A 57,671-nucleotide genomic window follows, 5' to 3' on the forward strand; every position below is an offset into this window, starting at 1 on the left:
ATATTGAGTTTGATGGGACAATAAATACGCAAGATAACGTCTTGTCACTGACCATGCGTATTACAGATTCTGGTATTGGCATGAGCAAATCTCAACTTGCTCGCATATTTAACCCATTCACTCAAGCAGACGGGTCGACAAACAGAAAGTATGGGGGCACAGGTTTAGGACTTGCTATTGTGAGTCAGTTAACTGAATTGATGAACGGTCATTTACACGCAACATCAGCCTTAGGCAAAGGCAGTATGTTTGAAGTAACCCTTCCATTAAGAGCCTTTAAAAATCAAAGCGGCGTGCTAGAACAAACGCCTATTCTGCCTGTGGGTAGTATTTACATAACAGAAAGCAAATTACTGCCGAAAAGCTACTGTGAACAAATAAATTTGCCAGAAAGCGCTATTCTAACAATAGCACAAGCGAAGAAAGCATTAGACTTGCCTGACCACATTATCGTAGATGTGCCGGAGTTCAGTGTTTTTAGAAAAAATATTGCATGGCTCAACTCCCTCTTGGAAGAGGGTAAATCAGTGGGCCTAGTGATAGAAAGTGCAGGCAGTGCAATGCAGGCAAAATACGCCACATTATGGAAGGGGGCACTTGTTATGCACCCATTTACGCCTGCCCAGTTCGAGCGCTTTGTAAACCAGGTTATGTCTATTGACAACCCAAGTTCTGATTTCGAAGATGAAGATACAAGCGAATCTTCAACGCTCGAAGGCCACGTACTGTTAGTTGAAGATAACAACATAAACCAATTAGTTACTGGGGAAATGCTCACTAATTTAGGGCTTACGTTTGATATTGCCGAAGATGGCAAACAAGCGGTGCAAAAAGTTGAAAACTCTCCGCAATACGATCTTATTTTGATGGATGTTCAAATGCCGGTCATGGACGGTTACGAGGCGACATCTGCACTAAGAGAAAAAGGGTTTAAGCATATTCCAATCATCGGACTCTCTGCTAACGCAATGAAAGAAGATAAGCAAAATGCCATTGAAGCAGGCATGGACGACTACCTTACCAAGCCTATCAAACAAAAATCATTAGTTGCGCTTTTAAAGCAATATTTAAAGTCTCCAGGCTTTGACAAACGCTCAGGCACACAATAGGAATTGCGTATGCCTAATTTTGCACATTACAAGTTTCTACTGCTAATTTCTCTGTTGTGTTGTTTGTTGCCAGCAGAAGCAAAAAGAATATCTTAAAGGTTTCTAGAGAAGACAAAGCCTCATTGTCAACCTTACTTAGACTGCTTCAAGTAAACCGAATAGATGCTTTTATAGAGACTAGTCGAGTAGTAGAACATGCTATAAAGACCCAAAATATAAAAGAGATTAAGAAAGCAGGCTGCACAGCGCCCATGTATGCTTATGTTGCCTTTACCCCTGATTTAGACGTGTCTGTGTCGCTTGCAAACGACATCGACGCCACAGTCACACGCTTAAGAGCCAATGGTGAATTAGATGCTATTTTGAAGAAGTACGGTGTTGATGACTGGAAATAAAAAAAGGGCTGTCTATTAGACAGCCCTTTTTGCAAGAAACATTGTGCTACTTAAATCAAGTAAATAGCACAGTTGCCAAACGTTACAGCGCCTGAATAGTCTCGAACTGCTCCTTAAGTTTAGCTAGGGCTTTTTCGCCTTCTTCTAACTTAGCGCGTTCTTTTTCGATAACTGCTTCTGGTGCGTTGCTAACGAACTTTTCGTTACCTAATTTACCACGAGTACGAGATACGTCTTTCTCGATTTTCTCCATGGCTTTGGTAATACGAGCAAGCTCTGCGTCTTTGTCGATAAGCCCAGCCATTGGGATAAGAATTTCCATTTCACCCACAAGCGCGGTTGCACTGGCTGGCGCTTCTTCACCGTCTTTCAATACCGTTACGGTTTCAAGTTTAGATAGCTTATCCAGGAACGCTTTAGCGGCATCAAGGCGGCGAGCATCCTCGTCGCTCACGTTCTTAAGTAACGCATTAAGTGGTTTGTTTGGAGAGATATCCATTTCACCACGGATATTACGAATACCCACGATAAACTTCTTCACCCACTCTATGTCGGCAAGCACTTTATCGTCTTGCTTCGCAGCATCAACTTCAGGGAATGCCTGAACCATAATGCTAGCGCCCTCTTCTACTTCAAGCGCACTTAACGGCACAACACGCTGCCAAATAGTGTCGGTGATAAATGGCATAAGCGGGTGCAATAAGCGAAGCAGGCTTTCAAGCACGTTGATTAACGTATGACGCGTACCGCGCTTTTCAGCTTCAGTACTAGCGTCATTGTTAAGCACTGGTTTAGTAAGCTCTAAATACCAGTCACAGAACTGGTTCCACGTAAATTCATAAACCGTTTGCGCTGCAATATCAAAACGGTAATCTTCAAGAGCCTTTTCAAACTCCACCAGCGTTTGTTGGAACTTCGCCCAAATCCAGCGATCGGCCAAACTAAGTACCATCTCGCCGCCGTCACGACCTGTATCGTGCTCTTCTGTGTTCATTAATACGAAACGCGATGCATTCCAAATTTTGTTACAGAAGTTACGGTAGCCTTCAACACGGGCCATATCAAAGTTGATATCACGACTGGTTGACGCCATCGCGGCAAAGGTAAAGCGTAATGCGTCGGTACCGTAGGCTTGAATACCATCAGGAAATTGCTTGCGAGTACGCTTAGCAATTTTTTCAGCAAGCTGCGGCTGCATCATACCCGCGGTGCGCTTAGTCACGAGCGACTCAATATCGATACCGTCGATCAAATCAATTGGGTCAAGCACGTTGCCCTTCGATTTTGACATTTTGTCGCCGTTCTCATCGCGGATAAGGTCGGTAATATAAATATCTTTAAACGGGATCTTGCCAGTAAATTTCTTGGTCATCATGATCATTCTGGCAACCCAGAAGAAGATGATGTCAAAACCAGTTACCAGTACTGAAGACGGAACAAACGTTTCAAGATCTGGCGTTTCTTCTGGCCAGCCCATGGTTGCGAATGGCCAAAGTGCACTTGAGAACCATGTATCAAGAACGTCGTCATCTTGTGAAAGAGAAACGTTACTACCAAGGCCATGCTTTTCACGTACTTCTTCTTCGGTTCGGCCAACAAAAACGTTACCGTTTTCGTCGTACCACGCAGGAATACGGTGTCCCCACCACAGCTGACGCGAAATACACCAATCTTGAATGTTGTGCATCCACTGATAGTACGTTTTGTTCCAATTCTCTGGCACAAAGCGAATTTCGCCACTTTCCACCGCTTCAATAGCAGGCTTTGCAAGAGACTCAACGGCAACATACCATTGATCAGTTAGGTATGGCTCGATGACTGCACCGGTTCTGTCGCCGCGCGGCACTTTTAGCTTATGTGGTTCAATCTTAACCAACGAGCCTTGCGCTTCTAGGTCTGCAACAATTTGCTTACGTGCGTCGAAGCGATCTAAACCTCGGTATGCTTCTGGCGCATCATCGTTAATTTTCGCATCGTCGGTAAGAATATTGATCATAGGTAGGTTGTGACGCTTACCCATGTCGTAGTCGTTGAAGTCGTGGGCTGGCGTAATTTTAACGCAGCCTGTACCAAATTCTTGATCTACATAGTCATCAGCAATCACCGGAATTAAACGGCCAGTAATAGGCAACTTAATTTCTTTGCCGATGAAGTCTTGATAGCGCTCGTCATCTGGGTGTACTGCAACCGCTGTGTCACCTAGCATAGTCTCAGGGCGGGTAGTCGCTACCACTAGCTCACCGCTGCCATCCGCTAGCGGATAGCGCATGTGCCACATGTGGCCGTCTTCTTCTTCGTTCAGTACTTCTAGGTCTGATACCGCAGTGTGAAGCACCGGGTCCCAGTTTACCAAACGCTTACCGCGGTAAATAAGGCCTTCTTCGTGCAATTTCACGAATACTTCTGTCACTGCTTTAGACAGGTCTTCGTCCATGGTGAACACTTCGCGCGACCAGTCAGGTGACGTACCTAAACGGCGCATTTGGTAGGTGATAGTACCGCCGCTGTGCTCTTTCCATTCCCACACTTTTTTAATGAAGTCTTCGCGACCTAAATCGTGGCGAGTCTTACCCTGTGCGTTAAGTTGACGCTCAACCACCATTTGTGTTGCGATACCCGCATGGTCTGTACCCACTTGCCAAAGCGTGTTGTCACCTTTCATGCGGTGATAACGAGTAAGGGCATCCATAATGGTTTGTTGGAAACCATGGCCCATGTGAAGGCTACCCGTTACGTTGGGTGGCGGAAGCAAAATACAATATGGGTCGCCACTGCCTGAAGCTTTAAATAAACCCGCATCTTCCCATGATTTATAGCATTGCTGCTCGATGGACTGCGGTTCAAAGGTTTTATCCATTACTTACTCTCAAATTGAAACTAGATGCGCAAAACTTATGCAGATTTAAACTGCATATTGCAACCAGCTTGCTGATAGTTTTTATATCTTACCCGTGCCGCTTGCTTAGCGTTTTCATCCACGGGTACAAAATCAATAATTTGGCGATGTTGGTTGGGCGAAGGCACCATGCCAGAGCCCACGTTTACCACCATTTGTCGTCTGGCTACCTGTTGCGGTTGCCAACAAATTTCTACCGGCGTTCCCGTTTGTGGACCTTCACCATGAAGGTTATGAGGAACAAAACGGTCTGACGGTAGCTGCCACAACAATTCATCAACCTGCTCAGCCTGCGCCTGAGTGTCGCACAACACGCTAATTTTTTGTTTATTAGCGTATGCCGATGCAATCACTTCACTGGCGCGGCCTGCCACACCGTTGTCGCTACTGGTAAGTTGATAAAAAATAACCTGTGGCATGAATAATTAGTCCTCTAACTTAATGTCAGCGCGGTTCATCAAGAACTGAGACAGCATAGGCACTGGACGGCCCGTTGCGCCTTTGTTCTTGCCACTGCGCCATGCTGTTCCAGCAATATCAAGGTGCGCCCAGTTGTACTTTTTAGTAAAGCGCGACAAGAAACAACCAGCCGTAATTGAACCAGCAGGACGACCGCCTAGGTTTGTCATGTCAGCAAACGGACTTTCAAGCTGCTCTTGATAGTCGTCCCATAGCGGTAAACGCCATGCGCGATCTGAACTTTGCTCTGATGCATTAAGTAGCTCGTGTGCTAGCGGGTTGTGTGTACTCATTACCGCTGTTGCATGATGACCAAGCGCGATAATGGCCGCCCCCGTAAGGGTTGCTACATCTATTACCAACTCTGGCTCAAAACGCTCAACGTAAGTTAGCGCATCACACAGCACTAAACGGCCTTCGGCATCCGTGTTTAACACTTCAACTGTTTGACCCGACATTGTCGTTAAAATATCGCCCGGACGATAAGACTTGCCGTCTGGCATGTTTTCACAGCCAGCAAGTACGCCAATAACGTTAATCGGCAAATTCAACGCCGCAATGGTATGCATGGTACCAAGTACACCGGCTGCACCACCCATGTCGTATTTCATTTCATCCATGGCTTCGCCAGGCTTAATTGAAATACCACCTGAATCGAACGTCAGACCTTTACCTACAAGGACAATAGGCGCTTGATCAGCAGGGCCACCACGATGGTGCATAATACTCATCATGCTTTCGTTGTCAGAACCACGACCAACCGCTAGATACGCCTGCATGCCAAGCTCAGCCATTTGGGTTTCATCAACCACCTCAGCAGTGACGCTGTCGTATTGGCTTGCCAATTCTTGCGCTTGTTGCCACAGATATTCTGGATTACAGATGTTTGGCGGCATGTTTGCCACATCTTTGGTTACTTTTGCACCGCGAGATACAGCAAGACCATGCTCAACAGCACGCTCTCCTACCGTTAGTTCACGGCGAGTGGGTACATTAAATACGATTTTACGCAGAGGACGACGAGGCTCACCTTTTTTGGTTTTAAGCTGCATGAAGGTATAAAGCGTATCTTCAGTCGCTTCTACTGCTTGGCGCACTTTCCAATACGTATCGCGACCTTTAACGTGTAATTCAGTTAAGAAGCACACTGCTTCCATTGAACCCGTTTCGTTCAGCGTTTGAATAGTTTTGGCGATGATGTTCTTGTACTGGCGCTCGTCTAGTTCGCGCTCTTTACCACAACCGACAAGAAGGACTCGCTCGCTCAGTACATTTGGCACATTGTGTAAAAGCAACATTTGACCTGCTTTGCCTTCTAAATCGCCGCGGCGTAGCAAGTTGCTGATGTAACCTTCACTGATTTCGTCTAGCTGTTCAGCCACTGCCGTTAGGCGGCGCGGCTCAAAGACACCCACAACAATACATGCACTGCGTTGTTTTTCTGGACTGCCACTTTTTACACTAAACTCCACGATATCACCTCGCTTTTCGTCGTTTATGGTTTGCACGATGACTAAAATCACGTAACGTTTCGCGCTGCTTTATGTTTTAATACACAGCATAACTATTGAGTACGCTGCAATACACGCAACGCCCTATGGAATATAGGCTATTTTTGCGTCAAAACACCATGCAAACGGTTTATGATTGCAGGCAAAACTTGTAAAAACGGTAAGTTTAAACAAAATTGTGCATTCTTTCACTAAAATTCCTTATTTTCCGGAAGGACTGAGATGCTGATATTCCGCTATTTACTTAAGGAAACGCTGAAATCTCAGTTAGCGATTTTCTTCATCTTAATGGCAATTTTTGTCACCTTGAGATTCGTGCGCGTTTTAGGCGACGCCTCTGACGGTGATATACCCGCAGGCCTGGTTTTAGGCTTTTTAGGGCTATACGCCCCAATACTTTCTTCATTGGTACTGCCTATTAGCGCTTATCTGGGCATTATGTTGGCTCATGGTCGCTTGTATGTAGATAGCGAAATGACCGTTATGCGGGCCTGCGGTATCAGTGAATGGTATGTCACGCGTGTCATGCTGTTCTTATCCGTGCTCATTATGATTGCGACGGGCGCTATTACACTTTACTTTGCACCACTTGCGGCCGAAAGTGAGTATCAACTGCGCGAAAAAGCACGCAGCGAAGCGGGGATATCCGCGCTTATGCCGGGGCGCTTTCAACAAACCGATAATGAAAAGGCTGTTATATTTGTTCACGACGTAGGCACAGATACTGACAACGAAGACCAACTTCTACGCGTATTCCTGTCTCAAAATCAGGCGGAAGGTGAAGAAGGTGAAGTACGTGTGGTTTACGCGCAAACCGGCGAAGTGGCAAATAACCCTGACGGAACTCGTAACCTCGTGCTTAAACAAGGTGTCCAATATGAGGGCAACCAGACTGAAATGGCTTATCGCAAGGTTGAATTCGACGAATATCAAATTCAGATTGCGGATAAACCTGCCGAGGAAAGCCGTAAAAAAGTAAGCGTTTTGCCCACCAGTGACTTGTGGGAAGATGACAGTATTGAAGCCCGCGCTGAGCTTCAATGGCGTATTGCTATTCCACTGTCCATACCGTTTTTAGTGTTGATAGCAGTGCCGTTAAGCGCCGTTGATCCTCGTCAGGGGCGATTTGGAAAAATGTTCCCAGCTATCCTGCTTTACTTAGGGTATTTCCTTTTGTTATTGGCCAGCAGACGCGTATTGGAAGACGGTAAGATGCCTGCGCAATTAGGGCTTTGGTGGGTGCATACCATTATGCTCATTATTGGCATAACGCTAATAGCGCGTGATAGAAAAAGCGGAACTCAATTCCGTGCATGGATATCAGGGAAAAAGTAAATGTTTAAAATTCTCGACTTATACATTGCACGAACACTACTTGGTACGATTACCGTCACATTAAGCGTCTTGATTGGCTTGAGCGCGCTTATCAAATTTGTTGAACAACTTCGTAAAATTGGCGAAGGCGACTATGACATGGTAGTGGCCTTTGTTTATGTCTTATTGAGCCTACCCCGCGACTTAGAACAGTTCTTCCCTATGGCGACCCTATTGGGTGGTTTGATCGGCATGGGAGTACTCGCCAGCAATAGTGAACTTGTGGTAATGCAGGCGGCTGGGCTTAGCCGTTGGAACATCATTAACTCAGCCATGAAATCTACCCTTCTAATGATTTTCTTAGTCATGGCTGTTGGCGAATGGGTGACACCTTTTAGCGAAACCAAAGCGAAGCAAATCAGAACCGAAGCGATTTCAGGCGGCAGTCTATTCTCATCTGACAAGCTCGTATGGGCCAAAGATGGAGAACGCTTCGTTAGTATCGGGCAAGTACTAAGTCAAGACTCACTCAAGGACATAAGTATCTTTAACTTTAATGATGACTTGTCTTTGCAGAGTATTACCTACGCTAAAACTGGCGAGTTTGATGGCAACGGATGGTGGTTAGGTGACGTAGGAATAACCCAGTTTTCTCAAACACAAGTTAGTCTCGAAACTGAGGAGCGCATGCGCTGGAACTCAACGTTAACACCTGACAAGTTAGGTATCGTTGCAGTGAAACCTGAGGCATTGTCGATTACAGGGTTACTCGACTATGTGAATTATCTAGAGAACAATCAGCAAGACCCCTCTCGCTATGAGTTAGCTTTGTGGCGGAAAATATTACAACCTATGTCTGTCGGTGTGATGTTATTAATGGCCCTGTCGTTTATTTTCGGCCCGTTACGCAGTGTTACAATGGGCGCACGCGTAATAATGGGCGTATTAACTGGCTTTGGGTTCTTTATATTAAATGAAGTGTTTGGGCTTATGAGCTTGGTGTATCAACTGCCACCCTTCCTTGGCGCACTACTACCCAGCTTATTGTTTGCTGCCATTGCGGCGATAATGCTAAGGCGCTAAAACGCGCCTAAGCAAGCAAAAGCAAGTTACCAACTTTTGTGATCGTTCGCTTCTTTGGTGAGCTTCAACACCTCAGTCTTTGCTAGGCGGTCTTGCAGTGATTGCTTATGCTTGAAATCAAACAACACCAAAAGCGTTCCCAAGCCGCATAACGACCCAACTAAACGTATCAGCAGTCGTGGCCACGTAACAGGCTCATCGACCGTGCTAAATATGCGAAGTCGCCATGCACGCATACCCAACGTTTGGCCTCCGCGCTTCCAGAACCACAAAAAGAAACCAGCAATCCATAGCCCTACCCAGCTTTGAATCAGTAGCTTGTATCCAAAGGATGCCTGAATTAGGTCAGCAGGCTCTGCAAACCCTTGAAGATCAAGCACGCCATTTTTCAGCATAACCACAAGCGTTACTATCATGACCATGGCTACACACATTCCTACCGCTACAGCAACCAATGTGTCGTAGACCATTGCTAATAATCTTCGGAAAAAACTCGCTCGTTCCATTTGCGGCGCCGTTTGAACATTATCGTCGACAGCCTTTGCTTCAGCGTTGCTAGCGCGTGCGGCTTTCTTTTTTCTATCTCTGGCCATGCTTAACCCAGGTAAAAATACAATGGTGCGTAGTTTGCCACATTAACGGCAATCTACAAGCAACCATAAATGAATCAGGTGATTAAGAATTATTCAGTCAGTTAAGATACTGTCATTTTTACGCAAAAAAAGCTTGTACCCTCAAGCGACATCGCTATAATGCAACGCACATTGATAGCACATCTATCGAAGCCAGAGTGGCGGAATTGGTAGACGCAGCGGATTCAAAATCCGCCGCCTTTGCGGGTGTCTTAGGTTCAAGTCCGGCCTCTGGTACCATATCTTCAATACCAATTACGAAGATATACAAAAACCGACGAAAGTCGGTTTTTTTGTGCCTGAAGGAAAATCACTTCCCCCAGCCTTAATGATTGTATTACCATTATGTTATCGCAAACAGTATCTAAAACAATTCAAGCCTGTAATCTTCATTTTGCACCGCTAGCGCTTTTGCTTTTTGCCTCATTTGAGACGCTTTTTTTGAATCACCTTTTCTAGTCAGCGCATCAGCTAAGCTGTCAAAAGCATTTGATGAATAAGGATATAATGAGCACCAATATTCAAATATCTCGATAGCTTCTTCGGTTCGCTTCTGCTCAAGCATTACATAGCCTATCCTTTTAAGTCGGTTGCGATTGTAATATCGCTCCCCTTTCGGAATAGCCTCAAAACCGTATTTGTCACTCATCGATTTATAGTAACTTTTAATGTTTTGAAGAGTTTGACCAGGCTCTTCGCTCATAAAGTCACGGTAGCTAGGGTCCCATAGCTCTGGAGGAAAAATAAAGTGCAGTGCAGAAGTCACGGCGGGCAATACTGCGGCGTATCCATTATTCTCAGTAAACTCCTGTTTATACTCCATATTATGGCTATCTACAGAGTTAAGTGCTGATTCAAATTTTTTGTATCCCTCTACAATACGAGGGTTCAGTCCACCACCAGATTGTGGCATTGATATATACAAATGACGTTTTTGTTGTGGGTTAAGTTCTACAGCTGTAGCAATTTTATCTAATGCGCTGTTGTTATCATACCCGACGGCTTTGAAATCAGCGGTGTTTATCGCTATGTGAGCATTAAACAAATCCGGGGCGGCCCATGCGCTGTGCAATACAAACTGACCTGTAGGTGATAGACCAACGAGAACTCTGTAGTTAGCAACGTTAAACTTTTTTTCTATAAAGGGGATAACATCATTTTGTATAAATTGAAGATATTGTTCATGCTTTCCTCCAAACCACAGTGGCTCGCCATTTCGATTCAAAGGGGTTGGGGTAATATCTCGCCTTTTCCCCTGTAAGTTGGGAATACCTACCACAATAGCTTCAGGCATCTGGCTGTTCATGCCCTGAAAATATACTTGGCCTGCAATGGGGTAAAACATCAGCTCTGCGTCTAATACGAAGATCACAGGATATTTCAAGCGAGAGCCCGACTCTATATACGCTGAGGGCAGTGAAACAAGCAAATCCCTTGTTTGTTTAAGCGACGCAGCCTCTACTTTAAAAGATTGAATTTCGGGTAGACCAATCGCCCCTGTCTTTTGATAAACATCATGGGTTTCATCAGCATTTCCACTGCTTACTCCAACAATCGCGATAACTGTCAGAATCCTTGCTATAACGTTTTTCAATGTTGGCTCCATTAACCCAAGAATGTGAATACGATGCTATGGGTTACCCTATCAGAGGCCACATTGTAAAACACAAAAATCATGGTTCGATGAGGGCAACTAGGCTTTTTATGCGATGAATACTTGCGTAATTTGGTGCTAAGAAGCCACTACTTGCTGATAACGCTACAATACGCTCTATATCTAGTGGGAAAAACGCTATACTTGCACGCAAATATTTAAAGGAAAAAGAATGAAAGTCTTTGGCATAGATTTAAAAAGTAACGATGCAACCCTTTGTCTTTTGTCGTTAGTAGATGGTGTATTCCATATTCCTGACTGCAGATCGCGCTAAGCTGACCTTAGCAGACACGAGCGCAAAAGGGTTAAAAGGTTTTCAAAGTACGTTTGCAAAGTTAGCAGCCGACTACAAAGTCGATGCGGTCATTATTCGTCAGCGCCAAAGTAAAGGTAAGTTTGCTGGCAGCGCCATTGGTTTTAAACTTGAAGCAGCCATTGAGCTTATTGAGGGGTTGGACGTTGTTGTATTTGGCCCTACTGAAATAAAAGAGTCGCTGCGCAGAAACCCTTTAGCCGTTCCCTTTTCTGAAACAGGTTTAAAGCAATTTCAAGAGCCCGCTTTTACTACAGCCTATGCGTGGCTAATGAAAAACGATAACACCCCAAACTAGTGGGTTTTATTGTCAAGTAATCCCCATAAAAAAAGCGCCTGCGACATAGTCGCAAGCGCTTTTTATTTAAGTAAATATTAGTTAACTACGATAGACCAATTGTTGCTGTTTTGAGATGCTGACCAATAATAATTCATTGGTTCAGCGCCATCTTCAACAATCCATACCTGTGCTACCAAACGCTCAACGTCACCGCCTATTGTTAAATTGTACTCAACACTGCCTGCTGGAAGCGTGGTACGCAATTGGCACGTGTTATAATCCACCTTAACTTTACCGTTGACTGTCGAAAAGTCATTACACACGTTTAGATACACTCTTTGACCATCTGCATTGTTGTTTAAGGCAAGTGTTAGATTATTCTTACCAACAAAATCAAATGCTTCATCACTCACAAGATCCGCTGTTTCCTCTGGTACATCTACTGGCTCTGGTGTCGTAGATGGCGGCGTTGTCGACGGTGGTGGCGTCGTAGTTGTTGGTTGTGTACTGGCTGGCGGTGTTGCCTGCCCTGTACTGCTGCTTGATGTGGTAGAACTGCTATCACTACCACCGCCACCACACGCTACTAACATTACAACTGCTGGGATAAGTAATAAATGTTTCATTGGTAGCTCCTTAGTAAGAATAAACTTTAGTTAAATCTGCGTTTTCTTTCTTGAACCACGACTTACTTGTTTCGCCGTTCGAGTTCACAAAATCTGAAAACTTAGGATAGGCCTTTAAAATATCCACATATTCTTGAGGATGTAGCCAGTTATTGTATGTGCTCGCATTGATTGCAATTGCCCACGGTAAGCCATTTTCTGTTTGGTAAGTAGCGCCAGAGCTCAATGTAGACGCGTCCTCTGCTAGACCGAAGTAGCTTGTATCTGCAAGTGCGGTTGGCGTCTTGTTCTTAAGGTGAATTTCTAACCCTCTTCCCGGATTTTTCGCAAATACATCACCGTGCTCAGTACCTGGCGTTGCAAAGATGAACGGCTTGTAAGGTGCTTGCGGGAAGTTGTCTACACTTACGTCTCGAGTGAATTGAAGCGAAATAGAAAACTTAAATTCGTGTTGAGAGGTACAGCCTTCCTCGGTTTTATAGAACCAGCAACCACCTGCAGTAACGTATTTCCAAAGATCCTCACTTACTTTTAATACCGCATATTCTGTTCCAGTTTCTAGCAGCGGCGCTTTTGCATCTGCGCCATTGATTTTGAAACGAATGGTGTCGCTGTCGATATCTTCATTTGTGATACCTTCAAGCTGAATTGCAAAACCGTTGTTGTAAGAGGCGCCCATCGCGGTTAGCTCACCAGACATGCTGAGCTTCTTAACGTGATTTTCTTCAGAGACAATCATTGACGAATTCAATCGAATAACAACGTCATTAAAGTCATAGTCACCCGTTTCAGGCCAATTGTCCTCGTATGCCAAGAAATACGGCGTATTGTTTACAAGACTGTTGCCAGGATTCACCACCGCAACTTGGTAATCTTCTACTTCACCGTCAGTTACACCGCCATTAGGTCCTACACCACTGGTAGTCGTGTAACGAACGCGTGCCCATGTAACACCTGAGGTTACGTCTATTGGCGTTTCTTCGAAAATGAAGTGAGTTCCTGTTTTCAAGCTCTTATCAACTATAAGCTGTTCTGAGTCATCAAACGTTCCGTCCTGGTCCCAATCTACCCACATGCTAAGAAAACCGTCGCCCTCAACCGTCACTTGCATGAAACTTTCAAGGCCCGCTTCAAAAGCAGTTATGAAGTTGACACCATCTTCATCACCGTTTGATTGCTCATCAGTGAATGGCGCAACATGTGCGTCGTATTCACCATCAATCGTGCTACCTAGATGAATACCGTCGACAATGCCGTGTCTCGCACCGTTGTTTGCTAACGACGTTAAGTACGAATCTGGCGCATCACCGAAATCAGTAGTCGCAGGAGCCGACTCATCTACAATAGGAGCCAATGCGCAGCGTGCACCGTCGTTGTTACCAGAGCTTGGACCATAAGCAAACAACTCTGCTTTAGGATTGCTGCCATCAACATTGATTCGAAAGATATTGCCGTCTTGGTTCCGGCTGATATAAAAAGTACCGTTTAGGTCAAAGTAAACCGCACCGAAAGTACCGCGTTGACCAACATTGCTCACTTTTGATTTACTGCCATTGCTGACATCAATGCGGTATAGGTCACCGTATTTATCAACGGTGTATGCGTAGCCATCGGTTGGATGAAATGCCAAGTCGTAGATGAGAAGCGACAGCGAACCGCCATCGATGACGCGCTGCATATCTAAATAATCGGCATCATTTTCATCAAGTGACACGCGATACAACCCATACTGGCTACCCTTCTTATACAGATAATAGGCATTTTCTGAAAGCGCTACATCGCCCACAAAAAAGTTTGCACCAGGCTTGTTTTTCACCGCTAGCGGTTCAATTTGATAGTCGTTACCGATTTTTACGATAGTGTTATGCTGATAGCCCCAGCCATAAAGGAATCTATCGTGTTTGCTGAAACCGAAACCATTGATACGATTATTTGTACCAAGATTACTCGAGAGTAAATCAACGTTTCCGGTAACTAAATTAACACCGTACAGCTGCGCTGTGGTGTCTTGCATTAAAAAAGCTTGTGAAGGACAGCTATCAAATGCATCGGCCGCTACCTGACAAGATGAGAATGCAAATAACATTGCAACTGCTGGCTTAAATTGTTTATTCATCGGACTACTCGCAATCAAGGATAAGTGATTACAGAGATTTCAAGTTGTATGCCAGCCAGATGGATAAGAGCAAAAAACATTCAAAATAAATTTTTATCCCATATATAACAAAGAATTACGAATTTAAAAAATTAAATGAAATCGATCTTTTGTTTTGTTTTTTATCATTCTGGAGTGATGCAATTTTCGATTTGCGAATTGCAAATTCAAATAATTTTGCAATAAAGAAATGTGCTCAAGGCACTATTTCTTGCATCTATTGAGTAGAAGACAACACGACATTCGATTGGTTACTGTTAGATTGAAACACATGCAGAAAATACTGCGATGACTTGATACTGCGCTGTCAAGACAGGCATAGTAGTGCCCTTAACGCTCAACATTGTTGAGCCAGATTATCAACACAGCTATTCATAGCAGTAAACGTACATTCCTTGTCTACATATAAGGAAGTTGGAGATCGAAGCACATGCACTCACACCCTGCTGTAAAGGACTTCATTAGCATTTTGGGGGCTGATAACGTGGCTATTGGAGACAGGCAGACAGAACACTATCGTACGGGTTGGCGTTCAGGTGGCGGCAGCGCACTTGCTGTTATTTTTCCGCAAGACCTTGTTAGCTATTGGCGCTGTTTAGAGGTGTGCGTGGCCAATAACTGCATCATCATTATGCAAGCTGCTAATACGGGACTTACAGAAGGCTCAACACCAAGTGGCAATGACTACGACCGCGATATTATCGTTATCAATACGCTTGCGATGAGCAAACTTATTGTGCTGGACGATGGTAAGCAGATCATTAGCTTACCGGGTACTACACTTCATACATTGGAAACGACCCTAAAACCGTTGAAGCGTGCGCCTCATTCAGTCATTGGGTCATCATGTTTAGGCGCGTCAATTGTGGGTGGTGTAGCTAATAATTCTGGTGGCGCGCTTGTTAAACGAGGGCTTAGCCTATACCGAGCTATCACTTTATGCGTGGGTCAATGAAAAAGGCGAACTGCAGCTAGTTAATCATTTGGGGCTAGAGCTTGGCTCATCGCCAGAGGAAATACTTTCGAACCTTGAGCAAGGCCATTACAGTATTAACGAAGGTAGCTATGATGTTCCTGCATCTGCACGCGATTATGAAACAAAAATTAGAGATGTCGATGCAAACACGCCCAGTCGATTCAACGCTGATGAAACCCGCCTGTTTGAAGCCAGTGGTTGCGCTAGGTAAAATAGCGGTGTTTGCCGTTCGCTTAGATACCTTTGATGTACCAGAAAAAGAATGCAGCTTTTACATTGGCACTAACGACCCCGCCACTCTTACCTATTTACGGCGAGAAATGTTAAGTAAATTCAGCGTTCTACCTGACGTTGGAGAATACATTCACAGAGACGTTTTCGACATTGCAGATGAGTACGGCAAAGATACATTCCTAAGTGTTAAACACTTAGGCACTGACCAGTTGCCAAAAATGTTTGCCATGAAAGGACGAATTGATGCTTACTTAAATAAGTTGAACTTCCTGCCAAAATACCTTTCTGACCGTGCATTGCAGTTAGTGTCTAGACTTCTACCCGACCATATTCCGGCACGCATGCGAGATTACCGCCAGAAATACGAACATCACCTTATTCTGAAGATGGGTGATGAAGGCATTGAACAAGCAAAAACACTGCTTAAAGACTACTTTGACGGTCATGAAGAACGAGGCGGCTACTTTGAATGTACGGCTGAAGAGGCACAAAGCGCTTATCTTCACCGGTTTGCGGCAGCGGGCGCAGCAGTGCGTTATCAAACCGTAAAATCGAAATCTGTGGGTGATATTTTAGCGCTAGATATTGCATTGCGAAGAAACGATCACGACTGGGTGGAAACGCTACCTGATGCTATCAACGACCAAATTGAAAAACGCTTGTACTATGGTCACTTCTTTTGCCATGTATTTCATCAAGACTACATACTGAAAAAAGGTGCAGACCCGGTAAAAGTCAAAAAGCAAATGCTTGAATTACTTGATACTCGAGGCGCCAAATACCCTGCAGAACATAATGTGGGGCATCTATATGAAGCAGAACAAACCCTGCAGCAATTCTACAAGAGGCTTGATCCGACGAACACGTTCAACCCTGGCGTAGGAAAAATGGATAAGCACAAACGCAATTGCGCTTGTTGCACATAGCGTTACTAAGACTTGATATGATAGATGATGGGGCAACACCAGCTTGTAAAACGAGCTTGTGTTGCCCCATTCAGTTTTATCTATTCAATAGTGGGGATGCGTCCTGGCGTCCATGGCGCTCCCGCAGCTTCAAGCTCCCCTTCTAGAGCAGAAACATCGCGCTCAAGAGACTTAAGCTGTTCGGCCACTCTCGTATACTCAGCCTCGGCAATATCCAATGACGCAAGGTGATTACCAGAGACGTTATTTTGACTGCCACTTATGGCGTAGTACAAGCTAGACGTTCTTCCCGATACCGACCATGGTACAGGTTCTTGTCTTGCGCGCACTGTAGCATCGCCATTAAGCAATGTAGTCAATTGCACTAGGCGCGCAGCCAACGCTCTTGCTTGTTGAGCATGCTCTTCTGTTGCCGACGGCGTTAGATCAACGGCTTCGGTTAAATGCGCAATTCGAGATTTAAGCTCATTTTGCGCTTTTGACGCTCCGCGTACCGAGCGGAAAAGGTTGGCAGCTCGCTGCTGAACGGCAAGTAGTCCTGCTCTGTCTGTCGCAATCTCTGGGCTGTTATTAAGTAGTTTCAGTGTGAAAGACTGTGGTTCAGACAAGGTAGTCAGCTTTCCAAACTGACGTTTCTTTAGCGTTACCGTATATTCACCAGGAAGCGCAATTGGCCCCTTAGGCGGAACTGCCCACGGTGGTACATAACCAGATGGTTTATTAAGGTTAACCGGAGCCGAAGATGGATAATGCATATCCCACGCAACACGATGTAAGCCTTTTCCTGCTTTTGCATCCACTCGGCGCACTACGTTGCCATTACTATCTTTAACTTCAAGGAAAACCGTTGGCGCTTCCTCTTGGTCCTCTTTACGCAATGTATCCCATGAAGGGTAAGGGGTATCCCCTCCTTCTTTTTCTATCTTTTTCTCCTCAGCACGTCGTAATGCTTGCATCGACTTATAACCGTCGCGTAAGTAGTAAGAGAAAACAGCACCATATGCTGGGTTATCTGCGCTGTAGAATGCATTGCCATTTGAGCCATTGCGTTCACCGCCGTATTGATATCCCTCAAGGTATAGCCAACTGTCTTTTACCGGAAACAGCGTTGCTTCACTGTCTTTCAGTTCGTTGGTAGGTGTGCGAAGCGGTGTGTAGTCATCAAGAATATAAATTCCACGACCGAATGTCCCTACGACTAAGTCGTTCTCTCTACGCTGAATTTCTAAATCTCGTACAGAAATCGTCGGGAACTTTCCTTTCATTTGAGACCAGCTTTTACCACCGTTTTGGCTTACAAATAAGCCATACTCAGTCCCCACAAATAATAGGTTAGCGTCTACATGATCTTCCGCGATGGTATGTGCTGAGCCCCACTCAGGAAGGTTGTTGCTGATAAGACGCCAGCTTTTACCTTTATTGGTCGTTTTAAGCACGTATGGTTTATAGTCGCCTCGCTTGTGGTTATCAAATACGGCATAGGCTACGTCTTCATCGTGTGACGATGGAATAATATCTTCCACCAGCGACATGTCGGGCACACCTTTAAAACTGTCTTCTGTGCGCCAGTTCTTGCCGCCGTCTTCGCTTACACTGATAAGCCCATCATCGGTACCAACGTACAAAAGCCCTTCTTTAATTGGGCTCTCATTAAGCGCAATGATCGACCCGTACATAGATGTAGATGCATTCTTGGCAATAGTGTCTACGCTCCACACGCGATCCATAACCTTAAGCTTATTGCGATCCAGCTTGCGCGTTAAATCTGGGCTAATAACGCGCCAGTTTTCGCCTCTGTCGTCTGACTGGAACACTTTCTCAGCTGCGTAGAAAATACGCGTAGGGTTGTGTGGGCTTAAAAGCAATGGCGTATTCCAGTTCCATTTGTAGGCATCTTCACCCTGCTTAGGGTGCGGCGTAATTGAAACCCGTTCCCTGGTGCGCTTGTCGTAGCGTGCAAGGCCACCATACTGATATTGCGCGTAAATAATGTTGGGATCATTGGGGTCTATTTGTGGCTTATAGCCATCACCACCAATAACGATGTTCCAATCGGCATTGGTTATACCGTGAATAACATCAGTGCGTGATGGCGCGCACAATGAGTTATTGTCCTGCGTTCCGCCACAAACATTGTAAAAAGGCTCTGCGTTGTCAGGCTGAGCTCGATAAAACTGACCAAGGGGTAAATTGTTTGCCCAGCGCCACTTTTGACCGCGATCCCAACTTTCATAAACTCCGCCGTCGCCTCCAATAAGCAAGTGCTCGGTATTATTGGGGTCAATCCAAAGCGCGTGGTCGTCAACGTGTCGAAATTCATTTGATAATGAATGGAAGGTTTTACCGCCATCTTCAGACACCTTCGTAAAGGTATCTAAAGAATAAACGCGTTCTGGGTTGTGCGGGTCGACAACCAACTCGTTGTAGTACTGCGGGCTACTGGTCATATGGCCTGAACGTTTCTTCCAAGTCTGACCAAAATCGGTAGAGCGATACACGCCCTTTTCTTTGTCATTCGACTCAACAATTGCGTACAACATGTCGGGTGACGACGGTGCCATAGCAATACCAATTCTTCCCATATTATCTTTGGGTAAACCAGAAGTGATGGCGCTCCATGTTTTGCCGCCATCTGTCGTCTTATGAATACCGCTACCAGGGCCACCATTAATCAATGTCCATACATGACGACGACGCTGATAACTGCTTGCAACTATGTTGTCAGGATTATTTGGGTCAACAACAAACTCGTTGATCCCCGTGTATTGGTCGATTTCAAGAATGCGGGTCCAGGTTTCGCCTCCGTCAGTGGTCTTGTAAAGCCCTCTGTCGCCACCGTTGCTCCATAGCGGCCCTTGAGACGCCACAAGAACGTGCTGTTCGTTATCAGGGTTTATCCAAATCTGAGAAATGTGGCCTGAATTTTTAAGCCCCATGTTCTTCCAACTTTTACCACCATCTAATGACTTATACACCCCGTCGCCATAGGCCACCGAACGCTGCGCATTGTTCTCGCCAGAGCCAATCCACAAAATGTTTGAGTTAGAGGGTGCCATTTCAATTACGCCAATCGAATACGCGCCTTCTTTTTCAAACAGCGGCTTCCATGTCGTCATATTGTTAGTGGTTTTCCACAAATTGCCTGACGCCGTGGCGACATAAAACTCATTGGGCGATGATGGGTTTACAGCAAAATCAGAAATTCTGCCCGAGATCATGGCTGGTCCAATATTGCGAAGTTCAATGTTGGCTAGCGGGTTAGTTTCTTCGCTTTTTGTTTTTGCATTTACGCTTGGTGCAAAGATGAGCGCTGCAGCAATACTGCATAAAGCCATATTTTTAGAAAAGGGCTTGGATGTTGGCATTATTGTCATTCCTGATGGTTAGCCTGTCTGTCGTTTAAAAAACACTCTACAGTGATACAACATAACACATAAAAACACATGGCATTTCTAATGCACGAAACAAAATGTCACACTTTTTTTACACTTTAAGATAGTGTAACAATAATGGTGTTCAATATACTGCGTCATCAGACAGTAAATCGTTTATTGAGCTTGCCTGTAATTTTTTTAGCGTTTAGACGACTAATGCTAATAAACCTAAAACCTCAGTATTGAAAATACATTTAAGTTTTACACAAACAAGGAAATAGATATGAAATTTGCAAAAATCCTAATGCTTAAGCACTTTTACTTGGATTTGGTTCAGTGGCGCATGCTACCGATGTAGATGAAATCATCACAACTTACCATGAAAATATTGGTGGTGAAGATGCGCTCAAAGCAATGAAAGGCATCAAGATTGTCGCTGAGGTATCACAAGGTCCAATGAAGTTCCCTTTAGAAATTGTTCAGCAGTCTTCGGGCAAGCAATACACCAAAGCGACCGTGCAGGGACAAGAGATCATGCAAGGCGTGTTTGACGGTGAGACGCTATGGAATACTAACTTCATGACCATGAAAGCAGAAAAAGCTCAGGCAGAAGAAACCGCAAACATGAAGCTAAACATGAACGATTTCCCTGATTCATTGATTGATTACGATGAAAAGGGTTATCAAGCTGAACTTATGGGCACAGAAAGTGTAGATGGCGAAGATGCGTATAAAGTTAAGCTAACTAAAGAGCCAATCACGGTTGAAGGTGAAGAGATTCCATCTGTTGAATACTACTTCTTTGACGCAGAAACAATGATCTTGGTTATGGTAGAAAGTGAAGTAAATTCAGGCCCAATGAAAGGCCAAGTTCAGCAAGTGAAAATGAGCGACTATCAAGAAGTTGAAGGTATTTATTTCCCATTCTCAATGACACAAGGCATCAAAGGACAGCCTGCAGCTTCATCACCGCTTGTTATCAATGAAATTGAGCTAAACCCTACGATTGACGACAGCGTTTTCGCATTCCCAGCTGCACAGTAAACTGTTTTTTATAAGGAGATAAACCCATGAATCAACTCCCAAAACGCTGGGTGTTGGCAGCAGCTATTGCTATGACGACAGCAACCAGTGCACCTGCACTGGCTGCTGACAAAGCAAAAGGCAGCCCAATATTTGGCGACTTACAAGCACGTCACATTGGCCCAGCGCTTATGAGTGGCAGGTTTGGCGACATCGAAGGTCACCCTACGAATAGCCGAGTGCTATACGCTGGCGCAGCAGGCGGCGGTGTATGGAAAACTGAGAATGGTGGTGCCACTTTTCAGCCTATATTTGAAGATTTCCCTCAGTCTATCGGTGCTATCGAGGTGGACCCGAGCGATCCTGACAATACCGTATGGGTTGGTACAGGTGAGATCTGGACGCGCAACAGTGTATCGATTGGTGACGGCCTGTTCCGCACTAATGACGGCGGTAAAAACTGGGAGCTCATGGGTTTTGAAGGCTCTGAAAGAATTAGTAGCGTTATCGTAAACCCGCAAAACAGAAACGAAATTTACGTTGGTGTATTGGGTGGTTTGTGGGGTGACAGTGAGCAGCGCGGCGTCTACAAATCAACAGACGGTGGCAAGACGTGGGAACAGCAGCTTTACGTAGACGAAACGACAGGCTGTGCTGACCTTATCATGGACCCTCAAAACCCTAATGTTCTCTACGCTTCAATGTGGGAATTTAGACGCACCTATTGGTCATTCAACTCTGGGGGTACTAATAGTGCCCTGTACAAGTCAAATGATGGCGGTAAAACATGGGATAAAATCCATCAAGGCTTCCCTGAAGGAAAGCTTGGTCGAATTGCCGTAACCGTTGCACCTTCTGATCCGAACAGACTTTACGCGGTACTTGAAACAGAGAAAGATGAAGAAAAAGGTTTGTACGGCTCAAATGATGCTTAAGCGCAACATGGCAGCACCTTAATAGCGATTTTGGGCTAGTAGTAAGACCTTTCTATTTCTCTCGCATCACGGTAGATCCGAAAAACCCAGACATCCTTGTGAAAGGTGGCCTATTTGGTTCAATCTCAAGAGATGGCGGTAACACCTTCAGAAACATGGGTACCATGCACTCTGATATTCACGACATTTGGTTTGACCCTAACGATTCAGATCAGATGTTTGTCGCCACTGACGGCGGTATTTACCGTACATGGGACGGCGGCACCACGATGGAAATTGTAGAGAACATACCTGTATCTCAGTTCTATCACGTAAGCGTAGATAACGCAGAGCCGTATAATATTTACGGTGGCTTGCAAGACAACGGTAGCTGGTACGGCCCGTCTGCGTCGGCTGGCGGTATCCGAGCAAGCGATTGGAACAGTGTTGGCTTTGGTGACGGTTTCCGCGTTCTAAAGCATGAAACCAAGCCTGTTATCTACTCTGAAATGCAAGGTGCTGAAAACGTATGGCGTTACAACACCAAGCTAAAACAGATTAAAACTATTCAACCATTGCCAATTGAAGGTACACCTAAGTTCAGATTTAACTGGAACGCGCCAATTACGCTAAGCCCTAATGAGCCTGATCGTATTTATATTGGTAGCCAGTTCTTGCACGTGTCAGACGACATGGGTGATACGTGGAAGATTATTTCACCAGATTTGACAACCAACGATCCCGAAAAGCAAAAGCAATCGGAATCTGGCGGTTTGTCGATGGATAACTCTGGTGCAGAAAATCACTCCACTATCTTCACCATTGCTGAGTCTAGCTTTGACGAAGACATCATTTGGGTAGGCACAGACGATGGCAACGTTCAGCTTACTAAAAATGGCGGTAAGTCATGGACCAATGTTATAGACAACGTTCCTAACCTACCGAAAAACACCTGGGTATCGCACATTGAAGCCAGTGTACATGACAAGAAAACGGCGTATGTAACGTTTGAGGGTCACACTTCAGGTGATATGAAGCCTTACGTTTATAAAACGAAAGATTTCGGTAAAACCTGGACAGCCCTTCACAATGATACGATTGAAGGCTTTGCCAGAAACATTCAAGAGGACACCGTAAACCCAGACTTGCTGTTTTTGGGGACTGAATTTGGCTTATTCGTAACCATGAATGGCGGCAAGACTTGGGAACGATTCACCAACAATATGCCTGCAACAGCGGTGCACTACATTACGTTACAAGAGCGCACTAATGATCTTGTAATGGGTACGCACGGTCGCGGTATTATTATCATTGACGACATTTCTCCGCTTCGTGAATTAAACGACGAGGTAATGGCGAAGAAACTTCACTTCTTTGATGAAGGGTCAGCGACCATTATTGACGAAGAGCAAAGCTTTGGGGCTGGTGGTTTTGGCAGCGAGACACAGTTTGTCGGTCGCAACCCTAATAACGATGCGAAAATCGCGTACTACATGAAGAAAAAGCACATCTTTGGAAAAATGAAGATTGAGATCTTCAACGAAGAGGGTGAGCTAGTCAAAGAGTTACCAGCAGGCAAGAAGAAAGGCATTAACTTAGTCACATGGGATTACCATTTACCTGCGCCTAAAATTGCTACCGGTAAGACATTTGCTCGCGGCGGATTCTCGGCACCGACGGCACCAGCAGGTGAGTACAAAGTGGTATTAACCAAAGGCAAAGAGACCTTTGAAAGCACGCTGACGCTTAAAAACGACCCGAACTCAGCCTTGTCTAAGCGCGATCGTCGCAAGCTTCAGAAAACCACAATGAAGCTTTATGACATGACGCAAGACTTAGCTTATCTTGTTTATCAAGTTGACCAATACCTTGAGGCAGCTGCTGGCAGTGAGTCGCAAGAGGTTAAAGAAATTGCGGATAAACTAATGGCACTAAAGGAAACCTTAGTAATCACCACAGGTGACAACTACGTTGGTGCAGCCGAACCACAGCTGCGTGAGAAGATTGCAGATTTATACAGCAAAATTACGCAAAGCTTTGTGGCACCTTCGAAGTCTGAGATGCAAAACCTTGAGCTGCTAGAAGGCATGTTTGATAAAGCCAAACGCACTTACCAAGCAATGGAAAAGTCTGAGATTCCTGCACTAAATACATTGTTGGAAGCACAAAAAAGTAAAGTTGAAATAAAGTCATTTGACGATTTCGTCGCCGAATAAATTTCAGCACTCCTTTATGCTGGCGAGTGATGTCACACTCGCCAGCATTTTTAATCCTTCCTTACTTCACTTAACACTTCTTTAAGCGATCACTTTCTCTTTAACAAACGTAAATCTCATTCTATAACGTGTCGATACAACTGACGCGATGAACACCGTTTTCGATAAATATGAGATTGAATAATATGCCATCATTACCCGAAACAAGAGCAATTGCGTCATTAAAAAATGCGTTTATTGGCGATGCTCTGGCTATGCCCGTTCACTGGTTTTACAATCCTGCAGACATATACCGCGCATTTCCTCTTGGTATTGAGCAGTTCGAGGACGCCCCCGATTTCCATCCTTCTTCCATTATGTCGCTGCACTCAACTCAGCAAGGAGGGAGAGCCGCTAAACAAGGTATGAATCAAAAAGAGATTGTCGGTGATGTTATTCTCAAGGGTAGAAGACAATATTGGAATACGGCGAACCGTCACTACCACCACAATATGAAAGCTGGTGAAAATACGTTGAATGCCCATTGTGCCGAGATTGTCCTGAAATGCGCGTTGAAAGGATATCAGGTGGACGATTTTCTAAAGCAGTATGTTGCCTTCATGTGTGCTGATGTACCTCTACATCCCGATACCTATGCAGAGTCTTATCATCGAGGCTTTTTTGCCAACCTTGAAAAAGGCATGCCTGCCGAAAAATGCGGTGCGGTAACACACGATACGGCTTCAATTGGCGGCTTGGTATCTGTTACCCCTCTTGTGATTGTGCAAGCTGCGCAAGGTTACAGCACTGAGGATATTCAGTCTGTTGCTCGTCGCCATTTACACCTCACCCACCCCGATGAATCTCTCTCCAAAATTTGCGATTTTTACGTTGAATTAATCGTAAGACTTATGCATCGAAACGACGACGATGTACTTGAAATCATTAATGATATAGCAATACGTTCGGCGCGCTTTTCTGTTGCAGCATTAAGCGCTAAAAAAAGAAGCGATATAGAAGTTGTAGGCCGCATGTATTCACCTAGCCTGTTATATCAGCGATGCTTGGCCAAGCGTTTTGTATTTTGCCTATCACTATGCGAGCTCGCCAAAACGTGCCTTGATTGCCAATACCAATGTAGGTGGCGACAACGTGCACCGAGGTTTTGTACTGGCAGCGATACTAGGCTTGATTGAAGGGACTGAGATTAACGAATGGTACACTAAGCTGAAAAATGCAGAACGTCTCACGCAAATCATTGAACGCATCTACTACCCGGTGACAAGCTAGGCTGAAATCAATAATAGCCGTGTCTGCAACAATATTTGTATTTAAAGACGTAATATGACTGAAATATATGCGCGCTAACGTGAGTGGTTAGGTCTAGTTACGATTCACTTGCCAAAGTGCGCTTGTCTCGTCTTAATTCGCTAAGATGTATAGACATATTTCATGAAAAAGCTAAAACGTTACCAATACGAACGATATGCCATTCTTTGCCAACTTGCCTACCCTGATGCTGAAGAGCACTACCATCAAATTCTTGAGCCCTTTCACGAACGCCAATTAGTTGATAAGTATGGCCGCATGAGCGTTAGAATTTTGTGGCTTGATAACAAGAAAGAAGTAATTGTTGTATTTCGAGGCTCACTTGGGCTTAGAGACTGGCTGGCGAACCTTGTTTTTTTGCCGTGGAAAATAAAACAGGTTGATAAAACATTTTACGTTCATTGGGGTTTTAGCAGGCTTTTAGCACAACCTATGTTTTCAAGTACAAAAACCATTGATGAAGCGCTACCTATGCGCGAGTTGTTGGTGAAAGTACTTGAGCCTTTACGCCAAAAAGGAAAGCGGTTTACGTTTATCGGGCACTCGTCGGGCGGTGCTGTTGCAACACTTGTGGCAGATTATTTTGAGCGAATGAATAAGAAAGCCGTGAAGCGCGTCGTCACTTTTGGGCAGCCAGCCATCGGCAGCCGTTCTTGGTTTAAACACTACTTGCTTCACCACAAAACCTATCGAATTTGTTGCGACTTAGACATCATTACATTCATGCCTCCCTTTCCATTCTATTTTTGGCATGTTGGAAAAATGCTGTGGCTTCACGACGACCAAATTTATGAAAACACCCCCACCCATGAACGTTTTTTACGGTCGCTACAAAGCTGGTTACTGCGACCCATCACCTACCATTACATGAGAAAATACATTAGAAACAAATCACTTTTTGACGAACATTAAACACTTGCGTTTAATTTTTAGTCAGCTATGCTGAAATGGAAAGCCATTGTTTTAAGGATGAAAAGTATGAAGAACATGAAGATTTTAAAAAGTACGAAAAGGTGCATCGCTATTGTTTCGTTAATGTTGCTCGCACCCCTATCGTATGCCAGCGAATATGCTTAGGTAAAGCGCAGTGTGTTACGTCAAGCTCATGGGAAGAAATTGGGTTTACTGTTGCGACAGACGGAAAACCTGCTACAGAGTTTTACGCATTGGTAGAAGCATGTGACCAAACCACAGATGAAACACAAGAGACGCTGTTTGTTAAAGGGTACATGGCTGGTATTAAGAACTTCTGTACTTATGACAATGGGTATCAGCTTGGCTTAACTGAAGAGACTTACCCTAACGTATGCCCGTCTTCTATGGCAGATAATTTCATGCACGGCTTCAAAGTGGGTATGAAAAAGCAAGCTAGTAACGAAAGAGCAGGTGCCTATCATTATCAGCACGGTAATATGCATGCTGGTCAGCCTATTCATGCGTCACGTTCAGTACCATTTAGCGCAGGGTCTCGCTAGGTTACACACCTTCGATTATTGTACGAAATCAAAAAACCGGCTTCATTGCTTAGGTTTTTTAATGTTGCTGATAACTTCATAGACTTAAAAATGTTCGCGGTTTTCGTAATAGTCTTGTCCGCGAAGGTCTGAAAACAATACCGTGATATCCGTCATCTCACCTACTACAGGTCGCAACGCGTTATCTATTATTGCAGCGACCTTAGTTTTAGTCTCCTGACCTCGGTCAAACCATAATATCTCGATAAATGGATAGGCCTCTGAGGCACCGCCTTTTGTAATATATGCGCTTTGAATATGCTCTACCGTGAAATGATCATGAGGCGTTTGTGTCACCTTGGCAATTTGAACAACAATCTTTTCAGCAATACCCTCTAAGGTCTTTTGATCAATTCCTCTGGCTCGAATGTGCGGCATGGCGATTCCTTAAAAATAAACTCAATCGGCAACTATAACGCCTTTGTTTTTTGTACTGTTAGGATCTTAAAGCAAACAAAGATAGTGACGATGTATTTTAGTGACGACTTACTGTGCCAGTTAAGTAGCTAAAACTTGGCAAGTAAATTGAAAGGTAAGCAAATATAAGCCGACATTATCAGACAAACAACGAGATTTTGACACATGCGTTTACCAACAAAGCAACTTATCAATAAAATTGAGCACCTTTCAAAAGATCTATCTCCTGCGCAACTTGCGCACTTCCTCGATATTATTGATGCTATGACAGCACTCGTTGAAGAAGCGGGCACTGTTGGGCTAGACAGCAATAGCAAAACTGATACGCATTCTGTCGCACTTCCTTCGGTTGTACATTAACCCAATAGAGACAAAGATATTTTTATGCACTTCACATTGTCATTTTTTGTGCTGAGGTGGTAGCGAAGAATTCATTCGTTTCTTTATTGGCACCAAGGTGTGGAATGCTAGTTCGCAATGTATTCACCTTCTAAGACTTATCTTGTGGAGCTCGAATCGCGTTGTACCTGAGCGTAGTTGCTTCGCTAGCTCAGAAAATGCGGGCAAACTTTGTAACTGTTCCACTCCATCAGGCGCATCCCACTCAACTAAAGTGATTTGCTGGGGTGGCAGTGAGTCTGGGTTGTGAGCACTAATGACTGCGTTATTTATCTGATAAACAAAGCGTCCGCCAACTTCTTCTAGCAAAGGGGGTAAGCTCTGCATGTAACGGTAGTAATCACTAGGGCGTTCAGGATTAGCCCATGCAAAAGCGAGCGTATACGTTTTATCTTTTTTAAATGTTAGCGTAAGTGGTTCATCTAGCTCGTGATCGTATAGTTTAAGCTCTTCCCACGCTTCTCTTCTCAACGATTTGACGTCTTTGAATTGCGCCAACGACTGAAATGCTTTTTGTGCTTTGAGTGACGACCAGTGACTTACCACAAATACATTAGGTGAAAAATCGCCGATTAACGTCTCGTCAACTACCAGCACGCCGTCTTGTTGATAACCGTGAGCAATAGCCGTTTCTGCGTTTTTTTTAAAATACTTATCTCGCAGCGCACGTTTCGCTGGGTCTGTCACCTAGGTGCGATAAGTTGCAAAACAGTTCCCGGATAAAAATGAACCACCCAAGCGCCATCATCCTCCTGCGCCTTTGCCCGCGAAACACTAAGGAGTAGCGTCAATACCAAACAACAAAATAAACCATTTTTAAACATAGACATATGTAAATTCCAATTTCAAAAGACTTCTTTTTTCACGTCCTAACTATCACGTTAATCACGAAACATCTTTACTCTATCAGTCGAAATTTAAACCCTCACGGTTTATTTTTTATTCACCTTGGTGCATTATCGTTCCATGAATGATTGGAATGATTATGCACTGATTTTAGCGCTACATCGCACAGGCACGCTGCGCGGTGCCGCGATATCTTTGGGCACCACACATACCACCGTGGCACGACGTCTTGCCCTAATGCAAAAGCAGCGCAATGCCGAGGTGTTTGAAAAAATACCAGGTGGATATAGAGCAACATCGTATGGCGAGTACTTGGTTGCCACTGCCAAAAAGGTTGAGGATGTGATCCTTGTTTCTGAGCGCTTAAGCAACTCAGACAGCAGCTCGCTATCTGGCCCCATCACCCTTTCGTTGGGCGAGCCAATGTCTCAATTTTTGCTGGTTGAGGAGCTGGGCGAGTTTTCAAAGCGTTATCCAAACATACAACTACGTATAAAAAGCTCAACGGCCTTTGCCGACCTGGACAAAGGTGACGCCGATGTTGTGATAAGAGGTGCCGATACACTGCCAGAGCATTTAATTGGCAGGCGGCTTTGCAAGCTGGGCCTGTGTTTCTATGCACATAAAAACTATTGCAGCGAGGTGCCAGAGTCTGAATGGCGGTGGATAGCCCCCGTTGAAAACGAGCTATGGCCGCACTGGTTGGCGGAGTCCCCTTTTCCGGACGTTCCTATTGGAATACTGTTCGACGATATTATCTCGCGCTATCACGCAATTAACAAAGGGGTCGGCATGGGGCGTGCAGCATGCTTCATGGGGGATACCAATCCAAACCTTGTCAGACTTCCAGGAAGCGAGCCCATTTTAAAATATGATATCTGGGTGTTAACCCACCCAGATTTACATCAACAGCCTAAAGTTAAATTGCTCATGCAGTTTTTGATTGACGCCTTGCTTGATAAAAAAGGCCTAATTGAAGGTTCTTGACGCGATTAACTAATGATCGAGCCGATTTAGAAATTGATTAAGAATTTCGTCTTCATCGTCAAGTAGATGGTCGCGTATAACAATATCTGGTTGAACTCCCTGTTCTGCTTCGCTTCCGCTAACACGCACTATATATCCTTTGGCAATCTTTACTGTGATACCAGTATTTGGTAGCGCGTACTGAAACTGCGAAGCGTACAGCGTTGGGTAGTCACCGGTTTCTTCCCCTACTAGTGTTGCCCACCCGTAATCTTGTATTTGTGCCGCCGTGACACTGGCCTGAGAGTGGGAATGACGATTCACCAATACATAAACATCGCCACTGTAACGCTTGTTTTTGGCAACAGGGGAATATTCATCAAAATCGTAGCTATACCGCTCACCAACTTCGTGCTTAAGTATCGCTTGCCAATATGGGTTATCAAGGTCACGATGCTCCCTTGTATCTTCTTTTAAGCGCTCGCTGGTACGTAGTTGAAATGTCGCATTCCATTTGAAGGGAGCATCTGCAATATACGACACCATATGATCACTGAATGAATCGTTTCCGCCGCCGTTGTATCGCAAATCAATAATGAGCGCTTTACTGCGCTTTGTGTTAATCGTTAAAAAAGCCTCATCAATAAACGCTTTAAACTGCTTTTCGTCGCCTGAAAAATGCCCAGGGTTTAAATAAGCGACGTTGTCGTAAAAAGTAAGTTGTTGCTGTGCTCTAAGCACTTCATCTTTCTTTTCTTCAAACCCTTCAAACACAGAAACGGGACTTAGTGAGTGTGTACTTACAACGCCTTCATTTAATATTTTCACGGTATAGGAATCACTTTCACCAAACGCGTACCAGTAATAACGTGGGAACGATAACACTTCTAACTTGGCCATTTTAAAGTACGCCCTTTCTGCCGAAATCAGCGGCGATATAATGCTGAGTATGTGGTTAATTTCGACATTGTTGATAGAGAGAAGCTGCGCGCCTTTTGCAATACTCACATTGCCTGAATAGTTGGCTCTTATCAGCGCCTTTCCATTTTCAAAAGCCAGGTCCAGGGGAAAAAGCGTCCCTCCCGCTTCTGCATAAGCAAGGTAAGATGAAACTGGAAAGTCGACTTCTGTGTGGCCATTATTAAGAGAAGAAACCAGAGTTTGAAATAATTTGGTCGCCGCTAATGGAGAATAAGGTGTATTCCCTATCTGTGCTTTAAGCGACGAATAGTGGCTTTCTAGTGTATCTTTGGAGACGTACGCATAGGGGTTGTAGTGGGTATCAAGCAACGATTGATACAGCACATCAAAATCGCGTCGAACCAGCTCGTTGCTGATCAGCGATTCACTAGCGTTATCGTTTGTAGAAGGCGTTACCGCCTCCGAGGCCACTGCGCTTTTACCACCCAATGCACAACACAGTAAGGTAATTAAAGGAAAAGCAGAAAGGGCTTTGAGATAAAGATATTTTTTATTCATAATCGTACTCATAACGTTGTAAACACGCAGTGAGACTGAAACCTTATCACTTTCAAGTCATGACAAAAGCTTCCTATTTTCCTGACAAAGTTTCCACTCGGTGTTCAAAAAGATAAAAAAAATAAAAAAGATAAAAACAAATGAAAACAAGCGCTTCAAATTTACTTAGAATTAACCAGTGGGTCATAAATACAGACACAGGTGAACTCAGCGCTGACCAAAAGCATCCTAGCACGCCGTCTGAAAACCTACGAATTGACCCTCTTGGCGTTTCCCTGTTATTGCTATTGGCGCAAAACAAACACCGTTTAGTATCAAAAGATGAGTTGCTGGCAAGCCTGTGGCCAAACGCTGTCGTCAATGAAGATGCATTGGCTCGCTGTGTATCACGAGTGAGAAAACTTTTGGGTGATAACCCGCGAAAGCCAAGTATCATTGAAACGTTACCTAAACGCGGTTATCGGCTTATTGCAAAAACTTGTCGATGGGAAAGTATTGAAAGTGTCACTTCAGAAGATACCGAGTCACCTGTTGATTTAGCTACTGATTCAGCTACAACCACCAACTCTGCTAGCGAATCAACGGCAGGTTCGCCTATACAGCCTCCTCAATCCAACATGATTAAGCGCTATACTCTTGTTGGACTATTGGCGGCTGCTATCGCTATTGGCATTCTTGTTTTCTTCATGCCTTTCCAATCGGCATCAAAGCACAGCCCAAACCAACCAACAGAACATGTTTCTGCGTTGTTGCGCCAAGCCGATGAGTACTATCATCACATCACACGCGCAGACAACGAAATGGCGTTAACGCTGTACCAGCAAGCACTTGCCGCTGCCCCTGACTCGGTTCAGGCAAACGCAGGGATCGCCAATGCCCTTGTGCAGCGTGCTATCCGATTAGTACCGCAAGGTAATACTGCTGATTGGAAAGCCATGAACCTGGAAAAAGCGCTGGTATCTGGCCGTTTAGATAGCGATGACGCCAAACAAATACTTCAACGGGCCTACCAATATTCAAACAACGCAATTGCCATCGCGCCATATAATGCAAAAGCACACAAAGCCCATGGCTTTGTCTTATCAGCGCAAAATCAGTTGGCACGTGCGTTACAACATTATGAAATGGCAATTGAGGCTAACCCTAATGCCTGGGATGTACTTATTAATATGGGTGATGTTCACGAGATTTTAGGGCACACCTCTGACGCAATCAGCTATTTCAAAAAAGCCCTCAATGCAATGAACCTTGAGCAAGTTGGCAATACCAACCATGGCAGACCATGGCGCGCAAACTTAGGCGCAGCTATTGGTGACAAATATGTTGCGCAAAACAATATGAATGAAGCTGAGATATGGTACCGTCACGTACTATCATTTGCTCCTTATGACGGGCCAGCAACACGTGGCCTAGCCTCAGTGCTTTCGCAAACAGGCCGAAACGCAGAAGCTGAACGTATGTGTACTCAGTTCAAAGAAAAGTTGGGTAATTCCGTCTGTATTAGCCCACAATCAAATCTGCAATCAAGCGAAGAACTAGACAAATAGTGAGACGACATTAATGCGATTTTTTATTATGCTAACAGCAGTGCTTTTCTTAAATGGCTGCGCAAATCTACCACAGTGGTCGGTATTTAGTATTTCCGATAGTGAAATAGAGCAAGCCCTAGACGAACAATTAGTTCAATTACAAAAAAAGGCTTACTTGGCTTAACATTCCGCTTTTACTCAGCGTGGACGACTTGTCAGTAGATATCGGTCCTAACGGAAGAGATGTGGTTTCACTTGGCACTAAAGCTACAGCAACAGTCAGTGCGTTTGGGTTTAAATACCCAATGAAAGTCAGTTTGATGATTGAAGGTACGCCTTACTATGACAGTGAAAAAAAGGCGATTTTCGTTCGTTCCCTCTCGCTGCTGGATAGTACAATAGACGCAGGAGGTTACCGAGGTAATATTGCACCAGTTAGCGGTGAAATGATGATGCTAGTCAATGGGTACCTTGCCTCAAACCCAGTTTACGCACTAGACACAAGCAATGACGTTATTGGCCTGTTGTCTTCCGTGCCTTTAAGCCTTGATGTTGAACAAGGACAACTTGTTCTACGCCCAAAGCGCTAAAAATTCAAAGCACTTAGAATTCGAAGAACTTAAAACTCAAAGACCTTGGAATTAATATACCTTGAGCATGTTTTCACAAATATCTTCGTCGATTTGAAAGGTAACTCACTTTATGGCCACTAATTCGCATTCAAAGAAAACGCCCAACGCAGATACCAGTATAGGTACCAGTGTTAAGATAAAAACCATGCATGAGCTGGCACAGCATGTCGACTACTCATTGTTAAACACGCTAGCGGCTGACCCGCAGGCAACTGAAGATGGTAACGATCACAAACCCCGTCAGGTTTTTAGCGGCCATTATGTACCTGTCACCCCAACGCCTATTGCTAACCCGCTTTATGTCGCTCACAGCCAAGCCTTTTTTGATGAACTTGGTTTTGACGAAAGCCTCGCGCTTGAGCATGACTTCAAACGTCTGTTTTCCGGCGATATGTCTAATATTGACAGCAACATACATCCATATGGTTGGGCGACGGGTTACGCCCTGTCTATTTACGGAACGGAATATACACAGCAGTGCCCATTTCAAACAGGCAATGGCTACGGTGATGGACGTGCGCTATCTGTATTAGAGGTAGAACTTAGCGGCAAACGATGGGAAATGCAGCTAAAAGGGGCTGGAAGAACCCCTTATTGTCGCGGCGCAGATGGACGCGCCGTGCTGCGCTCAAGTGTGCGCGAGTTTTTAGCTCAAGAACATATGCATGCGCTTGGTGTACCCACATCCCGTTCGCTTAGCTTGTTTATGTCGCAATCTGAAACAGTAGACAGGCCCTGGTATCTTGAAGGTTCAGACTCTCAAGACCCTGAAGTTATGGTGCCAAATTTGGTTGCGATTTCCACCCGCGTCGCTCCCTCATTCTTGCGCGTTGGCCAAGTTGAGTTATTTGGGCGGCGCGCACGCAGGCATGAGCATCCGAATGCATTAAACGAATTGAAAGCCATTGTTGCGCACCTTATTGAAAGAGAATACAAAGAAGACATCGATACCACCCTGCCCTTTGAAAAGCAGGTAGTCGAACTCGCCATCGCATTTCGAGAGCGACTAACAACTTTAGTTTCACACTGGGTAAGAGTGGGATACTGCCAAGGCAACTTCAACAGCGACAACTGTGCAGGTGGTGGATATACACTCGACTACGGCCCTTTTGGCTTTTGTGAAATGTTCGACCCCGTCTATCAACCGTGGACAGGGGGTGGTCGTCACTTCTCGTTTTTGAATCAGCCTATTGCCGCACATAAGAACTTTGAAATGTTGTGTAGTGCTTTGGCTGTCCTACTTGAAGGCGCCGAGGATGAAGCCAACGCCCTGTCACTTGTCGCGGACGAATTCCCTGAGGTGATGGAAAGCAAAATGCAAGGGATGTGGGCTGCTAAACTTGGGCTTAGTCAATACGATCACACGTTACTTATTGAGCTGTTACAGCTCATGGTGCGCACAGGCGTTGACTACACCATATTCTTTAGAGAACTATCATCACTTCCTAAAGATGTTAGCGCCCTATCGCCAAGCTTCTACAACGCGCCGAAAGAGTTGTTGTTATCGCAGTGGAAAGCATGGCTAGGTGCGTGGCAAAACCAGATTGAAAACAGCGGTGACAAGGTAAGTATCGCGGCGCAAATGCGGCGTACCAACCCCAAATACACTTGGCGAGAATGGCTTGTCGTGCCTGCATACAAGCGCGCCGAAACCGGCGACTTTATGCGCGTTCATTACCTGCAAGACATACTAAGTAAACCCTATGAAGAACAAACGCAGGCAATAGAGCAGGAGTTCTACAAGCGACGCCCACTTGAGTTTTTCGGCGCTGGCGGTGTATCGCATTACAGCTGCTCTTCATAACTGCTTACTTAAACTGATGAGGAAATCGTGAACATTAAAACTGTTTAAACATACAGTGTTTTGATTTATCCTGTAATCCTTCATTACTCGGATAAGTCGTTATGCTATTAACATCAGAATTAAACGCCCAGCAGCAAGAAGCGGTTACCTTTGGTCTTAGTTCGAGTAAACCTTCTCACCATCACCCGCTTCTTATCATTGCTGGCGCGGGCACAGGCAAAACCAATACACTTGCACACAAAACAGCGCAACTCATATTAAAGGGGGTTGCGCCAGAGCGTATTTTGTTGATGACCTTTGCGCGTCGCGCCGCATCTGAGCTTAGCTCTCGGGCCAATCGCATTGTCGAGAGAACCTTACGAGAAAAACAAGCAGCCTATCACCCCGTAACACTACCTTGGATGGGCACCTTTCACTCCATTGCTTCACGGCTATTAAGAGAGCACGCCTCATCTATTGGTCTTCAGGCCGATTTTACGGTCATGGATAGAAACGACAGTGCAGACATGCTCGATCTTATTCGTCATGAGCTCGGGTTTAGTAGCGTAAACCGCCGTTTTCCTAAGAAAAAAACATGCTTAGAAATCTACTCTCGCTGTGTCAACGCACAAGCTAGCCTTGCCGACATTCTTGAGAGCCACTTCCCCTATTGCGCTGAGTGGGAAGACGAGCTAACCACACTGTTTTCCCAATACGCCAAGACTAAAATTGAACAAGTCAGTTTGGATTATGACGACCTACTGCTGTATTGCTTTCACATGGCTCAGGTCGAGGCAATAGCTACTGAGGTACGCAAGCAGTTTGACTATATCTTGGTAGATGAATACCAAGATACAAACGTTCTTCAAGCAGGCATATTAAAAGGCTTTTTCCCGACTGGCGAAGGGCTTACTGTAGTAGGCGACGACGCTCAGTCAATTTACTCATTTCGTTCAGCAACCGTAGATAATATCCTGAACTTCCCCACGGCGTTTTCGTTACCTGGCAAAGTAATATCACTTCAGCAAAACTACCGCTCTCACCCGCAAATCTTGGCGCTTTCAAATGCCTTGTTAGATGAGAGTAGTGAAGGCTATAAAGTTGAGTTGTATAGCGCACGTAAAGCTGGCTCTAAGCCTAAATGGGTTACCGTTGAAAACGACGTTAAACAAGCTGAATTTATCGTAGAGCGCATATTGGCAGCCCGCGAAGAAGGCATTGAATTGAAACAGCAAGCGGTACTGTTTCGCTCTAGCTATCACAGCGATCGCCTTGAGCTTGAACTTACGCGGCGTAACATTCCCTTTGTAAAGCACGGTGGACTTAAGTTTTTAGAAGCTGCACATGTAAAAGATGTACTTTGCATACTGCGCTGGGCAGACAACCCGAAACATAAAATTTCTGCATTTCGCGTGCTCAAATTACTACCTGGTATTGGACCCAAGATTGCCGATAAAGTGTTTAGTTACCTTGAATCACAAAATTTTTTGCTGTCTTCGCTGCACGCTTGTGCCATACCTGAGTCTGCGAAATCGACGTTTAAGGCTTTAGCGTCCTTGCTTGATGATATTCACAGCAACAAGCTAGTGTGGGCAGAACAAACCAGCGCAATAGCAACGTTTTACAAAGAATTGCTGGAAGTAAACTACGACGATCATTTTGTCCGCTATGGCGACATAGAACAGCTATCAATGATTTCTCAGCAATTCACCTCTCGAGAGCGCTTTTTAACAGAGCTTACGTTGGACCCTCCGCAAAGCTCCGGCGACCTGGCTGGTGCGCCGCTTATTGACGACGATTACCTTATTCTGTCTACCGTGCATAGCGCTAAGGGGCAAGAATGGAAAAATGTATTTGTGCTCAATGTGGCCGATGGCAACTTTCCCAATGAATATGCCGCTTACTTTATGTGGCAATTACTCGGGCAAAAGATGAGTTAAGCCTTATTCAACCTTTAAAGTATTGGGTACCGGAGCAGCAAAAATTTGGCGATAAGCATGTATACGGTGCAAAAAGCCGCTTCTTCACCGACAGCGTATGCGCCCATATGGAGCCAGTATTTTATCCAAAACGCACCGCTTCTGAAGGCGAGAAGAAAATAGCCAAAGGCGCTATTGCCGACATAAAGAAAAACATTCTAGGAATGTGGGACAATCAAGGCTGAACTAGGGTACATTTATTTTTAAACATTGAAACGCTGTATTGCCTGACAGAGAAAAATAATGAGCTACCTACACTACCACGTCGAAAATGGCATTGCCCATGTTGAGCTAAATCGCCCTGACAAACATAATGCCTTAAACGAAGGCATGTTTACCGCCATTGCAGATTGCATCAGTCGCATCAAAAAAGATAAAACCGTTCGTGTAGTTATTGTGTCAGGCAACGGAGCCAGCTTTTGTAGCGGCTTAGATGTTAAATCGGTTATGGGAAACCCTAAGAGCGCGCTAAAGCTGATGTGGAAGTGGCTTCCTGGCAACCCCAATTTGGCCCAACAAGTCAGTGTTGGCTGGCGACGCTTACCGGTTCCCGTCATTATGGCAATACACGGAAAATGTTGGGGTGGCGGTATGCAAATAGCGTTAGGCGGTGACTATAGAATTGCCACACCAGACAGCTCGTTGTCGGTGCTAGAAGCCAAATGGGGGCTGATACCCGACATGGGGGGCACATTAGGCATGCGAGAGTGTATGGGTATTGACCACGCTAAACGTGTTGCCATTACCGCAGAAGAACTTACGCCTGAAGAAGCACTGTCTATTGGGCTTATTTCGAAAATTTCAGACTCTCCCAAAGAGGAAGCGCAACAGTTAGCGCTTCAACTTATGGCACGCTCACCTGATGTGAATAGGCGTGTAAAACGTATGTATCAGCAAGTATGGGGAACCAATGAACGACAAATTCTGGCCAAAGAAACCATAAACCAAATCAAAATTTTTATGGGCAAAAACCAAAAAATTGCCGTTAAGCGTTCGCTGGGTAACAGCGAAATAAATTACAAGCTTTAGTTAACCTGATATCCGCATAAGGAATAGCCGGGTTAGACTCGTGCTCGGCTTTTTGTTGTTAAACCTTTATGCGATGAGACCAGCCATTGACATTAAAGAAAGATATGTTTCTTACCTTTATCTATTTGTATGTTTGCAGGCTATATTTTCAATTTCGGTTTTATCTCTGAAACTCACTAAATTCACTTTCCTATCGACACTTGCATCAAACCAGTTTTGCCAATGTTTAACCAAAATGGGCTCTTGGTAATAGATCGTTATCTCATCGTTATCACTCCACGCTAGTGCCAAAGATGCGTGGGCTTCTGACAAAAAAACCTGATCCTCATACCTAGCGCCTTCACCTTTGGTATTCTTTATAATGATCTGAGACGAACTCCCTCCCACAGCACCACCGAAACGCTCAACAATCATTTTGGCGTCATACTTTTGGCTTGGTGATTTACAAGAAAAAATAACTTCAGTCTTTACTTCTACACAACCAATCAATAAGCAAAGAGAAGCAAATACCAGTAAGGTTTTTATTAAATTCATAGCCTTTCTTAAACCATTAACATAGCGAAAATACTACCTTTACGTTCAAGCAATAGTGTAATGCTCTGATATAGGTTCAGGTTAGTTAGGTGTAAATATTCGCATAAGGGCGCTTGTTTGGTTACCACCTGCTTGAAGCGCACCGCCAATGACGTAAATACCTTGGTCTACGGTTAATGCTCCTAACCCATGTCTGGGGTTGGGCATTTCGCTAGTCGCTTGCCACTTATCTTGAGCTATATCGTATTCCCACACCGTTGAATACACGCCACCGCCATTATTAAAATATTCCCCACCAAATACATAGATCCGATGGTTCAACGAGGCGCATGCCAAACCGCCTTGGGCATCTGGTAGTGGGGAACGGGTTTCCCATTTTTGCGTAGCAAAATTGAACACTTCGTGCGTGTTCAAGTTACCGCCTGCTACGGTTCTGCCGCCAATGGTGTGAAGCGAGTTGTTAACAACAACACTGCATGCGCTGTTTCGGGCAGTCGGTATAGCTGGGCCATGAGTAAAAGATAGGGTGTCCGGGTCGAAAATTAGGTGGGAGCTTACATCATGTTGATCATTCCACTGACTGTTAATTTCCATCGATTCAGGCGTTCTGCCACTGACTAAATGCACCTTGTTGTTGTAAACCCCTGAAAGCGTTTCTGCCAGTGGTGCGGGAAGCATAGCAACCTTTTTCCACTCACCAGTAACTTGGCTTTTAATGTTATCGATACCAAAGTTTACAAGCTCAAGAACATCAACACTGTTATGCCACATGCCTTTGCTATCCTTGGTGAAGCCGCCAAACGCAAACAGTCTCTTATTAACGGTGACTAGCATAGGGTGATGTCGAGGCTCAGGCAACGCTAACCCCTCAAGCCATTGTGAACGCGCAATATCAAACACTACTACCCGTGAAGATACACCAATTTTGTTTTGGTCTACATCAGGTGACAGTCCACCAGCAACAACAATAAAATCATCAACAATTGCTGGATAAATCTCCTGAACCTTGTAAGGCAACGAGGGGGCGTCTTGCCACATATTCTGCTGCGACCCGCCTTTATTACTGTTAGTTGTCAAAAGGCCATCGGCATTTGCCACAGAAGTAAAAGTGAACCCTGTGAAAAGAGCCAACAATAGTTGGCGTCTAGTGAATTGAAGAATCTGGCGAGTTAGCTTGGCAATCATTGTTGGGAATCTACATGCAAAATACAGTATCGATACGCTAGCAGGGCCAGTTGTACTATGCAATTGTCTTGATAAAAAGCACTTAGCTACGCTTCTCGCCAAAAACAGAGGGTATTAAAGCCAAGATGTTTTTTTACTTGATAGACACCCAGTAAGTTTTGCGAGGCAACACCACATGCATAAGCAACGGCAGCGCCAATAACGCCATATACGGGAATAAGTATTAGGCCTAGCAGCACGCTCACCGCGCCGCTTATCAATACATTATCACGCACTTTTTTCTCAAGCCCGGTCATGCTTAACAAGTAGCCTACCGAACCAGTAGCAATATTAACAAACTGGCCTGCCGCAAGGATCATAAGTGCTGTGGCTGCGGCGCTAAAGCCTTCGCCAAACATACTCATTAGCCACTCCGGAAAAAGAAATATGAATAGTGTTGTGGGAACGGCAACCAGTAGCATCATGCGCACTGACATGATAGCCATACGCCTAACACCTTGCATGTCGTTCGCCGCATGCATGGCGGCAAATTTTGGCGCGGCAATCGTATTTACCGCAAATAGGATAAAGCTTGTTAGCATAGCGGTGCGCTGTGCCGTAGCAAAAAATGCTACGGCTTGCGCGTCTTCCCAAATGCCTAACATCAACTGCGACGACCACTGAATAACTTGATGCACTATTGCTACTGTCCATAGCGGCATACATGTGGCGCGAAGTATCGAAGAGGGGAATTCTGTTTTGTGCGCAGTCTTGGGTACAGAAGTTACCCAAAAAGAGACGCCTATAACGAGCGTAAACACACTGGCTATAACAAAATAGGATCCAATTTCTTGTGCTCTAACAACGGGTGACAACAACAATAGTAAAAGGATTGTGCTTGGCAGTAATACACTTGAAACCACCATCGATTGGGAAATTTTCTTTAACCCCTGAAGCGCCTGCGCATAGATGATATAGGTTGCCATTACAGGTACGGCGATCAACATGACTTTGAACACTGGGGTAAAGCCCGGTAGCTTGAACACGTAGTCGTTTAGCCAAGGCGCTATAGCGTAGAATATAAAGGCAAACAGCACAGAAGCCAGTAGCGTCCAGGTAACCGACTTTGCAAAAACGCTTTGTAATTGACTACCCGCTGCCGCACCATTGCCTGACACGACAGGTGGTGTTGACGCTGACACTTCCACGTCTTTGGCGATAAAGCGCACAACCGCTTGGTCAAGGCCTATACGTCCCAATGTTGCGATAATCGTGATAAGGGTAAAAGAGAGGAAAAACAGCCCGGCTTGCGTGGCACCAACAGTGCGCGTCACGACGACATTCATGGCAAACAAACTAACAGCAGCAAGCACTTTGACCACAAGACCAACCACACTGCCAAGCAACATTTCGCGCATGTGAGGCTCGGCGAAATATCGTCGCCACTTAGACACTTTTTCCATAAAGAGAGTCCTTTGCTTAGCTGTCAGAAAGAATAAAACTCTCTATGCTGTCCATTAAATCAGTATTGGCAAACTGGCCTAACGATCCTGCTTTCAATGATGAGACATCGTCTAATGTTTTATATAGCTGTTCAACATCGTAAGTTACGTAGCAGCCATCTAACTGCTCGAAATTTCTGCACGTCGCTAACTGGTGTTCGTTTCGGTGCTCGCCCAACGAGGCTCTTCGCGGGAAAACCACCACAGGTTTTGATTCAATTAGTGAAGTAATGATTGAGCCCATTGCCGCATGGGCCAACACTACCGAGGCTTTATCAAATTCTTGCTTGTAGGCTTGCTCATCCAGAAACGCACAGTACTTGATATGCTTAGGCTGATAATCGCCCTCACCTATCTGTCCGAAGATTTCAACATCTGGATGCTTGGCCGCCCATGTATCTACTGCTTCAACAAAACGGTCAAACGGAAGCTGTGTGCCTACAGTCAAAAATATCATAAAACTCTCCCTTGAAATTGCGGGCCCGATGGCTGTACTAGGTTAGGCCATTGAGTCAGCCACATATCAGCAAACGCCCCTACCTTCTTACCCGACAACGACAACTCTTCTGCGTTAGCAATGCTGTCAATCCAAATGGTCTTCGCACCAAAAAACTTGCCCAGCATGACTGCGAAAAAACCAGGCGCTGCGCCACTTGAGATAACCACATCAGGACGCTTCGTAATCATGATCCACGCCATTTGTACGAACAGAATAAGTAACTTCAGCTTTTCGTCTCCGTTTGCATCAGTGACTTTAGAAAACTTGTTGCCCATACCGTCACGATACTGGTTTGAAACATAGCTAGTGTCGTAACGGTCAAAAACTGGCTTCAGACGCATAAGTTGAATTAAGTGACCGCCCTGAGATGCTACTGCTAAAAGTTTTTTCTGTTTCATGACAATACTCCAGTTTAAGACCAATTAATTTCTACACTGGAGGTAGAGCAAAGCTCAGGCCAACTTTTATTTTACATAAAATACAAACACTTATTATTTTTTCACATTATTTTGCAATTTGCATTTCGCAAAATGAAAAGCTTCTACGACGGGCTTTTATGCAGATTGCGAAGACTTACTTTATGATAGTACATTTATAGAATATCGCGTTTTACGGTACCGTAAATGTCGAACAAGACCGACAATACTGGCTAAAGAGGGAAAAGGCGCTTTCCCATTTGTGATAAACCATTGCTTCCACTTTTCCGCGGCAAGCGCATCTTGGGTAACCATTTCTCTGTAGCGAATAGCGTCTTGCAGTTCAGTAGAGTCGCTCGCACTTTGATGTATTGTTTTATTCAACGTTGCGAATACGTTTAATACCGCGTTAAGAAAAGAAACTCTGTCTGTTCGTGACAGTGAATAAGGGGCCTCTGTCCTAAAATAGGTGGGCTGGTTGATAAACAGGCACCTTGTACTTTTCATCAGTACTTGAGCGTAAAGTAATAGGTCTTCTCCCCCTTTAATGCTTTCATCAAAACAAAGGCTGTATTCATTTAGCAGCGCAATTTTTACCAAGGGCTTAGTTGCTCCTAGCCCTTTGGCAATAAAAAAAGGCGTATCGATGGACATTGTCTGGCTGGCCTGGCAAAGATCGGTATGCTTAGCCGCATAGCAGGTTGTGGTTGCAGGCTTTACCAGGAAATAACTATCTACAACAACGTCAGCATGCTGATTGTGCGCAGCCCTAATCAATATTTCTACTCTATTAATGGCAAACCAATCGTCGGCATCAAGCACGGTAAAATATTCACCCTTGGCGTTGTTAAGCGCAAGATTTCTCGCCGCACTGGGTCCTGAGTTACTCGGCGTTTGTAGTATGCGAATTCGAGGGTTTTGCTTCGCATAACGCGTTGCAATGGCATAGGTATCATCCAATGAGCAATCATCAACAACAATGACTTCCCACGTTGTTTTTGACTGCGCCAATACTGAATCTAGCGCGCGGGAGAGCGTATCTCGAGCATTAAAAGCAGCAATGATAATAGAGACATCTATTTTCATATTATGCGCTCCAATACCCGCTAAGGTATTATCTTGATGCTGACAACTCATTGTTTAGCAGCTTGGCTAATACATCTTTTATTATTTTTACGTTAGCCGCAGATGAATATGCGCTATCGTAGCGTTCACGAGAAAGGCGAGCAGCCTCGGCAAGCTGCGCGTTATCGGTAATGAACTTTTCAATAGCATCTGACAACGCATCTTTATCGCCCGGTTCAATAAGCAGTCCTGAACGCGTATCAGGTATCGCTTCTGGAATACCTCCAACGGTGGTACTTATCACCGCCAAACCAGCAGACATTGCTTCAAGGATAGCAATAGGTAGCCCTTCATTGTGCGAAGGTAACAACAAGACATCAGCCTCTTTCATCAATTGATATTTTTGATCGCTTGATTACCCAGCCAATAACATCAAAGTACTCAGATAGTGACTTTTGTTGTATCAAGTCAGTTAGCTTATCTATCTCACCATTTCCACCAACCTTGATAGTGAACCCGGTAATGCCCTTGCGCTTTAAAGCCTCAATCGCATCGACTAAGTCATAGATACCTTTTCGCTGACCGATATAGCCCAAGAACAAAAAGCTCAGTGTGTCGCCGCGCTCAAAGCTTCTTTGTTCATAAAGCGCTTCAAAGACAGGAGAAGGAAAATTGTTTATCACCCGAATATCGTCATTATTTGAAATACCACCTACATAGTTGGCCCAGTACTCTGATAACACAAAGACGCTATCAGCATTATTCAGCACGTAGCGCACCAGTGCTTTGTAAAAACCACCAGCACTGTCGTAGGTACGAGCGAATACCGACCCATGTAAATGGAAAATAACTTTGCAGCTAAACAACCTACAAACAAAAATGAAAAGCGCCTTGCGGTAAATACTGCCCTTGTGCGAGCCATGTAAATGACAAATTGAAATCTTACCCTTTAGCAGTAAACCTAACAGCGAAGCCAATGCGCTGAAATAAACATAAAAGCGCTTAAACAAACTTCCATCATCGTGTGACACAATAAGATAGCGCTCGTAATCGTCATACACCCCTGCCTGAATGTGGTTCTCGATAACCGCATGGATCCCGCCACGCGCCTTGGTCCCTATAATGGCCACACCTTTTCGCTGTGTGTTATCGTTCATAGTTGTTCTCCTACAACAATTGCATCACGAAGTTATTACGGGTTTGCTGCGCATGTTACGCCAACCATTAGGATCGCTCTCAAGCAGCGTAATAAACCAACCAAAAATGGTCAGATGATAGAGTGACTGCGCATTTGATGACAAAGCACTGGTTAATAACAATAAAAATAACAATAGGCTTGCTTCTGGCCGTTTAAGCGCGCACACCATAAATGTCATTGATAACAGTAGTAAAAAGTAACCTGGAATACCTGTTTCACCAATCACATGCGGCCAGTAGGTGTCATAAAAGTATTGCCCAAGCTTTATCCACCACAAGTCTTTCATGGCGTTGTACTCGTAAACATTCGCTACATCCGCAGCTGCATGGCTGCCAATGGTGCCCCAACCTGCGCCCCAAAAATTGCTATCAAACAGTTCGAATACTGCTTCAACTAAGAATATAACCCTTGGCGACTCGAAGTTCTCAAGCACGTACCACGCATTGTCTTTATCAATGCTCAAAAAACTGATCAGCCACGTAAAGAAGGCAAAAACGATTAACGATAAAATAAAGCGATAATCAAAATTAAAAGCGCGCTGTACCTTTAGCGCCATTAAGGCCATAAACAGCAGCATGAGCTCTAAACGCTGAATGGCCAGGAACACAAAAACAATACACAAAAACACCATCGAATGACCAAAGCGAATATTGCCGCGTTGGTACTCCACTTTGATAAGCACCGCTGCAATGGTAAAGAACAACGCTGACTGCCCTGGATGCCAAAACCATCCGACGAACCGGGGCACTAACCTTCCCCCAAATGACCAGGCTCAAAATGTCCACCGCTTTTAAATAAGGCGTCATATGCACCTGACGCGCCTGCTTGAAAAAGGATCAGCAGCACACACAACACCATTAGAGGCTTAATGACCTTTAGCGTTCGCTTCGTCCAAACTTCATCTACTCGAGCAACAGCAAATAGCATCATCATGGGGAAAAACTTAAGCTCGTGGTAAAGCTGTACCAATATAATCTTCATGCCTTTTTGATTAGCGAGTGAAATTAGCACACCATAAGCAAGATAGCCCAAGTACAACAGCAGCGCTGCCCACCACTGAAAATTTAGCCTAGGCCTGATAACCACCACCAACAAACCAATAGCAATAATGGGAAACAGCTTTTCAAACAAATCAAACGGGCCATACAACGCAAGGTTGATTTTTTTCACCATCAAAAAGAACAGTTCCAATATGAACATGGTGAACAAAATATGGGGCACAATTGATACTTGTTTTGCTTCACTCATAACGAATAAAGTGACTCCAACAGCGAAGTATCAGCAGTATCCGGTATAATTTTGCTGCGTTCATCAGCAATAAGCGCTGAAAAATAAGCCCTATCTTCATTAATTAACGTTGGCTTTTCACCTGTATTTCGCTCCATCAAGCCTCGCTTGAGCGAGGTCACGAACTTCTCGGGAAACAAGGCAACAAACGCACTTTTCGCAAACGACTTACGCATCAACGCTTTTTGTAACATAGGAGAACGAGGCACGCCCGAGCGGTTGGCAAAGTCTTGCGTCCACTCTATTGCCGACAGTCCCAAGAATTTAGCAACCTCATCCATTACCAGCTGGTTGTTCTTCGCATAGTCTTGATAACCAATAACCCGAAGCTTAGTCACCAAATAGCGTACGTGCATATTGTGTAGCCGCAACGTAACGACTCGACTTTATATTTTGCCAAATAGGAAGGTGGTTATCGCGTTTGCCAGATAGCTCTTCCTCGAGAGCCTGCCTGAAAGTTAGTGTCTCTCTGGCATCTCTTACCAAGTGTGAATAAGCCGAAAACGCGCGTTCAATGGGGTTGCGCAGCATAATAATGAACTTTGCATTAGGATATTGTGCGTTAATAATATCGAGTGTGTCAGTGTCTTCTATCGACATGGCTGAACCATCAATAGAAAGCTTACCGGGTTCATATAGCGCCTTATATTGATTTTCATCCGTGACAAACATCTGACTAACCGTATCGTCATCTGCTGGGCCTGAGAACTGCGTGCCTCTAACCTGCGCAAAATGAAAGTGAGGTTCTTTGCGTTTAGTACGCGACACACCGTCGTGCTGCATAAGCTGATTATACAAACTGGTTGTCGCGCATTTGGTGAAACCTAATATAAATACATCTGGCACTGGCACACTCCTTTTTGATTGTCTCAGGCCTTTCACCTTCCTAAGTGCTGTATTTACACTATAGCTAAATCTGTACCAACCACTACTATTTCACATAAATCCCTTATTTACAGATATTTGCAACGATTCCCCTCGACTTACCTTATAACAACACTAGGCCATATTTCGCGTTTTGCGAATTGTTTTGAGAATCCACGCAAAATGCAGGTTTTCACCTTTTGCAAAATGAAAAACAGATCTGGTTGCACACGTACCATCACGCGCGCTAATGATTTTAATTAATCAACAAAAACAAGAGGATAGGCATAAGAAAAAGATTTTTATCGCCATTAAACTTCGAAAGGGATTGGTTCTTGCTACATTTAATGTAGTTAAAGCGTAACGCAGTATTGATGTAGCGCGTAACGAGAGGCGTTTTGGAGCTAATCTGATGAAATGGAAAAACTGGAAAAATGGGATAGTTGCTTCACTAGTTGCAATTGCGCTGAGTGGATGTATGGCGACTGAAGATCTGGTTCATGTACCTGAACACGATAACATGGCAAAAGTCGGCGAGTACGACACCAATTTGTATCGCCAATCAGTGCATATTTTCAATCCTATGCCAATAGATGAGCGGGTTGCACAATTTAATTTGCAACCGCGTGTTGATCACATTGTGTTTGTCATTGACCAGAGCTCAGCGTTAAGCGACACCATTCGGGGCCTTAGTACGCAGTTTTACGCACAGGAAGTAGTGCGCCGCTTTATCAAGACCATGCCAACCCAGCGATTCAGCAGCACTATTGTCACCTATGACGACGCCGTTGACCCACAAACATTTGCGCCTCTTGATGCCCGTTTACGCGTAGCGCCATTGCTTCCCCTAGAACTTGAAAAGCAGCTAGGTGCCCGTCGCGCTTCGCAGCATATTGAGGTTCAAACGCTGTCGATAGCACTAGACTTTGTTTCAGAGCTAGTGGGCAAATTGGACGGCCCTTCGGCTGTCGTACTGGTGACAGAGTGGGAACAAATCGATGAAAACGTTGAGAACGCAGTGATGCGTATGCGCCAGCGCGCAGACTTCACTGCAAATGCACATGTAGTCGTGCCAGAGTCGGCATCTGTGGCATGGCCGCAAAGCCAGTCTGGTTTGTGCTTTTACACTATTGGCGTGGGTAACAGATTGTCGCGTAGTCGTTTAGAAAGTGCTGACAGCTGCGGATTCTCATACGCAGTAGACAAGGTTGCCCAACCCAGCAACATGGCAAATTTTGTAGAAACCGTTTTGTACAAAGGGCCAGCTGACAATGATAACGACGGCATTTATGACTACCAAGACCGCTGCCCTGATACTCCTATGGGCAAGATAGTTGACTATAGCGGATGCCCTCGCTTTCCAGGGAATAAGTAGGGAGACATGAATATGAAACTACTTAAGACGATTGTAACAATAGTGTGTGGTGCAGGTGTGTTGATGAATACTACCTACGCACAAGTTGATACCGTGCGTGTTGCCACTGTTGAAGACCAGCAGCGTCGCGAAGCCATAATGTCGGCTCAAACGGCTAATACACAGCAAGACAACGCTAGCTTCCAAGTCATCATTAAAGATGACGGAGAGCCGCAAGACAACACGCCAACACAGCTAGAACAGAATGTATCCCAGTCGCTTCGACCGAGTAACCCTAGAGGAAGAAATTCAGCAACAGCGAGTACAAAGCAAGCTAGAGCTTTTTGGCTATGAAATGTTTGCCAATGTCGCAACAACGTTTACGCCGATTGCCGACATGCCTGTGCCCTATGGATATGTGATTGGCCCGGGCGACACCTTCACAATTCAAGCGTTCGCTGCCACCAATGTTCAATACGATTTAACTGTAACTCGCGAAGGCATGCTGCTGATACCTGATGCAGGGTCAGTTTGGGTAAGTGGGTTAACATTCGAAGAAGCGAAGCTGGCTATCTCTGAAGCAATAGAGACAAGACGTATCGGTATTAAGTCAGTTGTGACGTTATCAGAATTCCGTTCAATCCAAATAATGCTTGTTGGTGAAGTCACTAAACCAGGTAGTTACTCTGTGAGTGGTTTTTCGACTCTGATTAATGCATTAGTGGCCAGCGGCGGCATAAAGCGCACGGGCTCGTTGCGGAATATTCAAGTTAAACGCCAAGGCAAAGTGGTCACAACACTTGATTTGTATGCCTTGCTGCTAAAAGGCGATGACAGCGCTAATATTTACTTGCGCCAAGGAGACCTTATCTTCGTACCACCTATTGGCCCAACCGTGGGTATTGCTGGAGAAATTCTTCGCCCAGCTATATATGAAATAGCCAAAGAAAAAAACGTCTCAGAAGTACTGTCACTAGCAGGCGGTCTGCTTCCAACAGCTAATGCGAAAAACGCACAAATTGAGCGTATATCAAACAGTGGCATGTACACCTTAATGCAGGCCAATCTTGCTCGTAAGGGGAACAGCACAGCTGTCAAAAACGGCGACCTAATTCGTATATTCCCAGTATTGGATAAGATGGATGACGTGGTATTACTTTCAGGTCACGTATTAACGCCAGGTGGATATCAATGGTCTGAAGGGATGAAAATCTCTGACCTTATTGAATCAAAAAGCATTCTAAGACAAGGCGCAGAGTTTGATTCAGCGATGATTCAACGCGAAAACCGCGAAGAGAAGCGCACTGAAGTTATTTACTTTAACCTTTGGAATGCCATTTCTGACCGTTATTCAAACGACAACATAACGCTTCAGCCCCGTGACCAAGTCATTATTTTCGATACGCATTCTCCACGGGCGAGTCAACTATCAAAAGTCGTGAAAAAGCTAGAAAATGAAGCCACGGCAAGCAGCCCTGTAAAGATTATCGATTTTAAAGGTGCCACGCCACATCCGGGTACCTATCCATTGGAAATGGGTACACGCCTTTTGGATATGGTGAAATACACCGGTGGTTTAGAAGCGGGTGTTGACCTAGATTATGCATTACTTGCACGTACTGATTTGCAGTCGGACCGTTTGTACTTCATTAACATTTCACTGAAAGATGCAATGAACAACAAACAAGATCACAATCCACTGCTTCAGCCGAAAGATAAAGTGTACTTGTTCAATAAAGACCTTGATCGTGCTGCACTTATCAAAACACCGCTTGAGCGCGTTCAGCGCGAGACGCAATTTGGTCAACAAGCCCCCATTGTTCAAGTGTCAGGTTCAGTGTTCCACCCAGGTGCTTATCCAATGGTACCGGGTATGCGTGTAGAAGACCTGATTGCCGCCGCTGGAGGTATGAGAGAAGAAGCCTATGGTTTAGCAGCGACGCTTTCACGTCAGGTGTTGATGGACAGCGAGTTTAGCAGAACCGATTCGCGCGCCATCAGCTTAACTAAAAAAGACCCGCTGTTAGACACAACCAATTTAATTTTACACCCTAAAGATCACCTTGTGCTTCGCACCAAGCCTGAGTGGGTACAAAAGCCTCAGTTTGTAGAAATTGAGGGGGAAATTACATTCCCTGGTAAATATCGCATTGATAAGCGAGAGACCCTTTGTTCGCTTATGCAAAAGGTAGGCGGCTTTACTGAAGATGCTTACCTTTTCGGCACCGTGTTTTTGCGTGAAAGCGTGCGCGAAAAAGAACAAAAAGCCTTAGATAGAATGTTTGACCAGCTAGAGCGTTTATTGGCTGACTCGCATGTATCGCAAGGTGTGAATAAAGATGAAAAAATGCCAAAAGATCAGCGCGCCAAAGATGTATTCGACGTGCTGAAGAAAATGTCGCCGGAAAAAGCAATAGGCCGTATGGTGGTTGACGTGCACAGTGCAGTAACGCGCTGCGATGAATCGTCTGACATTGTTCTTGAAGACGGCGACCGTATTTTAGTACCTAAATACCAAGATGATGTCAGCGTTATCGGTCAGGTGTACTTCCCTACCTCACACAAATACAGAAATGACCGCGCCGCGCTCGACTATATTGGCCTAAGCGGTGGTGTAAAAGAGCTTGGTCAGTACGAGCATGCGTACATTGTGCAAGCCAATGGCGAGGTAATGTCGGTTCGCTCAAGTACAAGTTCGTGGGGCTGGTTTAACTCTCCTGCCAATGTAAAAGTCACACCTGGTTCAACCATCTTTGTTCCGCTAAGTGTTGATCGCATTAATGGTCGCGAGTCAGTCGAGAAGTGGGTAGATATTTTCTATAAGAATATTATCGCTACTGCAATGATCGCGAACCTAATGAACTAGAAGTTGGAGTAAGGACGTTATGGCTAACAAAAATAATGAAAGCCAACATGTTGCTGAATACGAGTTGCTGCTGAAGTTCTTGCATCAACTCTTCAGCTACAAGTTTCGCATTGCCATGGTGGCTATTTTAGGGGCAGGTATTGTAGCTGGCATATCACTGATGCTCGATAACCGCTATTCATCACAAGCTACCGTCGCCATCAATATCAGTGAAGATCCAGGTGGTGTTCAGCCAAACAACTACCGAGGCGTAAACACTATTGGCGTCTTAGAATACGACTTCATTATTGATGGTATACAGGCGAATGAAAGAGAGCGCTTGCTGGCTAGAATGGACTCGTTTGGCTATATCTGTGCGTTTATTAACGAGCAAAACTTATTGCAGTGGCTGTACGAAGAAAGCTGGGACGCGACAACACAACAATGGATTGAAGGCTTTGAGCCCGATATGCGAGAGGCGGTTAAGAAATTTAAGTCAGATGCGCTTTATGTGTTTATGGATAAAAAAACCGATTTACTCAATATTCGCATCACATCAAAGTCGCCTGAGTTTTCTACCCAGCTTGCTAATGCCTTTGTGCGTTCATTCAATGAGTATCTTCGCAGGCTCGATTTAGAAGAAATACAAAGCCGTCGAAGCTATCTAGAACAGCGTCTTAGCGAAATAAAGAATGCTGAAATTCAGCGCTCTATTTTTCGTCTTCTTGAAACGCAATTAGCGGTTGAGTCGCTAATTAATGCACGAGCAAACTATCCATTAGAAGTTATCCAGCCTGCCACTGTTCCGCTCTTTGAGTCTTACCCAGCGCGTAAGCAATGGACGGCTATTACATTTATTCTGCTTTTGTTTTTAGGCGTTGTGTTTGTGGTATCGATGAACGTGGTGAAAGCCCTACGTCGTGACCTTAAGGCGTATGCCGCTAGGTTTGAGCCCAAGAAACTTAATCCGCCTAAACGCTCTCATGATCTCTAGGAGTACATAATGAGAAATATCATGAATAAGATTCGAGCGAATAGATTTGAAAATCATCTTGTGACCTACGCCATCTTATATTTTTTGTTATTGTCGCCACCTCGGGCCTTTCAAATCAAGATCAATGAGCGGGCGAACGGTGGTGAGCTAGCGAAATTTCCTACATTTTTTATTGTGGCAATAGAGCTTGTAGTACGTGTGGCAGTTGTCCTTATTCTTGCAGCTAGTGTTGAGGCGGTAATGGGAAATACCCTTTATGAGACATACCGTATGGACATTTTCTTTGTAGCATTAGTGTTAATAGGCGCTGCACACAGTGCCGTTTTCTTTCTAACCTTCAACAACAAACAAGCCAGACAAGTGAGTCACGCTGCACTTTTCATCTATCGATTTGTTCGAAACAGTGGATATGCTGTTTTAATGGGGTTCGCCAGCATTGTGCCAGTATTAATTTGGAACTGGGATCATGAACTTGCCCCCTTTAAAGGCGATAGCGCGATTACTATCTATCTAGCGACCGCGGGAATATTTTTCGTGTTAGGGATTATAGAGGCCAAGATAATGAACAGGACGCCACTTGGTTCAGAAGCGAAACCAGCCCTAGCTTCTAGACAATCGGTTCAATCACAGTAGTTACCGATATTACGCATCACGCGTTCTCAAAAGCGCTCCATTTTTGTGGAGCGCACGTTCTTTTGAAGCCTGCTTAGTTATACTGATGATTAACCGAAAGGTACATCAATCTCCTGACTAGGCTCGGTAAACCACTTGGGGCCCTCATTTGTCATGTAGAAATGATCTTCTAAACGGATACCAAATTCATTCGGTACGACTATCATCGGCTCATTACTAAAACACATTCCTTGAGCCAAAGGCTGAGGGTTATCTTTCACTAAGTACGGCCACTCGTGAATGTCCATACCAATGCCATGTCCAGTCCGATGAGGGAGCCCAGGAAGGTTGTAGTCAGGACCTAGGCCATCGTGTTGTAAACTCAACCTAGCGGCATTGTCTACATCACCACAGCTAACGCCAAGTTGTGCAGCATCAAAAGCCGCTTGCTGAGCACGCTTCTCACTGTTCCAAATAGCGACTTGCTTGGCACTTGGTGTGCCATAGCAGTACGTTCGAGTGATGTCTGAGAGGTAACCGTGCACCTTACAGCCCGTGTCTATCAGCACCATATCGTTTAGCTGCAGAACTTGTGGGTCTTTTACACCATGTGGGTACGACGTGGCTTTACCAAACAATACAATACAGAAGTAGCTTCCGCTGGCTCCCACTTTCTTGTGAGCTTGATTGATAAAACTTTCAACTTCAGTGGTTGTTATTCCCTCATAAAGAATACTTGCCGCTGCTTTGTGCACAGACAGTGTCATATCCATCGCGCGCTGAATGAGAGCAATCTCATTGGCTGACTTATGCATACGGCAGTGCGCCGTTACTTCTGAGCCATTAATTATTAGGGAAGTGCTTGGCAACAGTTTGTTGATTCCATCAACAATGAAAAACGGTGTTGATTCATCAATAGCGATACGAGTGTTGCCTGATGTTGCTATTGACTGCACTTCGTCGACTAAAAGTGCATAAGGGCTTTCATGTTCTTGCCACCCTTTAATCTCGCCCGATACAACTTGTCGCTCTTTAAGAGAATCAATTTCAAAGGCTGGTGCTAAATAGACAAGCTCACCTTCGACAGGCAAAATTGCCCCAACAAGGCGCTCGCTGGGATACCACTGCATACCGGTAAAATAGGTAAGATTTGTCCCCGCATTCAGATACAGCGCACCAATATTATTTTCTCGCATATACGCTTGCGCTTTTTCAATGCGCATCTCGTGCTCTTGCAATTGAATAGGCGTAAGGTCTAATGTCATATCAGACAGCGCATCGAGAGCCTGCTGTGGCGTTTTACCGCCGATACCGTTTGTATGCAAATTTGTCATTGTTTTTATCATTTTCGTTTTAGGCTGTAGGTAGCTGCATCATACGTAAGTTTCGCATTCTGATGAAGTCTTACGAGTTGTAACAGGCCATGAGAAAGCTTTGTGTATTCCTATACTTATTGGCATACTTAACAAAGTTCGAATATATAAAACAAACAATAAAGCCACCACATGGACGTCAACCCGCACACCTCATCTTTGCCAACAGAAATAACATTTGCAGGCTGGTTAATAGCGCCCCACGCAAACCTTTTGAGCTACGATTCAACACCTGTTGATATTGAGCCACTGCTTTTCGATTTATTGCTCTATTTTACGCTGCGCCAAGGAACAATAGTGACTCGGCAGCAATTAATCGATGAAGTATGGAAGCAGAAGTTTGTCGACGACAACGCGATAAATAGAGCTATGTCGACACTAAGGCGAATACTGAAGCGTGCACCTGACGCTCCAACGTTTATCAAAACCCATTACAAGAAGGGTTATAGTTTTGTACCCGACGTAAATATTGTCTTTGCAAAAGAGAAAGTGCCGCTTCAACAGGAAACATCGGACTCGCCTGCAGAGCCCTCAGCACATGAGATAGAGCCCTCAGCGCGAGAGATAGCCCCCTCAGCGCGCGAAATAGCCCCTCCTTCAGCGTTGCAAACTACACCCTCTGCGGTAAGTGAAACGTCATTAGTTGCAGAAAGTGCTTCCTCAGCAAATGAAAGTGCCCCTAAAACTCAGGATAAGACGTTTTCTAAGGCCCCAATTGCTCAAGACAAAAGCTCAGATAATCAGGCCCCTGTAATAGGCCAGTACAGCTGACAAGCAGCGTTTCGAGCCCATCACGATCGCAAGTGTGATAGTGATTGCGCTAGCAATACTCATTTTTACGTATTCAACAACGTCAAATACCGAAAAGGTAGATCAAGATACTAATGAGGCACTAACATCTGCCGAGATTATTGATGCTATTGCCAGTAGAACGAATATGCTCTCAGATCGTGGCGTAGTGTTTTCACCCAAAATTAACAGGGAAAAAAGCGCACTGGCGTATTCATTTATTCCGGAAAATGCCCAACGACTGGGGCTTTACGCCAAAGACCTGACAACCTTACGTACTTATGAGATTGATAGACGCGACGGCGACTTATTCCCAATAGCATGGCTTCGAAATGAAGTGATTGTTTACCAACATATAAACGCAGTTGAAGACACACTGACCTGTGAAGTAATAAAGGCCACACTAGCGCCGGATTTTACACCTTTAAATAAAGAGACACTGTTTGACTGCGATAATCAGTTCACCATCGCTGGCAGTCTAATTAACGAGGGTAACGACCTCATCTATACCAAGTTTAATTACCGCGGCGCGCCCGGCGCTGCTGCTGTGTACGGTCGAAATTTAACGACTGGTACCGAGTACCAAATCACCTCACCTCTTATCGTCAGCAGGGGCGACTACTATGCTAAGGCCGCCCCCGATGAAAAGGCCATTGTCTACGTACGTGCTGACCGTAATGGTTCTACCATTATGCTGACAGACATTGAAGGCAGTGAGCAGCGCGAACTTTTAGATGTTGATTACATTGTAAGTTCAATTACTTGGAGTAATGACAGCAAAGAAATATCTTGGCTTGACCCTTATAAATGGCAGCTACATACGCTAAATGTACTTTCTGGAAAAGAAAACGTGTTAGCGCTTAGCTTCGACTATGCATTTAACAAATTTATGGGTATAGAGATGGTAGATAGTCATCGTTTGGTCTTCGCAAGCCAGTTCACTGACAGTGATATCGTCGCGCTGGATCTTCACAATACGCTTGCTCCCTTATCAAAAGTAGCAACCTCTAACTCTTATGAGCAGTCTTTTGTCTCAACTTCCCAAGCAGGGAATGGGTATTACCTTGTGTTTGGCAGCACAACCAGCCTTTGGAAGCTTGAGGATGGCGTACACAAAAAAATGGTGGATATCCCGTTAAAGAGAGTGAGACATTTATCAATCTCGCCTGATGGAAATGCAATATTGGTTGCTAACGCCGATAACGTTCTTATCTATCGTGACCACTTCACTTCTGAGGCCACTCTTGAGCAAAAACACAGAATGAGCCAAGTAGAATGGATTGATAACGACAGGTTAGCGGTTGTTTTTGGCGAGCCTAAAAATGCAAAAGCGGGCGTGTTGACCATCAGCACAAACACGCTAGAAGCATTAGAAGGCCAAAACACCGCCTACATCAGTGTGATAGACAAGAACAGGATCGCTGTGATAACCCCCACCCTGACGGTAAAAATGCTAGATATTGAATCAAATGCCGTGTTGTTTAATCAGGATTTGACGGGAACCCAAACTCCCCTTTTTAAGGCCGATAGCCAATATATTTACTATACCAAAAGCGTAAATCAGGTAGTAAGGCGCCCATGGTCAGGCACTTTGGATGACGATGAATTGCTGATTACATCGGAACTGGGAAATATTGGTACTATCAACATTGACAACACTACCGAAGCTAACACTTTGTATATTTCAGTAGTAAAGCTAGGTATTAATACCTTGTATGACGTTCAGGTCGCGCAGTAATAGAAGGGAGCCACGACTTAGAAAATGAAAGCTAAATGGCAGTGTTGTGAACACAGCAACATTGCCAATACACTTTACTTATGTTGTCAGAAAAAGACGTTCATTTTAAAAAGGCGCGTGAAGGTCTTTCGCATTGTTAGGTATAGTCCAACGTTGTGCGGCATTGTGATCCAGTGTCTCACCCACCACTCTTGGGATTTGCATACTATCACCGTAAAGCCACAATACCATGTTACTCCTAGTGCCACTGGTAATAGGCTGTGCCGCATGCGGCACGCTACCGCGATGCAGCATCGCAACGCCGGATTGAAAAACCGTACGCGTAACTTTTGATGTTGACGAGTTAAAGAAATCAACTTCAGATCCCGTAAAACTCTCCCTTTCAAGGTTCAAATTTATATTCATTGTGGCGGCCGATGCATCGGTGTGCGGGCGCAAGGATGTATCCATTCCCTCTTGGTACTGAATAGAAAAACCAAACGTCTGCGTATCAAACCCCATTATTTCAGGAAACAACAAACGTGAAATTGGGCGCATATACCTATCCATAACCAGCTGATAAAACTGCTGAAAAGCTGGCGCCGCTAGATACCCTTCTGAGCGCTTGTCCAACATACCGCCATTGCGATTAAGCGCAATACCATAGGGTGGTCTAAGTGGAATACCCGCATTGGCGACTTCATATAAATACGAACGAAGCTGGGCAAGTTTATCAACATCGAAAAATTGTGCTTGATATACACCAGGCAGCACTTCTTCCCATAAGTTGGCAACCTCAACCTCGCGTTCTGGATGTTGCCACGCTTGACGTACGGCATCGCGCAACGGTTTAGCAATCAGGGATTCATTAATGTGTTCTCCCAAAGCGGTATGCTCAGTGTCCCATTCAGACCAGGCAGCCTCTAGCAACTCACGGTTACTATCCCAGAACTGCTGTACGCTTGGCGCTCGTTTTAGCATTTCGTCTCTAGAAAGAAGGGTAAGCGCTCGAGCGCTAGCGAGAGCACCTAAACCAGCAGATGACAAAGATTGTGGTGAATGCATAACAATTTCTCCTCATGTTCAGGCAATGCGAAACGCAGTGCCAACATTTCAATAGGAGCATGCTATTACACAACAAAAAACATAAAAATAGATTGATTTAAGAATTAGTTTATAGATTTCATTGATAATATTATCTTCTTAACCGACAAATCGCGCTCGGCTTGCTTCAACCTTTTCAAGTAACCACTTCGTAAATGCCTGAAACCTAGCTTGTGAGTGCGTCTCTTTATGCGTTGCTAACCAAAAGGTGCGTTTAATATGGATGTTATTATCTAATAATCTTACAAGCCCTTCGTTTGCTTCAGCAATAAAGATAGGCAGAATCCCCACGCCAGCCCCATTTATCAGCATTTGATATTGCGCATTAATACTTGTACTGCGTAAGGGGCTAAGCTGCGCCAATGCAGTTTCTTCAATAAATT

General features: G+C 44.7%; 50 protein-coding genes, 1 tRNA gene and 4 pseudogenes (2 of these 55 cut by a window edge). 29 read left to right on the forward strand and 26 right to left on the reverse strand.

Annotated elements, in window-relative coordinates; translation table 11 throughout:
* Positions 1-1,109 (forward strand): annotated as a pseudogene (locus tag V6N89_RS17235) (response regulator); it begins 1,589 nt to the left of the window's first position.
* A 122-nt stretch (positions 1,110-1,231) separates the two neighbouring features.
* A complete protein-coding gene (locus tag V6N89_RS17240; protein ID WP_338518651.1) occupies positions 1,232-1,504 on the forward strand; it encodes a transporter substrate-binding domain-containing protein in 273 nt (90 codons plus the stop codon).
* 82 nt (positions 1,505-1,586) lie between these two features.
* Here V6N89_RS17240 and V6N89_RS17245 read toward each other — a convergent pair whose 3' ends face one another.
* From V6N89_RS17245 to pepA, 3 genes are read right to left on the reverse strand one after another with little or no spacing between them, the layout of a single operon-like run.
* Positions 1,587-4,361 (reverse strand): valine--tRNA ligase, encoded by a 2,775-nt coding sequence (locus V6N89_RS17245; protein ID WP_346993018.1) that lies wholly within the window; start codon positions 4,359-4,361, stop codon positions 1,587-1,589.
* A gap of 35 nt (positions 4,362-4,396) precedes the next feature.
* On the reverse strand, positions 4,397-4,819 hold the full coding sequence (locus tag V6N89_RS17250; protein WP_202262374.1) for a DNA polymerase III subunit chi: 423 nt from the start codon (positions 4,817-4,819) through the stop codon (positions 4,397-4,399).
* Between the two features lie 6 nt (positions 4,820-4,825).
* Positions 4,826-6,331: a leucyl aminopeptidase gene (gene pepA / locus V6N89_RS17255; protein ID WP_159626508.1), complete on the reverse strand. Its 1,506-nt coding sequence runs from the start codon at positions 6,329-6,331 to the stop codon at positions 4,826-4,828.
* Positions 6,332-6,592: 261 nt separating this feature from the next.
* Between pepA and lptF the strand changes: the two genes are divergently transcribed.
* Entirely contained in the window at positions 6,593-7,705 is a 1,113-nt protein-coding gene (gene lptF, locus V6N89_RS17260; protein ID WP_346993019.1) for an LPS export ABC transporter permease LptF, read from the forward strand.
* Entirely contained in the window at positions 7,706-8,767 is a 1,062-nt protein-coding gene (gene lptG / locus V6N89_RS17265) for an LPS export ABC transporter permease LptG (protein WP_346993020.1), read from the forward strand. It abuts the gene before it with no gap.
* A 26-nt stretch (positions 8,768-8,793) separates the two neighbouring features.
* On the opposite strand, the gene V6N89_RS17270 is transcribed toward lptG, so the two are convergent.
* A complete protein-coding gene (locus tag V6N89_RS17270) occupies positions 8,794-9,273 on the reverse strand; it encodes an RDD family protein (protein WP_431189810.1) in 480 nt (159 codons plus the stop codon).
* A 278-nt stretch (positions 9,274-9,551) separates the two neighbouring features.
* Between V6N89_RS17270 and V6N89_RS17275 the strand changes: the two genes are divergently transcribed.
* Positions 9,552-9,639 (forward strand) — tRNA-Leu (locus V6N89_RS17275).
* 124 nt (positions 9,640-9,763) lie between these two features.
* Here the strand turns inward: V6N89_RS17275 and V6N89_RS17280 are convergent.
* Positions 9,764-10,993 carry an alpha/beta hydrolase-fold protein gene (locus tag V6N89_RS17280; protein WP_338518654.1) on the reverse strand — a complete coding sequence of 410 codons (1,230 nt, stop codon included), beginning with the start codon at positions 10,991-10,993 and terminating at the stop codon, positions 9,764-9,766.
* Positions 10,994-11,225: 232 nt separating this feature from the next.
* Between V6N89_RS17280 and V6N89_RS17285 the strand changes: the two are divergent.
* Positions 11,226-11,664 (forward strand): annotated as a pseudogene (locus V6N89_RS17285) (DUF3010 family protein).
* Positions 11,665-11,741: 77 nt separating this feature from the next.
* On the opposite strand, the gene V6N89_RS17290 reads toward V6N89_RS17285, so the two are convergent.
* The gene (locus V6N89_RS17290; protein ID WP_338518655.1) at positions 11,742-12,272 is read right to left on the reverse strand and encodes a hypothetical protein; all 531 of its coding nucleotides are present in this window, start codon (positions 12,270-12,272) and stop codon (positions 11,742-11,744) included.
* Between the two features lie 10 nt (positions 12,273-12,282).
* Positions 12,283-14,388 (reverse strand): LruC domain-containing protein, encoded by a 2,106-nt coding sequence (locus tag V6N89_RS17295; protein ID WP_338518656.1) that lies wholly within the window; start codon positions 14,386-14,388, stop codon positions 12,283-12,285.
* Positions 14,389-14,857: 469 nt separating this feature from the next.
* Between V6N89_RS17295 and dld the strand changes: the two are divergent.
* Positions 14,858-16,563, forward strand: a pseudogene (gene dld, locus V6N89_RS17300) (D-lactate dehydrogenase).
* 80 nt (positions 16,564-16,643) lie between these two features.
* Here dld and V6N89_RS17305 read toward each other — a convergent pair.
* Positions 16,644-19,928, reverse strand: coding sequence for a VPS10 domain-containing protein (locus V6N89_RS17305; RefSeq protein WP_346993021.1), 3,285 nt, complete (start codon positions 19,926-19,928; stop codon positions 16,644-16,646).
* Positions 19,929-20,273: 345 nt separating this feature from the next.
* Here V6N89_RS17305 and V6N89_RS17310 point away from each other — a divergent pair, with 345 nt between their 5' ends.
* The 7 genes and pseudogenes from V6N89_RS17310 (at position 20,274) to V6N89_RS17340 (ending at position 26,873) form a co-directional block, all read left to right on the forward strand.
* On the forward strand, positions 20,274-20,981 hold the full coding sequence (locus V6N89_RS17310; protein WP_338518659.1) for an outer membrane lipoprotein-sorting protein: 708 nt from the start codon (positions 20,274-20,276) through the stop codon (positions 20,979-20,981).
* Between the two features lie 26 nt (positions 20,982-21,007).
* On the forward strand, positions 21,008-21,895 hold the full coding sequence (locus V6N89_RS17315; protein ID WP_346993022.1) for a VPS10 domain-containing protein: 888 nt from the start codon (positions 21,008-21,010) through the stop codon (positions 21,893-21,895).
* A 98-nt stretch (positions 21,896-21,993) separates the two neighbouring features.
* Positions 21,994-24,090 carry a WD40/YVTN/BNR-like repeat-containing protein gene (locus V6N89_RS17320; protein ID WP_346993023.1) on the forward strand — a complete coding sequence of 699 codons (2,097 nt, stop codon included), beginning with the start codon at positions 21,994-21,996 and terminating at the stop codon, positions 24,088-24,090.
* A gap of 254 nt (positions 24,091-24,344) precedes the next feature.
* Positions 24,345-24,941 (forward strand): annotated as a pseudogene (locus V6N89_RS17325) (ADP-ribosylglycohydrolase family protein); the annotation flags it as partial.
* Between the two features lie 205 nt (positions 24,942-25,146).
* Positions 25,147-25,359: an ADP-ribosylglycohydrolase family protein gene (locus V6N89_RS17330; RefSeq protein WP_338518663.1), complete on the forward strand. Its 213-nt coding sequence runs from the start codon at positions 25,147-25,149 to the stop codon at positions 25,357-25,359.
* 162 nt (positions 25,360-25,521) lie between these two features.
* On the forward strand, positions 25,522-26,310 hold the full coding sequence (locus V6N89_RS17335; RefSeq protein WP_338518664.1) for a lipase family protein: 789 nt from the start codon (positions 25,522-25,524) through the stop codon (positions 26,308-26,310).
* Positions 26,311-26,345: 35 nt separating this feature from the next.
* Positions 26,346-26,873 (forward strand): DUF2799 domain-containing protein, encoded by a 528-nt coding sequence (locus V6N89_RS17340; RefSeq protein WP_338518665.1) that lies wholly within the window; start codon positions 26,346-26,348, stop codon positions 26,871-26,873.
* 84 nt (positions 26,874-26,957) lie between these two features.
* On the opposite strand, the gene V6N89_RS17345 is transcribed toward V6N89_RS17340, so the two are convergent.
* Positions 26,958-27,290: a DUF1904 family protein gene (locus V6N89_RS17345; protein ID WP_338518666.1), complete on the reverse strand. Its 333-nt coding sequence runs from the start codon at positions 27,288-27,290 to the stop codon at positions 26,958-26,960.
* A gap of 204 nt (positions 27,291-27,494) precedes the next feature.
* On the opposite strand from V6N89_RS17345, the gene V6N89_RS17350 reads away from it, so the two are divergent.
* Positions 27,495-27,689 carry a hypothetical protein gene (locus V6N89_RS17350; RefSeq protein ID WP_338518667.1) on the forward strand — a complete coding sequence of 65 codons (195 nt, stop codon included), beginning with the start codon at positions 27,495-27,497 and terminating at the stop codon, positions 27,687-27,689.
* A gap of 123 nt (positions 27,690-27,812) precedes the next feature.
* Here the strand turns inward: V6N89_RS17350 and V6N89_RS17355 are convergent, their stop codons facing one another.
* A complete protein-coding gene (locus tag V6N89_RS17355) occupies positions 27,813-28,415 on the reverse strand; it encodes a hypothetical protein (protein WP_338518668.1) in 603 nt (200 codons plus the stop codon).
* 279 nt (positions 28,416-28,694) lie between these two features.
* Between V6N89_RS17355 and V6N89_RS17360 the strand changes: the two genes are divergently transcribed.
* Entirely contained in the window at positions 28,695-29,561 is an 867-nt protein-coding gene (locus V6N89_RS17360; protein ID WP_338518669.1) for a LysR family transcriptional regulator, read from the forward strand.
* Positions 29,562-29,570: 9 nt separating this feature from the next.
* Here the strand turns inward: V6N89_RS17360 and V6N89_RS17365 are convergent, their stop codons facing one another.
* Positions 29,571-31,019, reverse strand: a complete 1,449-nt coding sequence (locus V6N89_RS17365; RefSeq protein WP_346993024.1) for a S41 family peptidase — start codon at positions 31,017-31,019, stop codon at positions 29,571-29,573.
* Between the two features lie 140 nt (positions 31,020-31,159).
* Between V6N89_RS17365 and V6N89_RS17370 the strand changes: the two genes are divergently transcribed.
* The 6 genes from V6N89_RS17370 (at position 31,160) to V6N89_RS17395 (ending at position 37,971) form a co-directional block, all read left to right on the forward strand.
* A complete protein-coding gene (locus V6N89_RS17370; RefSeq protein ID WP_338518672.1) occupies positions 31,160-32,566 on the forward strand; it encodes a winged helix-turn-helix domain-containing protein in 1,407 nt (468 codons plus the stop codon).
* Between the two features lie 194 nt (positions 32,567-32,760).
* On the forward strand, positions 32,761-33,138 hold the full coding sequence (locus V6N89_RS17375) for a DUF1439 domain-containing protein (RefSeq protein ID WP_338518673.1): 378 nt from the start codon (positions 32,761-32,763) through the stop codon (positions 33,136-33,138).
* A gap of 112 nt (positions 33,139-33,250) precedes the next feature.
* Positions 33,251-34,984 carry a protein adenylyltransferase SelO family protein gene (locus tag V6N89_RS17380; RefSeq protein ID WP_346993025.1) on the forward strand — a complete coding sequence of 578 codons (1,734 nt, stop codon included), beginning with the start codon at positions 33,251-33,253 and terminating at the stop codon, positions 34,982-34,984.
* A gap of 101 nt (positions 34,985-35,085) precedes the next feature.
* Positions 35,086-36,903, forward strand: coding sequence for an ATP-dependent helicase (locus V6N89_RS17385; protein ID WP_346993026.1), 1,818 nt, complete (start codon positions 35,086-35,088; stop codon positions 36,901-36,903).
* Positions 36,873-37,127, forward strand: a complete 255-nt coding sequence (locus V6N89_RS17390) for a hypothetical protein (RefSeq protein WP_338518677.1) — start codon at positions 36,873-36,875, stop codon at positions 37,125-37,127. Before V6N89_RS17385 ends, V6N89_RS17390 begins: the two co-directional genes overlap by 31 nt.
* Before the next feature lie 58 nt (positions 37,128-37,185).
* Positions 37,186-37,971, forward strand: a complete 786-nt coding sequence (locus V6N89_RS17395) for a crotonase/enoyl-CoA hydratase family protein (protein WP_346993027.1) — start codon at positions 37,186-37,188, stop codon at positions 37,969-37,971.
* A gap of 117 nt (positions 37,972-38,088) precedes the next feature.
* Here V6N89_RS17395 and V6N89_RS17400 read toward each other — a convergent pair whose 3' ends face one another.
* The 12 genes from V6N89_RS17400 to V6N89_RS17455 all read right to left on the reverse strand — a co-directional run bounded on the left by V6N89_RS17400 (position 38,089) and on the right by V6N89_RS17455 (position 46,482).
* Positions 38,089-38,505, reverse strand: coding sequence for a hypothetical protein (locus tag V6N89_RS17400; RefSeq protein ID WP_338518679.1), 417 nt, complete (start codon positions 38,503-38,505; stop codon positions 38,089-38,091).
* Between the two features lie 81 nt (positions 38,506-38,586).
* A complete protein-coding gene (locus V6N89_RS17405; protein WP_338518680.1) occupies positions 38,587-39,690 on the reverse strand; it encodes a Kelch repeat-containing protein in 1,104 nt (367 codons plus the stop codon).
* Between the two features lie 86 nt (positions 39,691-39,776).
* Positions 39,777-41,132 carry an oligosaccharide flippase family protein gene (locus V6N89_RS17410; protein ID WP_338518681.1) on the reverse strand — a complete coding sequence of 452 codons (1,356 nt, stop codon included), beginning with the start codon at positions 41,130-41,132 and terminating at the stop codon, positions 39,777-39,779.
* Between the two features lie 16 nt (positions 41,133-41,148).
* Positions 41,149-41,628, reverse strand: coding sequence for a glycosyltransferase (locus V6N89_RS17415; RefSeq protein WP_338518682.1), 480 nt, complete (start codon positions 41,626-41,628; stop codon positions 41,149-41,151).
* Positions 41,625-42,068, reverse strand: a complete 444-nt coding sequence (locus tag V6N89_RS17420) for a hypothetical protein (RefSeq protein ID WP_338518683.1) — start codon at positions 42,066-42,068, stop codon at positions 41,625-41,627. Before V6N89_RS17420 ends, V6N89_RS17415 begins: the two co-directional genes overlap by 4 nt.
* Before the next feature lie 180 nt (positions 42,069-42,248).
* Entirely contained in the window at positions 42,249-43,172 is a 924-nt protein-coding gene (locus V6N89_RS17425) for a glycosyltransferase family 2 protein (RefSeq protein ID WP_338518684.1), read from the reverse strand.
* A 28-nt stretch (positions 43,173-43,200) separates the two neighbouring features.
* Complete coding sequence (locus tag V6N89_RS17430; RefSeq protein ID WP_338518685.1) at positions 43,201-43,524, reverse strand: glycosyltransferase; 324 nt, start codon at positions 43,522-43,524, stop codon at positions 43,201-43,203.
* A 4-nt stretch (positions 43,525-43,528) separates the two neighbouring features.
* Positions 43,529-44,308, reverse strand: a complete 780-nt coding sequence (locus tag V6N89_RS17435) for a glycosyltransferase (RefSeq protein WP_338518686.1) — start codon at positions 44,306-44,308, stop codon at positions 43,529-43,531.
* Between the two features lie 24 nt (positions 44,309-44,332).
* Positions 44,333-45,097, reverse strand: a complete 765-nt coding sequence (locus V6N89_RS17440) for a hypothetical protein (RefSeq protein ID WP_346993028.1) — start codon at positions 45,095-45,097, stop codon at positions 44,333-44,335.
* Positions 45,097-45,597 carry a hypothetical protein gene (locus V6N89_RS17445; RefSeq protein WP_346993029.1) on the reverse strand — a complete coding sequence of 167 codons (501 nt, stop codon included), beginning with the start codon at positions 45,595-45,597 and terminating at the stop codon, positions 45,097-45,099. Before V6N89_RS17445 ends, V6N89_RS17440 begins: the two co-directional genes overlap by 1 nt.
* Positions 45,594-45,992 (reverse strand): hypothetical protein, encoded by a 399-nt coding sequence (locus tag V6N89_RS17450; RefSeq protein WP_346993030.1) that lies wholly within the window; start codon positions 45,990-45,992, stop codon positions 45,594-45,596. Before V6N89_RS17450 ends, V6N89_RS17445 begins: the two co-directional genes overlap by 4 nt.
* Positions 45,967-46,482 carry a sulfotransferase gene (locus V6N89_RS17455; RefSeq protein WP_338518689.1) on the reverse strand — a complete coding sequence of 172 codons (516 nt, stop codon included), beginning with the start codon at positions 46,480-46,482 and terminating at the stop codon, positions 45,967-45,969. Before V6N89_RS17455 ends, V6N89_RS17450 begins: the two co-directional genes overlap by 26 nt.
* A gap of 430 nt (positions 46,483-46,912) precedes the next feature.
* On the opposite strand from V6N89_RS17455, the gene V6N89_RS17460 reads away from it, so the two are divergent.
* The 5 genes from V6N89_RS17460 to V6N89_RS17480 are packed head-to-tail and all read left to right on the forward strand — an operon-like array spanning position 46,913 to position 52,326.
* Positions 46,913-47,875 carry a hypothetical protein gene (locus tag V6N89_RS17460; protein ID WP_338518690.1) on the forward strand — a complete coding sequence of 321 codons (963 nt, stop codon included), beginning with the start codon at positions 46,913-46,915 and terminating at the stop codon, positions 47,873-47,875.
* A gap of 12 nt (positions 47,876-47,887) precedes the next feature.
* Entirely contained in the window at positions 47,888-48,208 is a 321-nt protein-coding gene (locus V6N89_RS17465; protein WP_338518691.1) for a hypothetical protein, read from the forward strand.
* Positions 48,120-50,720, forward strand: coding sequence for a polysaccharide biosynthesis/export family protein (locus V6N89_RS17470; RefSeq protein WP_346993031.1), 2,601 nt, complete (start codon positions 48,120-48,122; stop codon positions 50,718-50,720). The genes V6N89_RS17465 and V6N89_RS17470 overlap by 89 nt, the downstream gene beginning before the upstream one ends.
* Before the next feature lie 19 nt (positions 50,721-50,739).
* Entirely contained in the window at positions 50,740-51,693 is a 954-nt protein-coding gene (locus V6N89_RS17475; RefSeq protein ID WP_338518695.1) for a hypothetical protein, read from the forward strand.
* 21 nt (positions 51,694-51,714) lie between these two features.
* Positions 51,715-52,326, forward strand: coding sequence for a hypothetical protein (locus V6N89_RS17480; RefSeq protein ID WP_338518696.1), 612 nt, complete (start codon positions 51,715-51,717; stop codon positions 52,324-52,326).
* Positions 52,327-52,415: 89 nt separating this feature from the next.
* Here the strand turns inward: V6N89_RS17480 and V6N89_RS17485 are convergent, their stop codons facing one another.
* Positions 52,416-53,639, reverse strand: coding sequence for a M24 family metallopeptidase (locus V6N89_RS17485; RefSeq protein WP_338518697.1), 1,224 nt, complete (start codon positions 53,637-53,639; stop codon positions 52,416-52,418).
* A gap of 171 nt (positions 53,640-53,810) precedes the next feature.
* On the opposite strand from V6N89_RS17485, the gene V6N89_RS17490 reads away from it, so the two are divergent.
* Together V6N89_RS17490 and V6N89_RS17495 are read left to right on the forward strand one after the other, a co-directional pair.
* Positions 53,811-54,449 carry a winged helix-turn-helix domain-containing protein gene (locus V6N89_RS17490; RefSeq protein ID WP_338518698.1) on the forward strand — a complete coding sequence of 213 codons (639 nt, stop codon included), beginning with the start codon at positions 53,811-53,813 and terminating at the stop codon, positions 54,447-54,449.
* 34 nt (positions 54,450-54,483) lie between these two features.
* Positions 54,484-56,205: a TolB family protein gene (locus V6N89_RS17495; protein ID WP_338518699.1), complete on the forward strand. Its 1,722-nt coding sequence runs from the start codon at positions 54,484-54,486 to the stop codon at positions 56,203-56,205.
* Positions 56,206-56,310: 105 nt separating this feature from the next.
* Here the strand turns inward: V6N89_RS17495 and V6N89_RS17500 are convergent, their stop codons facing one another.
* Positions 56,311-57,249: a 2OG-Fe(II) oxygenase gene (locus tag V6N89_RS17500; RefSeq protein WP_338518700.1), complete on the reverse strand. Its 939-nt coding sequence runs from the start codon at positions 57,247-57,249 to the stop codon at positions 56,311-56,313.
* A gap of 138 nt (positions 57,250-57,387) precedes the next feature.
* Positions 57,388-57,671 carry the 3' portion of a substrate-binding domain-containing protein gene (locus V6N89_RS17505; RefSeq protein ID WP_338518701.1) on the reverse strand. 286 nt of this gene lie beyond the right edge of the window, so only the last 284 of its 570 coding nucleotides appear in the window; its start codon lies off the right edge, out of view — the gene reads right to left on this strand; the stop codon is at positions 57,388-57,390.

It is taken from the genome of Alteromonas gracilis (genome assembly GCF_036870955.2).
GTDB lineage: Bacteria > Pseudomonadota > Gammaproteobacteria > Enterobacterales > Alteromonadaceae > Alteromonas > Alteromonas gracilis_A.

Bases quoted from the DNA above. Each gene is read 5' to 3' on its own strand.
- V6N89_RS17490 (WP_338518698.1), top strand. From the start codon at position 53,811: ATGGACGTCAACCCGCACACCTCATCTTTGCCAACAGAAATAACATTT.
- V6N89_RS17405 (WP_338518680.1), bottom strand. From the start codon at position 39,690: ATGATTGCCAAGCTAACTCGCCAGATTCTTCAATTCACTAGACGCCAA.
- V6N89_RS17480 (WP_338518696.1), top strand. From the start codon at position 51,715: ATGAATAAGATTCGAGCGAATAGATTTGAAAATCATCTTGTGACCTAC.
- V6N89_RS17290 (WP_338518655.1), bottom strand. From the start codon at position 12,272: ATGAAACATTTATTACTTATCCCAGCAGTTGTAATGTTAGTAGCGTGT.
- V6N89_RS17420 (WP_338518683.1), bottom strand. From the start codon at position 42,068: ATGAAACAGAAAAAACTTTTAGCAGTAGCATCTCAGGGCGGTCACTTA.
- lptG (WP_346993020.1), top strand. From the start codon at position 7,706: ATGTTTAAAATTCTCGACTTATACATTGCACGAACACTACTTGGTACG.
- V6N89_RS17270 (WP_431189810.1), bottom strand. From the start codon at position 9,273: ATGGAACGAGCGAGTTTTTTCCGAAGATTATTAGCAATGGTCTACGAC.
- V6N89_RS17410 (WP_338518681.1), bottom strand. From the start codon at position 41,132: ATGGAAAAAGTGTCTAAGTGGCGACGATATTTCGCCGAGCCTCACATG.
- V6N89_RS17400 (WP_338518679.1), bottom strand. From the start codon at position 38,505: ATGAATTTAATAAAAACCTTACTGGTATTTGCTTCTCTTTGCTTATTG.
- V6N89_RS17365 (WP_346993024.1), bottom strand. From the start codon at position 31,019: ATGAATAAAAAATATCTTTATCTCAAAGCCCTTTCTGCTTTTCCTTTA.
- V6N89_RS17395 (WP_346993027.1), top strand. From the start codon at position 37,186: ATGAGCTACCTACACTACCACGTCGAAAATGGCATTGCCCATGTTGAG.
- V6N89_RS17295 (WP_338518656.1), bottom strand. From the start codon at position 14,388: ATGAATAAACAATTTAAGCCAGCAGTTGCAATGTTATTTGCATTCTCA.
- V6N89_RS17370 (WP_338518672.1), top strand. From the start codon at position 31,160: ATGAAAACAAGCGCTTCAAATTTACTTAGAATTAACCAGTGGGTCATA.
- V6N89_RS17360 (WP_338518669.1), top strand. From the start codon at position 28,695: ATGAATGATTGGAATGATTATGCACTGATTTTAGCGCTACATCGCACA.
- V6N89_RS17415 (WP_338518682.1), bottom strand. From the start codon at position 41,628: ATGATATTTTTGACTGTAGGCACACAGCTTCCGTTTGACCGTTTTGTT.
- V6N89_RS17475 (WP_338518695.1), top strand. From the start codon at position 50,740: ATGGCTAACAAAAATAATGAAAGCCAACATGTTGCTGAATACGAGTTG.
- V6N89_RS17465 (WP_338518691.1), top strand. From the start codon at position 47,888: ATGAAACTACTTAAGACGATTGTAACAATAGTGTGTGGTGCAGGTGTG.
- lptF (WP_346993019.1), top strand. From the start codon at position 6,593: ATGCTGATATTCCGCTATTTACTTAAGGAAACGCTGAAATCTCAGTTA.
- V6N89_RS17380 (WP_346993025.1), top strand. From the start codon at position 33,251: ATGGCCACTAATTCGCATTCAAAGAAAACGCCCAACGCAGATACCAGT.
- V6N89_RS17445 (WP_346993029.1), bottom strand. From the start codon at position 45,597: ATGAGTGAAGCAAAACAAGTATCAATTGTGCCCCATATTTTGTTCACC.
- V6N89_RS17245 (WP_346993018.1), bottom strand. From the start codon at position 4,361: ATGGATAAAACCTTTGAACCGCAGTCCATCGAGCAGCAATGCTATAAA.
- V6N89_RS17435 (WP_338518686.1), bottom strand. From the start codon at position 44,308: ATGAACGATAACACACAGCGAAAAGGTGTGGCCATTATAGGGACCAAG.
- V6N89_RS17425 (WP_338518684.1), bottom strand. From the start codon at position 43,172: ATGAAAATAGATGTCTCTATTATCATTGCTGCTTTTAATGCTCGAGAT.
- V6N89_RS17335 (WP_338518664.1), top strand. From the start codon at position 25,522: ATGAAAAAGCTAAAACGTTACCAATACGAACGATATGCCATTCTTTGC.
- V6N89_RS17485 (WP_338518697.1), bottom strand. From the start codon at position 53,639: ATGACAAATTTGCATACAAACGGTATCGGCGGTAAAACGCCACAGCAG.
- V6N89_RS17350 (WP_338518667.1), top strand. From the start codon at position 27,495: ATGCGTTTACCAACAAAGCAACTTATCAATAAAATTGAGCACCTTTCA.
- V6N89_RS17305 (WP_346993021.1), bottom strand. From the start codon at position 19,928: ATGCCAACATCCAAGCCCTTTTCTAAAAATATGGCTTTATGCAGTATT.
- V6N89_RS17460 (WP_338518690.1), top strand. From the start codon at position 46,913: ATGAAATGGAAAAACTGGAAAAATGGGATAGTTGCTTCACTAGTTGCA.
- V6N89_RS17450 (WP_346993030.1), bottom strand. From the start codon at position 45,992: ATGCACGTACGCTATTTGGTGACTAAGCTTCGGGTTATTGGTTATCAA.
- V6N89_RS17500 (WP_338518700.1), bottom strand. From the start codon at position 57,249: ATGCATTCACCACAATCTTTGTCATCTGCTGGTTTAGGTGCTCTCGCT.
- V6N89_RS17250 (WP_202262374.1), bottom strand. From the start codon at position 4,819: ATGCCACAGGTTATTTTTTATCAACTTACCAGTAGCGACAACGGTGTG.
- V6N89_RS17345 (WP_338518666.1), bottom strand. From the start codon at position 27,290: ATGCCGCACATTCGAGCCAGAGGAATTGATCAAAAGACCTTAGAGGGT.
- V6N89_RS17470 (WP_346993031.1), top strand. From the start codon at position 48,120: ATGTATCCCAGTCGCTTCGACCGAGTAACCCTAGAGGAAGAAATTCAG.
- V6N89_RS17315 (WP_346993022.1), top strand. From the start codon at position 21,008: ATGAATCAACTCCCAAAACGCTGGGTGTTGGCAGCAGCTATTGCTATG.
- V6N89_RS17340 (WP_338518665.1), top strand. From the start codon at position 26,346: ATGGAAAGCCATTGTTTTAAGGATGAAAAGTATGAAGAACATGAAGAT.
- V6N89_RS17385 (WP_346993026.1), top strand. From the start codon at position 35,086: ATGCTATTAACATCAGAATTAAACGCCCAGCAGCAAGAAGCGGTTACC.